Here is a 57,465-nt window from a genome sequence, read left to right on the forward strand (position 1 = left end):
CCTTGAACGGCCAACGCGGAGCCCTCCGCGCAGGGTGCCCGTCGCCACTTTCCTGCGACGCGCCAAACAGCAAGACCCGACCGTGAACTTGAAGGACCAAAGCAGCGTCTCCGCACGCATCGCCCGTGGCCGCATTCCGGCGACGCGAGGTCTAGTGGCGAGTCAGTGGCCTCTTTGGAAGGCCCAAGCCGGGCCCGGCGCACCTCGCCGTTTCCGACGATGCGGCCCCAACCGCGAGACCTAGCCGTCCCTCGCCACTTTCCGGCAATGAGACTCAGAACGGCGGCGGTTCGTCGGCGAGCGGTGTCCTTGGGCGCGGCAGGTGAAGCGGCGGGGGTGAGCTGTCGTAGCTCTGCCCGGTGGGGGTGGTGATGGTGAGGGTGCCGTCGGCGGCGAGGTGGTAAGTCCAGCCGGGTTCGTCTTTGAGGCGGTGGTCTCGCCGGCAGAGGTCGATCAGTTCGTCGACGTTGGTATGGCCGCCGTGCTGCCAAGGCACTGAATGATCGATGTCGCAGGCCTGGGCGGGACGGTGGCAGCCGGGTCTTCGGCATTCCCGGTCCCGGACCCGGACAAACTCACCGAGGCCCGCGCTGGGTCGGTACCGGTCCCGGCCGAGATCGAGGACCTGCCCAGACAGCGGGTCAGTGATGATGCGACGCAGCACGGTGTTCGGGCCGGTGGCGATGTGCCGGGCCAGCGCCGCGGGGACAGTGCCGTGTCCAGCGAGCTCCGCGGGATCGTCGTTGAGGCCAAGATAAGTGAACAGGTCCATATACAGGAACACTTCGGTGCGTTCACTGGTGCCGCCTTGGCCGCCGAGCAGGAGATCGAGCGCGACGTCGGCGCGTAGCTGCTCCAGGGTGCGAGTCTCCTCCCCGGTCTTGAGCGCCCGCGCTTCCCGATCGATGCGCCGATAGGCGGCGGCGACTTTCTCGACTGGCCCGTCTTCGACCTCGATCGACGCCACTCCCGTTTCGCCTTGCCGCAAGGTCAGGCGACGGCCTTCGCGATGCCGTTCGGCCCGTGCTTCGGCGCCCTCACGGTCGACGGTGGTCGCGGCGTGGTTCGCCGCTTTCCGGATCTGATCAGAATTCCTGCCTGGCAGCCGATCCTCCAGGAGCACATCGACGGTGCGGGCGTCCTCGTCCGACAGCCACGCGGTGGCCGCGGCGACCTTCATCGCGCCGAAGCCGCTCACTTCTCCTTGGTCCATCAGGGACAGAGTGCGAGGCAGGCGAGTGGTCAACCCGTCGGCCGCGGCGACCATGGCACCGGCATGATTGTCCACAAGAGACAGAGCGAAAGCGACTTCCTGCGTGACGCTCGGCGCGCCGTCGCGATGTCGTTTCAGTTGCGCAAGCGCCCGGAACCGGACCGCTTCCAGCCGTGCGATCCCGGCCGACGCCGCTTGCGCGACAGCGACGGAATCCTTGTCGTCCAACGAAATGACGGAAGCGTTCACCGCTTCCAGCACCTCGGGGTCGGTGAGTCTTTCCAGTAGCGCCACAGGCGCGGGATGTGTGTCCACCCCACGACCATACGACCGGCCACCGACAGTTTTCGGCCTCGCGCGTGGGGCAGGCAGTTGCCGATTTTCGGCAACTAGGACACGAAGCGGACTGCCTGTGCGGCATCGCCGATTCTCGGCACCAAGATCCCAGCAGAGACATGCCGTTGCCGATTCCCGCCACCCGACCACAACCCCTACATCACATCCCGCACGACCATCCGCTCCGAAGCCCGTTCGATCGCGGCCTCCACCGCCCCGACCCGATCCGCCAGCAAGCCCATAGCGCCGACCGCGCGGCTCATCGGGTCCTCGTCGTCCCCGCCCAGCGCTTGCGCGCGCAGGTAGGCCGCCTTCACGTCGGCCCAGCGTTGCGCCTCCGCGGGGCTCAGCCGTCCGCGTAGTTCGGCCAGTTTCAGCAGGTTCGCTTCGGCGCCCGAGGTGAGTGTCTGCGCTTCGCCGGCGTAGTGGTCGTCGATCAGCGCTTCCAGCTCCGCGTCGTTCATCGCGGGCACGATCCGGCCGGCGAGTTTGTTCATGTTGCGGTACGAGCCTTGCAGCTGGAACGGCGGTTCGACCCGCGACGAGTCCGCTTGCGCGGCCGAGGCGATGTACGCCTGGTTGTTCGCCAGGACGATCCGCTGCACCTTGATCAGTTTCCTCAGGACGGCGAGGATCTGCTCCAGTTCGGTCGCCGAGTAGGCGTGCTTCAGCTGGTCCGCCCGCACCGAACCGTCGCCGCGGGCCAGCCGCACGAGAACGTCCACATCGGACCGTTCGCGCGAGACCAGCGGGGCCAGCACGGTGTTCGCGGTGAGCGAGTTCTCGATGTAGCTCAGCGCGAACAACTCTTCCTTGCCCGACAGCACATCACCGAGGTTCCACACGTCCGCACGGTTGGCGAGCATGTCCGGAATGCGGAACCGCTTGCCCTGCTCGGTGTACGGGTTGCCTGCCATGCAGACCGCGAACCGCTTGCCCCGCAGGTCATACGTCCGCGTTCGGCCCTCCCACACGCCTTCCATCCGCCGTTGCGCGTCACACAGCGAGATGAACTTCTGCAGCAGTTCCGGCGACGTGTGCTGGATGTCGTCCAGATACAACAGCACGTTGTTGCCCTGCTCCAGCGCGAACGAGATCTTTTCGACCTCTTGCCGCGCCGTCGCGTTGGGCGCGTCCGCCGGATCCACCGACGTGACGTCGTGCCCGAGGGCGGGCCCGTTCACCTTGACGAACACCAGCCCGAGGCGGCTCGCGACGTACTCCATCAGCGTCGTCTTGCCATAGCCGGGCGGCGAGATGAGCAGCAGTAGACCGGACTGGTCGGTCCGCCGCGCGTCGCCGGTCGCGCCGAGCTGCTTGGCGAGGTTGTCGCCGATCAACGGCAGGTAGACCTCGTCGAGCAATCTGTTGCGCACGAAGGCGCTCATCACCTTCGGCTTGTATTCGGTCAGCCGCAGCCTGTCCCGTTCGGCCGCCACCAGGTCGTTGCGCAGCCGTTGGTACGCCCGGAAACCCGGCACCCGGTCACGCCGGAACCGCAACGTCCTGGCCAGCGTCTCGTCCAGTCGCAGCGTCAGGGATCGGTTCACGATCCGCGGATGCGAGCCGAGCAGACCGTCCACAGTGGCCGAAAGTTCCGCCGAGGAGTCGTAGCGCGGCAGGTCGGCCAGTTCGATCGCGACGGCCTCCGCCAGCTCGTCGCTGGGCAGACCAGCTGAGTCCACAAAGGACCGGAGCCACGCTTCGGCAAGCTGATGCCGATCCGCGAGGTCTTCGAGGGCGCGCAGGTCTTCGGCGAAGCTCCGGCGGTCGAGCCGGAACTTGTCGAGCAGTGTCCGCGCGCCGCCGCTGGTGACGAAACCCGGCGACGCGTCGGCCAGTTCCTCGAACAGGTACTCGCCGGCGAGTTCGAGCTCCAGCGTCAGCCCCGAGGACGCGGCGAACGCGGTCATCGCCTCGGTGAGTTCCCGTGCCAGCGCGTCGATCGCCGTCGTATGCCCGAACGCCTCCCGGACCCGGGCGAGCGATGCGGCACGCGTCGTCCAGGCGGACTTCGCCGCTTCTTCGGCACCGAAAGCCCAGAACAGCTGAGCGGCGGCACGAGCGGCGGGCGGATACCGCAGCAGCCCCGCGGCGGACCGCAGGCGCAGCAACACCGCCAGGATCGCGGCGGCGTCGTGGTCGTGCACGCCGCGCGCGTAGCCCTCGTCGTAACGATCGCCCGCGGCGCGCCGGACGACCTCCAGGAGATCGGCCTCGGCCAACTCCGGCTGTTCGGCCAGGATCGACGTCGCCAGATACTCGGCGCGATAGACCTCGGGCGATTCCGAGACCAGCAACTGATCCCAGTACGGCCGCGTCTCCTCGAAGGCGGAATCCCGCACGGGCGAGCGGTAGTCGGTCCCGGTGATCGCGAACTTCATCCCGCCGTCGTGCGGCACCAGGGTGAGGTCGATGTCCTGCGTGTTGACCGCGAAGGTGTTGCGGCCCAGGCGGATCGTCTCGCCGCCGTCGCCGTAGAGGTCCTGCCTGTCGCGTAGTGCGCGCCCGGCTTCCTGGCGCGCGGCCTTGACCCGGCCTTCCAGCTCTTCGGCGCGCACCTGGTCGCCTAGGTCGCGCAGTTCGGCGACGACGCTGCGCAGCTTCGCGACCATCGGATCGGAGGCGAAGTAGGTGTTGATCTCGTCGACCGAGCCGAGCGTGCCGACCCTGCGCGTCACACTGGCGAGGATCCGCTCGGCCGAATCGACGAGCCGGTCCGCGCGACGCGCCCGCTCGTCGAGCAGCGCCTGCTTGCGCGAGGAGAACGCCTCGTAGACGTCGGTGCGCTTCTCCCCGAGCGACACCAGGAAGTCGTCGAACTCGCCGAACCGCGATTCGAGGTTTTCCAGTTGCAGCAGCAATCTGCCGAGCTGCTCGTCGCAACGGTCGGGAGTGTCCGCGACCGCGAGCCCACCGGTGATCGCCTGCGCGAGCAGCGCGAACTCGGCGGCGAACTCCGCCCGGCCTTCGGTCTCCAGCAGCTCCTTGCGCCGCGCTTCGAGGGTGGCGCGTGCCCGGTTGACCGCGCCGATGACCTCGCCGACGCGTTCGAGGATCTTCGTCCGCACCACGGCGTCCGCGATGTCCAGCCCGCCGACGACGTCGGTGAGGACTTCGAGCCCGCCGGACTGCTCGTCCAGCCGCTCGGCGACCGGGACGGCTTCGGCGACGGTGGAGATCGCGCCCGCGGCTTCGATCAGCCCGTCGACCTCGGCGTGATAGCTCGTGAACGCGTCTTCGCCCTGCAGGAACCGGACGGCCCGTTGAGCCGCTTCCCCGAATTCCGTGTCGAGATCGGCGATCAGCTTGTCGACCCGGCCGGTGTCGGCATACCGCAGCTCCCGCACAGTGACGAGATGCCCTCGCGCGCGGTGCATTTCGGCGAGCCTGCGCACCCACGCGTCGGCCGCGTTCAGGGCCTCACCGCGGACCCTCCGCACGAGCGACGCGGTCTCCGCGGCCGCCTCTTCGACGGCTTCGGCCGCCTGCGCGGTGAGCGAGGTGACGGTCTCGAACTCGTCGAGCACCTGCTCCGCGGTGACCCGGACGTCCGACAGCGGCGACCGCAGATCACCGAGTTCGGCCTCGCCGAGCCAGTGGTAGTGGTCGAAGACCCGCGCGCACGCGGCGATCAGGGCCTCGAACACCGCCGCCGACGGCGCCATCTCGTCGACCATCCGGCCGATCGAGAGACAGTCGGAGATCCCGCGGACCAGATCGGCGTTGCCGACCCGCTCCAGCGGTCCGGTGCCCGCCGGCTGCGACGCGGCGAAGGTGTCCGATTGGAACGGCGTCCGCCACACCTGCATCGGATGCACGCGGCTCGGCTCGTCGGACACCGCGCGGAACAGCACCATCGTGCCGTCGTCGAACAGCGAGTACCCGTGGCACGGGATCGGGTTCGACACCTCCTTGCGGATCACGTTGTACGGCAGGAGCAGCGAACGTCCCTCCGCCCGCGCGTGGAAGACGTAGAGCACGTCCTCCCCGTTGGGCGAGCGGATCACGCGCTCGAATTCGAGCTCGTCCACGGTGGTGTCGAACGTCTTGCTGACACCCGTGTCGAGGTAGTACCCGCCGGGGAAGATGATCCCGTGGTCCTCGGGCAGCCGCTGGCACGCCTGCCCGATCCCGTCGAGGCGCACCACGTCCCGCGTCCGGGTGTTGAACACCAGGTACCGGTACGCGGTCTCCTTGTAGGGCAGGATCCTCAGCAGGATCAACGGGCCGATCCTGGCGTAGGACACCTCGGCGTCGGCGAGGCTCTGCAGCGGCTCGTCGACCGGTTCGGCGTAGACGCCCTCACCGGTTTCGGTGTTGTTCTCGACCTTGATCGTCAGGTTGCCGCCGACGGTCTCGACGAACACGTCGTCCTCGATCGAGATGTGCGGATGCCGCCCGAGGACGTGCTGCTCGCGGCTGGTCTCGGTCCATTCGAAGTCGTGCGACGGCGGGAAGACGTGGTCGCGTTCGCCCCGGCTGTCCACATAGGACACCTTGCCGTCCGCGGCGATCCCCCAACGCAGCACGCGGATGTCCTCGGTGCGCGGGCCGATCTGGAACACCGCGAGCAGTTTGCCCTCGACCCGTCGCAGCTGCAGCAGCTTCGCCTGCCGGTAGTACCGGTACAGCTCAGCGAAGTCGCGGACGAACTGCTCGTCGCGCAACAGTTCCGGCAGCTCTTCGGCGGGCACGTCGTCGAAACGGAAGGCTTCTTCGTCATGGCTGAAGCCGTGTAGCGAGAAGACGTCGTCGACCGTCGTCTCCGGTTTGAGGCCGATGAAGACGTTGTAGCCGAACAACATCCGCCCGCCGACCGACACGACGTCCCGCGGCACGCAGTTGTTCGCGGTGCGGATCCGCTCCGTGCCGATCAGCGCGAGCTGCGCGCTGCCGAAGACGCCGAGCCGTGCCGTGTTGAGCTCGTCCGCGCGTTTCGCCAGTTCGGCGGCCTGTGCGGCGAGCCGGGCGCGGAGCACCTCGTAGGTGCCCGCGTCCAGCTGCTCCGTTCCCGCCGCCGGTTCGGTCGTCGTCACTGCTTCGCGGGGGTGAGGGCGGCGACGGACTTGTCAGCGAGGCCGAGCCGCTGCGCCATGGCCAGCAGCTCCTGCACCTTGCCGCTGTCCGGGCCGCCCGCCTGCAGCTGCTTGGCCAGGAAGGCCGACAGCGTCAGGTTCTTCACGTCCTCCGTGCTCACCGAACCGACCAGTTTCGTCAGGTCGTCGGTGAAGCTGCCCGAGCCGTCGAGCCACGCCTTCCCGAGGGTCTGGACGACGTCCGAGTGCTCGACGAAGCCGTCCACGCTCTTGCCCGCCCCGATCGAGCCGATGACCTTTTCGAAGAACATCGTCTCGCCGCCGACGATGTCGATGTCGGCCTTCTCCAGCCCGATCCCCAGCACCGTGGCCTGCGCCTCGGCGACCTCGCGCTGCACGTTGAGCGCGGCGAGCCGGATCTCCTTCTCGGCCTCCAGGCGCAAGCGGTACTCCTCGTGCTGGCGGCTGGCGGTGTCGAGGGCGGCCATCGCGGCGGCCTTCTCGGTGAGACCTTCGGCCTCGCCCTTGAGCTTGTCGCGCATCGCGTCGGCGAGCACGATCGCCTTCTCGCGTTCGACGATGGCCTCGGCGCGGCCGACCTTCTCCAGCGCGTCGGCGTCGCGTTCCTTGACCTGCGCGGCGGCGAGCCCGGCGGCGGCCTCCTCGGCCTGAATGCCTTCGGCCAGACGGATCTTCGCCCTGGTCTCCAGCTCGGCGGCCTGCTGGCGAGCCTCGGCCAGCGTCAGTTCCTCGCGGGCCTTGTGCTTCGACGCGGCCTCGGCGGCTTCCGCGGCCTTGATGTCCTTGACGAGGTTTTCCTGCGCCTCGGCCTCGGCGCGGATGATGATCGCCGAGCGCTGCCGCTCCGCCTCTTCGACGACGCGGAGCTTCTTGATGTTCTCTTCCTGCTCCGCCACGGTCTTCTCGACCGCGATCCGCTCGCGGATCACCTCGGCGATGGACCGCTTCTCGGTCTCGACCTCCTTGTCCTTGGCGATGCGGGACAGCTCGGTCTCGCGTTCGCGGCCGATGACCTCGAGCAGCCGGTCCTTCTCGATGCGCTCGGTCTCGATGGCGATCACGCGTTCGCGGTTCTTGCCCGCGACCTCGATCTCACGCTGCTGGTTCTGGTGCTGGATGCCGAGCTGCTCGTCCGTGCGCAGGCCGGCGGCCTGCGACTTAAGCCGCTCCTCCGCCTGCACCTTGGCGATCTCGGCCTCTTCGCGCGCCCGCATGGTCTCGACCTCGCGGCGCTGCTTGATCTCGGCGTCGGCCTGCCGCCGCTCCAGTTCGAGGATCGCCTCCTTGGCGTCCACGTTCTGGCGGGTGATCTCTTTTTCCTCGCTGCGGCGGAACTCGTTGGTGCGCACGTGCTCGATCGCGGTCAGCTCGGTGATCTTGCGGATACCCTGCGCGTCGAGGATGTTCGCGGAGTCGAGCTGCGCCATCGGCGTCTGCTCGAGGTAGTCGATGGCCGCGTCCTCCAGGCTGTACCCGTTGAGGTCGGTGCCGATGACGCGGATGATCTGGTCGCGGAATTCGTGGCGTTTGGTGTAGAGATCCACGAAGTCCAGCTGCTTGCCGACGGTTTTCAACGCCTCGGAGAACTTGGCGTTGAACAGCTCCTGCAGGGTCGCCTCGTCGCTGGCGCGTTCGGTGCCGATGGCCTGCGCGACCTTGATCACGTCCTCGACGGTCTTGTTGACCCGCACGAAGAACGAGATCCGGATGTCGGCGCGGATGTTGTCCCGGCAGATCAGGCCCTCACGGCCGGTCCGGGTGATCTCCATGGCCTTGACCGAGGTGTCCATGATCTCGGCCTTGTGCAGCACCGGCAGGACGATCGCGCCGGTGAACGTCACGTCGACGCGGCGGACCTTCGAGATGATCAGTGCCTTACCCTGCGGCACCTTCTTGAACAACCTGGTGATGGTGAAGAGCAAGACCAGGAGGATGACAACTATCACGGCGATCAGTACGCCGGCCCCCACGCTGATGGCACCCATAGTGTTCCTTTTCTGCTTCAGATGTCCAAGGACTCGACCCAGAAGAACTCGCGTTCGGAGTCGTAGTCGTAGAGAACTACGCGGCTGCCCGCCGTCAGGTTGCCTTCGCCGGCCTGACGAACGTCCACAATGGCCGTGGACCCGTCGGCGGCGGCGACTTCGGCCTGCCCGAAGTCATGCGTGACCGACGAGGTGCGGATGACCGCGGCCCTGCCGACGAAGTCCCTCCTGCTCGGTTCCCTCGCGGGACCGAAGACGCGACGTAGCGGCACCACGATCACCCTCGTCCCGAGTGTGCCGAGCACGAGCGCGACGGCGAGCACGCCGGCCCCGAGCCCGATCCTCGATGGTGTCGAAAGCTCCAGGTCATCGAGAAGAACCGTCCCTGCCAGGCTGGCGAACCAGGTGAATGCGATCAGCAAAGAGAGCGAAATGGACAGTGGGACGCCGCCGAAGCCCGCCAGGAGCCCGTCGCCGCCGTCGAAGTCGTCGACCTCGAATGCACCGAGCAGTGCCAGCAGCCAGTAGCCGATCACGACGATCAGCAGGAAGCTGAAGAGCACGGCCGGAAACCCCAGAGCCGCGGTGACGAACCCGCCCATCCCGTCGTTCCCTCCCCCGTTACCCCGGGTCAGGACTATAACCAGCGCGTGACGCCGGGCGGGCCGTTTTCGGCTACGAGTGGGTCACGGTGTGCGGAAGCGTGCGGGGCCACTGACGCATTTAGTCCTCTGAATGCGGTCTGGCCGGGGCCGGGAGTCGCGTCGCGGGCGGGCCGAAGGCGTAACTCGCGTGATCGAAGGCGCAACTCGCGTGATTGAGCGCGTAACTCGCGTGATTGGGGGTGTAACTCGCGTGGCCGGGGGACCCAGGTCCGCATTTAGTCCTCTGGATGCGGGGAAGAGGCGGCCGGGTGCGGAGCGTTACGCCGACCGGCCGCCCGGAAGCCATCCGGTTGGACCTGTCGCGCCCCCGGAGCGGGCCCTACTCTCCAGTATTGAGAGTGACACAGGACACACCACGGTCTTGGGAGGCTCCATGGGGTGGCACGTTCGCGAAACGATCGACGAGGATCGGCGCGAACGGCGGATCCGCCATGTCACCCGATGTCTGAGCTGCACGCTCACTTGCGTCCATTGTGGACTTCCCGCCAGATTCTCCGTTCCCCCAGGGCATCCCGGCCTCGGCGTCGTCGAGCACCTGCCGGGCGTGACCACCCCCGGTCTCCCCGATCTCGCCCTGCTGCACCGATTCTGCCGGGACAATCTCGCCGCCGAGCCGGGGATCGCGCTCCGGCGCGCCTATCTCGGCTTGGCGACCGAACTCTTCGAGACGGGACAGCGGATCCGCCGTCACCGCAGGCTCGGCGTGCATCCGCCACGGCCGGGACATCTCGAGGCCTACCGAAAACGGTGGCGAGTGGCCAAAATGCGGTACGCCTGCAAGGCGTGCCGGTACTACACCGGCTCTCACTGAGCCGATTCTCCCCCGGAGGACTCGTGCTCGTTCGTCTCATCCTCGGTCTGCTCATCACCGTCGCCGGCCTCGCCTTCGCCGCCCGCCGCGCCGTCTGGCTCTCCAAACTGATCCGCTCCGGCCAGCCGGACGAAAAACGCTCCGACGTCATGGCCGTCCGCGCGAAAACGCATCTGGCCGAGGTCTTCGGGCAGCGCAAACTGCTCAAGTGGTCCGTCCCCGGGCTCGCGCATCTGTTCACGTTCTGGGGTTTCGTGATCCTCGGGTCCGTCTACGTCGAGGCGTACGGCGCCCTCTTCGACCACGACTTCCACATCCCGCTCATCGGGCACTGGGCGGTACTGGGATTCCTCCAGGACTTCATCGCGGTCGCGGTGCTCGTGTCGCTCGCGGTCTTCGCGGTGATCCGGATCCGCCAAGCGCCCGAACGGAAAGACCGCGCGTCGCGGTTCTTCGGCTCGCACACCGGCGGCGCCTGGCTGATCCTGTTCATGATCTTCAACGTGATCTGGACGATGTTCCTCTTCCGGGGCGCGTCGGCGGCGGTCGGCGTCTTCCCCTACGAGTCGGGCGCGTGGGTCTCCCTCGGCGTGGGCGAACTCCTGGAGCCGCTGGGGCCGTCGGTCACCGAACCGCTGGAGACCGTCGGGCTGCTGCTGCACATCGGCGTGATGCTCGCGTTCCTGTCGATCGTGCTCTACTCCAAGCACCTCCACATCTTCCTGGCGCCGGTCAACGTCACCGCGAAGCGGCTCCCGGACGCGCTCGGCCCGCTGCTGCCGATGGAGTCGGCCGGCAAGCCGATCGATTTCGAGGATCCGGGCGAGGACGACACGTTCGGCCGCGGCAAGATCGAGGACTTCACCTGGAAGGGCATGCTCGACTTCGCCACCTGCACCGAATGCGGGCGCTGCCAGTCGCAGTGCCCGGCGTGGAACACCGGAAAACCCTTGTCCCCCAAGCTGTTGATCATGGACCTGCGGGACCATCTCTTCGAGAAGGCGCCGTACATCCTGGACGGAAAGGAGGCGCCTGAAGGGCGCCCCCTCGTCGGTCCCCAGGACGACGGAGGCGTGATCGATCCGGACGTCCTCTGGTCCTGCACTACGTGCGGCGCGTGCGTCGAGCAGTGCCCGGTCGACATCGAGCACGTCGACCACGTCGTCGACATGCGCCGCTACCAGGTGATGATCGAGTCGGCCTTCCCGAGCGAACTCGGCGTGCTGTTCAAGAACCTCGAAACCAAGGGAAACCCCTGGGGCCAGAACAACTCCGACCGGCTCGCGTGGACGAAGGACCTCGGCTTCGAGGTGCCGGTCTTCGACGGCGAACTCGCCGACGACGTCGAGTACGTCTACTGGGTCGGCTGCGCGGGCGCTTTCGACGACAACGCCCGCAGGACCGTCCGCGCCACCGCGGAACTCCTGCATCTCGCCGGGGTGAAGTACACGATCCTCGGCACCGACGAGTCGTGCACCGGCGACCCGGCGCGCCGCTCCGGCAACGAGTTCCTCTTCCAGATGCTCGCGCAGCAGACCGTCGAGACGCTGAACGCGGTGTTCGAGGGCCGCGAGCCGGGAACGCGCAAGATTGTCACCACCTGCCCGCACTGCCTCAACACGCTCGGCCGCGAGTATCCACAGCTGGACGGGCACTACGAGGTCCTGCACCACACGCAACTGCTGAACCGGCTCGTCCGCGCGGGCAAGCTGACCCCGGTCAAACCGGTGGACGCGGGCCCGGTGACCTACCACGACCCGTGCTACCTCGGCCGCCACAACAAGATCTACGAGCCGCCGCGCGAACTCGTCGGCGCGACCGGCGCCACGCTCAGCGAGATGCCCCGGCACGCGGACCGATCGCTCTGCTGCGGCGCCGGCGGCGCGCGGATGTGGATGGAGGAGCAGATCGGCAAGCGCATCAACCTCGAACGCGTCGACGAAGCGCTCGGCACGGACGCCGAAACCATCGTCACCGGTTGCCCGTTCTGCCGCGTGATGCTGAACGACGGTCTCGTGCAGCGGCAGAGCGAACAGCGTGGCGAGAACGTCACCGTGCGCGACGTCTCGCAGCTCCTGCTGGAAACGGTGAAGGAGCGCGACCGGACGACCACGGAGATTTGAGGCACACGGGAGTTGGAAGTTCGGCGCGCCGAACTCTAAACTCGCGGTATGGCGAATCTGCGCAAGACCGTGTGCGCGCTGGCGGCGTCCGCACTCGTCCTGTCCGCTTGCGGCGGTCCCGCTGGAGGCGACGACGACAAGCGGCCGGTCGTGCTGACCACGTTCACGGTCCTGGCGGACATCGCCTCGAACGTCGCGGGCGACAAGCTCCGGGTCGAGTCGATCACCAAACCCGGCGCCGAAATCCACGGTTACGAGCCCACCCCGGACGACATCAAGAAGGCCGCGAAAGCCGACTTGATCCTCGACAACGGGCTGAACCTGGAGGCGTGGTTCGCCCGGTTCGTGAAGGAGAGCGACGCGCCGCACAAGGTGGTCAGCGAGGGCGTCCAGCCCATCGCCATCGGCGAGGACGCCTATCAGGGAAAGCCGAACCCGCACGCGTGGATGTCTCCGACGAATGTGGGTATCTACGTGGACAACATGGTGAAGGCGTTCAGCGAGCTCTCCTCCGGTGACGCCGCCGTGTTCAAGGCCAACGGAGACGCCTACAAGGCGAAACTGAAGGAGGTGCGGGACGAGATGACAGGTGCGCTGAGCGGCCTGCCGCAGAACGAGCGGGCGCTGGTCACCTGCGAAGGAGCCTTCTCCTATCTCGCGCGCGACACCGGCCTCACCGAGCGGTACATCTGGGCGGTCAACGCCGAACAGCAGGCCACCCCGCAGCAGATCACCCGCGCCATCGAATTCGTCAAGCAGAACAAGGTCCCCGCGGTGTTCTGCGAGTCGACCGTCTCCGACGCCCCGATGCAGCAGGTCGTCTCCGCGACCGGTGCCGCGTTCGGCGGCGTCCTCTACGTGGACTCCCTCTCCGGTCCCGAAGGCCCGGTGCCGACCTACCTCGACCTCATCCGCCACGACTCGAAGACGATCGTCGCCGCGCTCACCGGAGCGAAGCCGTGACGGCCGCGATCCGCGTCGAAGGCGTCACGGTCCACTACGGCGACGTCCTCGCGCTCGACGGTGTCGACGTCACGCTCGACCACGGTCACGTCTGCGGGCTGGTCGGGATGAACGGCTCCGGCAAGTCGACACTGTTCAAGACGATCATGGGCATGGTCCGGCCGGACACCGGCACGGTGTCGATCGACGGCGGCACCCCCGCCCGCGCCCGCAAGACCGGCGTGATCGGGTACGTGCCGCAGAGCGAGGACGTCGACTGGTCGTTCCCGCTGTCGGTGCGGGACGTCGTGATGACCGGCCGCTACGGGCGGCTCGGCTTCACCCGGCGGCCGCGCCGCGCCGACCACGAAGCGGTCGACCACGCGCTGGAGCGGGTCGAACTCACCGAACTCGCCGGACGGCAGATCGGCCAGTTGTCCGGTGGGCAGCGCAAACGCGCGTTCGTCGCGCGCGGCATCGCGCAAGGCGCCCGTGTCCTGCTGCTGGACGAGCCGTTCGCCGGCGTGGACAAGCGATCCGAAGCCACGATCACCCGGCTGCTCAAGGAACTCGCGGCCGACGGCGCCGCGGTCCTGATCTCGACGCACGATCTGCACGCGCTGCCCGGCCTGGCCGACGAGGCGATCCTGCTGATGCGCAAGGTGCTCGCGCACGGCTCCCCCGGCGAGGTGCTCCGGCCCGAAAACCTCGCGCTGGCTTTCGGACTCGATGTCCTGCAACGGGAAGAAGAACCCGCGTGAGTCTCTACGACCTGTTCCTCGAACCGCTGAGCTACGACTTCATGGTGCGGGCGCTGGCGTCCACGGTCATCGCGTCGGCCGTCTGTGCGGTGCTCTCGTGCTGGCTGGTGCTGATCGGCTGGTCGCTGATGGGCGACGCGGTCTCGCACGCCGTGCTGCCGGGCGTCGTGCTCGCGTACGTCCTCGGCGCGCCCTTCGCGCTGGGCGCAGTCGTCTTCGGTTTCCTCGCCGTGGCGCTGATCGGCGTCGTCCGCGACACCAGCCGGGTCAAGGAGGACGCCGCGATCGGCATCGTGTTCACCACGTTGTTCGCGCTCGGGCTCGTGCTGATCTCGGTGACCCCGAGCCAGACCGACCTGAACCACATCATCTTCGGCAACCTGCTGGGCGTCGACACGTCGGACCTGATCCAGATCGGCGTCCTCGGCGCGATCACGCTCACCCTGCTGGTGCTCAAACGCCGCGATTTCACCTTGTACGCCTTCGATCCCACGCACGCGCACGCCATCGGGCTGAACCCGCGGGTGCTCGGCGCCGCGCTGCTCGGGCTGCTCGCGCTGACCGCGGTCGTGGCGCTGCAGGTGGTCGGCGTGATCCTCGTGGTGGCGATGCTGATCATCCCCGGCGCGACGGCGTACCTGCTGACCGACCGGTTCGGCCGGATGCTGGTGATCGCGCCGTCGTTCTCGGTGCTCGCGGCGGTGACCGGGCTGTACCTGAGCTACCACCTCGACACCGCGTCCGGCGGGATGATCGTGCTGGTGCAGGGCGCCGGGTTCACGCTGGTGTACCTGTTCGGGCCGCGGCACGGGATCGTCGGGAAGCGGCTGGCCAGGCGCAGGCGGGAGCTTGCCCGAGCCGCGTAACCGGACAATCACCCCGCGCGCTGTGTCTCTCGTGACATGGGTCGGAGTCGACTCTTAGGTTAGGCTCCCCTCATGTCTACGGAAGACGCGCTGCTCACCGGCCATGACCTGGTGCTCGCGCACCATGAGCGGGCCGTGGTGGACGGGGTGTCCCTGTCGCTGCGCGCCGGCCTGGTGACCGCACTCGTCGGGCCGAACGGGTCCGGCAAGTCGACGCTCCTGCGTTCGCTGGCGCGGCTGCACAAACCCCGCGAGGGCGGCGTCCGACTGGGGGAACGCGCCGTCTGGGGCGGCAACGCGTTGTCCGGCAAGGAGTTCGCCCGGCGGGTCACGTTGCTGACCCAGCACCGTCCCACCCCGAGCGGGGTCTCCGTACGTGACGTCGTCTCCTACGGCCGGTACCCGTACCGCTCGGGCTGGCGCGGGGTCGACGTCGACGGCGCCGCCGCGATCCGCCGCGCGATGGAGCTGACGGGCGTGACGTCGATGGCCGAACGCGGCGTCGACGAGCTCTCCGGCGGCGAACTCCAGCGGGTCTGGCTCGCGTCCTGTCTCGCCCAGCAGACCTCCGTGCTGCTCCTGGACGAGCCCACCAACCATCTCGACCTGCGCTATCAGGTCGAGATCCTCGACGTCGTCCGCGATCTGGCCAACGAAGGCGTCGCGGTCGGCGTGGTGCTGCACGACCTCGACCACGCGGCGATCATCGCCGACGAGGTCGTGCTGCTGAGCGAGGGAACCATCGTGGCCACGGGTGACATCGGGCAGGTGCTCACCACCGAGCACCTCTCCCAGGCCTACGGCGTCACCGTCCACGTCGCGAACGACCCGGTGACGGGCGCGATCCACTGCAGGCCACTCGGGCGGCATTCGCCCAGGCCCGCCTGAGAAATCCAGGAAGAACCATGCGTTTGCTGACCCCTGCCGCCCTCGTCGCGGCGGCGGCCCTGCTGTTGTCCGCCTGCGGTACCACCGAGAACACCGCTGCCGCGCCGAGCGACACCGCCGCGAGCGGACCGGTCACGGTGACCGACGCGCGCGGAAAGGCCGTCAATCTCAAGGCCCCCGCCAAGCGCGTCGTCGCGCTCGAGTGGGGCGAGGCCGAGATGGTCGCGTCGCTCGGTGTCATGCCGGTCGGTGCCGCGGACGTCGCGGGCTACAACGTCTGGGACAAGGCCGCCCCGCTGAGCGCCGAGGTCAAGGACGTCGGCAAGCGCAACGAGCCCAGCGTGGACGCGATCGTCGGGCTGAACCCCGACGTCGTCATCATGGCCGAGGAACGCGACTCGACGCTGGTGCCGCAGATCGAGAAGTACGTGCCGGTCGTGGTCACCAAGTCCAGCGACGCGAGCCGTAACTTCGACCGTCTGCGCGAGGACTTCAAGCTGATCGCGAAGACGGTCGGCAAGGAGTCCGAAGCGGACAAGGTGCTGTCCGAAATGGACGCCAAACTCGCCGAGGGCAAGAAGGCCGTCGAGGCCAAGGGCGCCGCGGGCACGCCGTTCCTGATGGCCGACGGCTACCTCGAAGGCAGCACCGTCAGCATCCGCCCGTTCGGCAAGGGCTCGCTGGTCTCCGACACCGCCGAGGCCGTCGGCCTGAAGAACGCCTGGACCGGCAAGGTCGACCCGCAGTGGGGCCTCGGCCAGACCGACGTCGAAGGCCTGACCGCGCTCACCGACCCGAAGACCGTGCTGTTCTACAGCGCGGCCGAAGAGGACGTCTTCACCACCGGTCTCGCGCAGAACGCCGTCTACCAGCGCCTGCCGTTCGTGGTCTCGAAGAAGATCCACAAGCTCCAGGCCGGGACGTGGACCTTCGGCGGACCGAAGTCGATCATCATGACCGCCGACCAGATCGTGAAGGCAGTCACGACCTGATGCGTGCCCGCACCATCGCGGTGTCGGCGGGACTGGTACTGCTCATCGCCGTCCTCGCCGGCATCCATCTGACCCAGGGCACCTCGACGTCGGGTCCGCTGGACGTGGTGAAGGCGATCTTCGGCCAGGGCGACGCGCAGACCCTCGCGGTACTGGAGGGTTCGCGCGTCCCCCGGCTGCTCGCCGCGTTGCTGCTCGGGGTCGCGCTCGGCGTCGCGGGCGCGGGAATGCAGTCCGTGGCACGGAATCCGCTCGCCTCGCCCGACACGCTCGCGGTCAACGCGGGCGCGCATTTCGCCGTGGTTGCCATCTCCGCGTTCGGGCTTTCGCTGCCGCTCGTGCCGGTGGGCGGGGCGGCGTTCGTGGGCGGGCTGGCCGCGGCCGTCGTCGTGCTGGGACTGGCGGGCGGCGGTTCGGCGAGCCCGCGGCTGGTGCTCGTGGGCTCGGCGGTCCTGCTGGCGCTCAACTCGGTGACCATCCTGCTGCTGCTCCTGTTCGAGCAGGAGACGAACGGGTTGTTCGCCTGGGGCAGCGGTTCGCTCACCGTCTCCGATCTGCGGGCGACCGCCCAGATGACGCCGATCGTGGTGATCGCCGTCGTGGCGCTCATCGCGATGGGCCGCAAACTCGACGTCCTCGCCCTCGGCGATGACAACGCGACCTTGCTCGGCCTGCGGGTCCGCCGGACCAGGGTCGGCGCGGTCGTGCTGACCGTCGCGCTGACCGCGGCGGCGGTGACCGTCGCCGGACCGGTCGGATTCGTCGGGCTGAGCGCGCCGGTGATCACGCGGCTGCTGCTGCCGATCGCCAAACACCGCGCGCTGCTGCCGGTTTCGGGGCTGGTCGGCGTGGTGACGGTGCTCGGCGCCGACGTCGTCCTGCGGGCGATCATGGGTTCGGCCGAGGCCGTGCGGGTGCCGACCGGGGTGGTGACCACGATCGTCGGCGCCGTCGTGATGGTGTGGCTGGCGCGGCGCGGCCGGGGAAGCGGCTCGCGCCGTCCGGCCCCGGCCGGACGTGTCGGGGTCGCCGGATCGACCCGGCGGCTCGTGGCCATTTCCGCCGTCCTGGTGGCGCTGCTCGCCGTCGTCCCGCTCGTGGGACTGATGCTGGGCGACCGCATGGTGCTGCTCGGGGACCTCGCGAACTGGGTCACCGGCAACACCGGGACGGCGCTGACCTTCGTGCTGGACCAACGGCTTCCACGGGTGCTGGCCGCGCTGCTCGCCGGTGCCGCGCTGGCGGTTTCGGGCTGCGGGATCCAGTCGGTCAGCCGCAACCCGCTCGCCGAACCCGGGCTGCTCGGTATCACCGCGGGCGCCGGGCTCGGCGCGATCACGCTGATCACCATCGTCCCCGCCGTCGGCGCCTGGTCGATCGCCGGTGCCGCCGGTCTCGGCGCGGCCGTGGTGTTCCTGCTGGTCTACGGGCTGGCCTGGCGTTCGGGGCTCGATTCGGACCGGCTGGTGATCATCGGCATCGCGGTCTGGTCGGCCGGCATGGCGCTGATCAACCTGCTGATCGTGGTCTCCGACCCGTGGAACTCGGCCAAGGCGCTGACCTGGCTTTCGGGGTCGACCTACGGCCGCACGCTGGAGCAGGTCGCGCCCGTGGCGCTGGCGCTCCTCGCGCTGCTGCCGTTGCTGTGGGCCAAGCATCGCGAGCTGGACCTGCACGCCCTCGACGAGGACACCCCGCGCGTGCTGGGGATGCGGATCGAACGGTCCCGGCTGCTCGTGCTGGGCGCTTCCGGGATCCTGGCGGCCACCGCGGTGTCCGCGATCGGCGTGGTCGTGTTCGTCGGGCTGGTCGCGCCGCATCTGGCGCGTTCGCTGGTCGGCGGGCGGCACGGCCGGGTGCTTCCGGTGGCCGCGGCGCTCGGGGCGCTGCTGGTGAGCGTCGCGGACACCCTGGGGCGGACGGTCATCGCGCCCGCCCAGATCCCGGCGGGCCTGGTCATCGCGATGGTCGGGACGCCGTACTTCGTGCTGGTGCTCTGGAAGACCCGGCCGTGATAGCGCGTGAAGGCCCCCTTCCCTCGGCTGAGCCGAGGGAAGGGGGCCTTCACGCGCTTCGGGCTACAGGGTCTTCTGGAGGTGCGTGGCCAGCAGCTTGGTGAAGCGGGCGGGGTCGCCCAGTTCGCCGCCTTCGGCTAGCAAAGCCATGCCGTACAGCAGTTCCGCGGTCTCCGCGAGACCTTCGGACTCGCCCTTCTCGGCGAACGAGGACCGCAGCCCGGACACCAGCGGGTGGCCCGGGTTGAGTTCCAGGATCCGCTTGATCTGCGGCAGTTCCTGACCCATCGCGCGATACATCTTCTCCAGCGTCGGGGTGACGTCGTTCGTGTCGCCGACGATGCAGGCGGGCGACGTCGTCAGCCGCGACGAGAGCCGGACCTCCTTGACCTGGTCTTCGAGCGTCTTCGTCAGCCAGGTCAGCAGCCCGGAGAACTCTTCCTTCTGCTCGTCGGTGGTGTCGGAGTCGAGTTCGACCTCGCCCTTCGCGACCGACTGGAACTGCTTCTCCTCGTAGCCGGAGACGGCGTCGACCCACATCTCGTCGATCGGGTCGGTGAGCACGAGCACCTCGTACCCCTTGGCCCGGAAGGCTTCCAGATGCGGGGAGTTCTCGATGCTCTGCCGCGATTCGCCGGTCAGGTAGTAGATGTGCTCCTGGCCGTCCTTCATCCGCTCGACGTACTCACGCAGCGACGTGAGCTTCTCCGGATCGTTCGTCGAGGCGAACGAACAGATGTCGAGGATGGCGGTGCGGTTCTCGTGGTCGTCCAGCAGGCCTTCCTTGACGGCGCGGCCGAACTCCTTCCAGAACGTCTCGTACTTGTAGGGGTTCTCGTCGGCCATCATGGTCTTGACCGTCGAGAGGACCTTCTTCACCAGGCGACGGCGGATCAGCTGGATCTGCCGGTCCTGCTGGAGGATCTCGCGCGAGACGTTGAGCGACAGGTCCTGCGCGTCGACGACGCCCTTCACGAAGCGCAGGTACTCCGGCATCAGCGCTTCGCAGTCGTCCATGATGAAGACGCGCTTCACGTACAGCTGGACGCCGCGTTTGCGCTCCCGCATGAACAGGTCGAGCGGCGCGTGGCCGGGCAGGAACAGCAGCGCCTGGTACTCGAAGGTGCCCTCGGCCTGGAGCCGGATGGTCTCCAGCGGGTCGTTCCAGTCGTGCGCGACGTGCTTGTAGAACTCGTTGTACTCGTCTTCGGTGACGTCGCTGGACGGGCGGGCCCACAGCGCCTTCATCGAGTTGACCGTGACGACCTCGTCGCCTTCGGTCATCCGGATCGGCCAGGTGATGAAGTCCGAGTACTTCTTGACGATCTGCTTGATCTTCGTGGCCGAGGTGTAGTCGAAGAGCTGGTCTTCGGCGTCCTCGGGCTTGAGGTGCAGGACGACCGACGTGCCCTGCGGCAGGTCCGGGACCGTCTCGATGGTGTACGTGCCCTCGCCCTCGGACTCCCAGCGGACGCCCTCGTCGGATCCGGCGCGGCGGGTCAGCAGCGTGACCTTGTCGGCCACCATGAAGCTGGCGTAGAAGCCGATGCCGAATTGACCGATGAGATCCTGCGAAGCCGCGGAATCCTTGGTCTCCTTCAGTTTCTTCAGGAATTCGGCGGTACCGGATTTCGCGATCGTGCCGATCAGCGCCACGACGTCGTCCCGGCTCATCCCGATTCCGTTGTCGCGCACGGTGAGCGTGCGGTTTTCGGGGTCGGTCGCGATCTCGATGTGGAGATCGTCGGTGTCCGCCTGGAGGTCCTTGTCACGGAACGCTTCGAGGCGGAGTTTGTCCAGTGCGTCGGAGGCGTTGGACACCAGTTCCCGCAGGAAGGTGTCCTTGTTCGAGTAGATCGAGTGGATCATCAGCTGCAGCAGCTGACGTGCCTCCGACTGGAACTCGAGTGTTTCGGCAGAGGTTGTCACGCGCCGATATTACCCAGCGTGGAACGGGCTCAGGCCAGCCTCTGCCTGGCCACCTCGGCCAGCCCCTCACCGGTGGCCTGTTCGATCGTCGTGACGGCCGATCGGCCGTCGGTCTCGACGGTCGCGATGACATTGCCGAAATGCGGTCCCGACGTCTTCCGCCATTCGAGCGGAAGGGGTTCGACACCGCCGCGTTCGGCCCAGCGGCGCGCCAGCGACGCCAGCCGGGCCGACCAGGTGGCGCCGAAGGCAAGCCGGAGCGGCCGCGGCATCGCGTTGTGCACCGGCGAGCAGGTGAGCTGGTACACCGCCGAGGTCACCGGCTCCGGGTACCGCGCCTCGGCGATGTAGGCGTGGTGGACGTCGCCGGAGAGCACCGCGATGGTGGCGGGCGGATCGGCCCGGCGTCCCTCGCGCGCGATCATCGCCGCGAGCCGGTCGAACGACGCGCGGAACGAGGCCCAGTGTTCGAGGTCGCCCGCCTGCCGGATCTTCTCCGCGAGCCTGCCCCGCCAGCCTGGGCGCGCGCAGGCCCGTTCGTTGAGCGACTGGAGATGGGACACGACCGGCGGCAGCAGCCACGGCAGCGACGAGCCGATCAGCAGGTGATCACAGGGCGACGCGGCGTTGTCCTCGATCCAATCGAATTCGTCGTCGTCCACCATGCACCGGGCGCCGCCCACCAGGATCCGCCCGGCACGGCTGTCGATGACCAGCAGCCGCACCGAGCCGAAGTCGCGGCGGTAACTCCATCGCGCGCCCTTGGTGCCGTCGCGGTCGTCGTCGGCTTCGTCGGCGAACTCGGCGAGCAGGCCGGCGTTGTCCCCGCCGGAGACGATGGCCTTCTGGAAGGTCGGGTCCTCGGCGAGTTCGGCGGGGCCGAGGTTCCCAAGGTGCTGGTAGACCCAATACGACATGATCGCCCCGCGCAGGCGCTCCCGCCACCACGGCTGCGCGCGCATCTGCTGCCGCCAGATGTGGGAGGTGTTCCAGTCGTCGCGGACGTCGTGGTCGTCGAAGATCATCGACGTCGGCACGGTGGACAGCAGCCAGCGGATCGACGGCTCACCCCAGGCTTCGAGGTAGAGGCGGGTGTACTCCTCGAAATCCGTCACCTCCGTGCCCGGCGGTTTCGACGTGTCACGGCGCTGCTTCAGCCATTCCTGCGTCTCGTCGGTGGTCTCGTCGGCGTAGACCTGGTCGCCCAGCATCAGCAACGCCTGCGGCCACTCGGTTTCCTCGCCCTCGGCCATCCGGCGGGCGTACGCGGCCAGCGCGTCCGGGCCGAAGGCGTCGTCTTCGTGCGGTTTGCGGCAGGAACCGAACACGAGCCGGACCCGGGACTCGTCCGGGGGCAGCGTCCGGATCCGGCTGGGCGGGAACCCGGAATCCTCCGGGGGCCAGACCTTTTCGCCGTCCACGCGCACGTCGTACTCGTGGGAGGAGCCGGGTTCGAGGCCCGTCAGCACGAGCAGGGCGTAGTGGTGACCGCGGATCTCGAACGTCCTCGCGGTGGTGCCGAGGACTTCGACCTCACTCGCGGTGGCGGTCTCGACCCACACCGTCGCCGACACGTCGTCGACGTGCCGCAGCAACGGGCCCAGGAGCAGACTCATTCCTGAAACGGTGCCACAGCGACGCCAAGATCGTGCGCTGAGCGGACTCCTCAGCCGAGCCGCGCGAAGATCTCGCGGATCTCGGCCAGCGCCTTCTCCCGGTCGGCGTCGTCCTCGTACCAGCCGTCGGCGGCCCGGTCCTCGACGATCAGCTCGGGGGTGAACTCGTCGCCGAACCGGTAGTCACCGAGGCAGTAGGTGAACCCCGACTCGCCCAGCGGATCCAGGCCTTCCCGGCGGCAGTGCTCCAGGAAGCCGTCGGCCTGTGCCCACTTCGTGCCGTCGAACCAGAACACGCCGCCGGCGTACAGGATCGTCTGCCCGGTGCCCGCGTCGACGATGTTCAGGGACTCGTAGTTCTCCGGCCGGTTCCGCACCAGCGCGACGAGGTCTTCGGGGACGCCGCCGTAGAGCGCCTCCTGCTCCTCGTAGGTGCCTTCGGCGTACAGGTTCAACGCCGATTCGTGGTCGAAGGTCAGCAGCAGCGCGCGCCCGTCCGGGGTGAAGTACCAGACCGCCGACTGGCCGCCGCCGTCGTTCCAGGCGTACCGCACCGCGCCGTCCACCTCGACCGGCTCGATCTCGGTGACCGCGTCGATCACCGCGGCGCGGCGCCGCACCTCGTCGAGGGTCGTCGCACCGAGGGCCGCCCAGATCTCTTCGCTCACCCGCGCAGAGTACCGGTGCGCACGTGGCCGATCCGGATGCGCTGCGGGTGGTCGCCGACCGGGACGGACTTCACCTTCGCGCCGGTCGCGAAGTCGATCGCGGTCACCTGGTCCGAGGCGCTTTCCGAGATGACGCAATGCTTTCCGTCGCCGCTCACGGTCGCCCAGTACGGCTTCGCGGCGGTCACGAGCGGGCCTTCCCGGAGGCTCGCCCGGTCCACAATGGTCGCGTAGTCGTCCATCGTCCCGGCGACGCAGAGCTTGTCGCCCGCCGGACTCATCGAGAGTCCGTGGTGGCGGGAGTCGTTGACCCAGGTCGTGCGGTCTTCACTGGTGTTCGGGTTCTTCGGCAGCGTCTTCGACCGCGTGATCCGGTCGCCGGCGACGTCGTATTCGAGGAGTCCGTTGAAGAAGGACACCTGGAAGTACAGCTTCGACTCGTCCGGGGTGAAGGCCACCGGCCGGACCGAGTCGGAGAGGTCCTTGCGGCCGAAGGCGTCCAGGCGCGGGCGCATGTCGATCACCTTGACCTGCTGGAAGGTGTTCGCGTCGACCACGGTGAGCTTCCGGTCGCCCTTGGTGAAGTCCTGCCACGGCGCGTCGAGCGCGGTGTTCACCTCGCCGATCGAGCTGTTCCAGAGGTAGCGGCCGCCGTCGGTGTAGGTGTTCTCGTGCGGTTTGTCGCCGGTCTTGAACGAGCCGAGCTGCCGTCCGGTCTCGATGTCGAGCACGTGGACGGTGTTGGACGTCGAAGCGGAGACCGCGATGCTGCGGCCGTCCGGCGAGACCGCCATGTGGTCGGAGCGGAAACCCGACACCGGGAACCGCCAGTTGACCCGGCCGGTGGCGAGGTCGATCGACACGACGTCGGCGAAGCTCGGGCGGGACGCGACGACCGCACGGCCGTCGGGGGTCGTGTAGAGGTCGTCGACGAGCTGGTCGTGGCCCTCGCCGACGCCGTTGCGGATGCCGAGGAAGAACGCGAGCTTGATCGGGTTCAGGTAGATCTCGGTGAGCCGTTCGTCCTTGTCCGGCACCATGTTCACGCGCGCGATCTTCGCGTAGTCGCCGGAGGGCGCGATGATGTCCGCGGTCCCCTCCCAGTTGTTGCCGACGAACAGGACCTGCCGCAGTTCGTCCGCCGCGGCGGCGGGCACCGAGCCCAGTGCCGCGGCCAGGCAGGTCACGAGGACGGTGTTCAGCAACCGGCGTTTCCGCATCGGGCGCACCTTTCGGCGAGGGCCTGTTACCTTTCGGTAGCTCACAGGAAACCAACCGGCCGGACACCCTCGGTAGGGGGCGGTCGCCAACGACCGACGGCTTCGTTGTGCACCGGGCACAATCCGCGCGGGAAGGCGGTGGCGATGGCGCACCGGTCGCTCCACGACCTGCTGGCCGAGATGGCGGCCGACGCCGAGGTCGTCGACGAAGTGGTCCGGGCCGCCCGCACTGAATCGCCCGAAGTGGCGCGGCTGCCGGTGGACGAGAACCGGCGGCATGTCGCGATCGTGCTCGCGGCCGGGCTCGCCTCGTTCGATCGGCCGGGTGGCGCCGGAGAGCAGGACTACGCGGCGGCCGCCGACCTGGGCGCGGACCGGGCCGCGCAGGGTGTGCCGCTCGCCGCGCTGCTGCGCGGGGTGCAGGCGGGCCGCAGCCGCGCGGTGGAGATCGCCGTCGGACGCGGCAAGGCGGCCGGGGTGCCGGACGGCGTCATGCTGGCGGCGCTGGTCGACTTCGACCGGAACACGCGCGCGCTCGAACGCCAGGTCATCGCCGGATATCACGAAGCCGAACTCGAACTCGCCCGCACGGCGCACGACAGCCGTGCCCGGGTGCTGCGGCGGTTGCTGGGCGGCGACACGACGGCGCCGTCTGCCGAGGAGGTCGCGAACGCCGGGCTGAACCCGGGCGGGCGCTACCACTGTCTGCTCACCGACGTCGGCGATCCGTACCAGGCCCGGGTCGTCGAGCGGCGGCTCGGCGCGACAGGTGGCGTCTTCGGCCTGGTCGAAGGCCGGCTGGCCGGGCTGGCGCCGCGGCTGCCCACCGCGTCCGCGCTCGGGGACGACGTGCTCATGGTGGCCTCCCCCGCCGTCCCGCTCGCCGAGGTCCGCGGCACACACGCGCTGTGCGTGATGGCCCTGCCTGCCGCCGCCGGATCACGCGGCCTGCACGCGGTGGCGGATCTGGCCGTGGAGACCGCGCTCGCCGCCCAGCCGGGGCTCGCCGCGCTGCTCGAAGGCACCCTGCTGAACGCGCTGACGCCAGGCGATCCCTTCCACGAACAACTCGTCTCGACCGCGCTCGCCTACCTCGACCACGGGCGGCGGCTCGACCAGACGGCCGCCGCGCTGCACGTCCACGCGAACACCGTCCGGTACCGGCTTTCCCGGCTCGGCGAGATCACCGGGACGTCGCTCGACCCGCCGGATGTGCGGCACACCGTCAACTGGTGGTGGGCGCTGCGCACGTGGCGCTCGGGCTGAACCGCCGGGGCTCCTCGTCCGTGTAACCCGATGAAGGCAGTCCATCCCGGAAGGAACCCGCCTTGTCGGTTTTCCCGCGTCCCGCCCTGGTCGGCCTGCCCGGCGACCGGACGACAGCCCGCGAAATCGCGTCCAGCGCGGCCACGACCGCGTCGGCGGTACTCGTGCTGTTCGCCCTGCTCGCGCCGGCCGACCTCGAAGGGCTGACGCCGGAAGCGTTCGTGCGGCTGCCGGTGGAGGCGCTGCTCGGAGTCGCGGTCGTGCTCATGCTGCGCGACGGCGCGCGGCGCGTCGTCGCGGTGTCGGCCGGCGCGTTCCTCGGGCTCCTGACCGTGCTCAAGGCCATCGACATCGGTTTCGGGCTCGCGCTGAACCGGCGGTTCAACCCGGTGTTCGACTGGGGTGTGCTCGGCAACGGGGTCGACCTGCTCGGCACGTCGATCGGCCGGGCGGGCGCGCTCGCGTCGTTCGCCGGGCTGACGCTGCTGGCCGTGGTCGTGATCGTGCTGATGGCGCTGGCCGTCCTGCGGCTGAGCCGGGTGGTGGCCGGACGGCGCACCGCGTCGACCCGGGTGACGGCCGTGCTCAGCGTGCTCTGGATGGCGTGCGCGGTCTCGGGCGCGCAACTCGCTCCGGGACAGCCGTTCGCTTCGCGCAGCGCGGTCGCCTTCGCCTACGAAGACCTCCGTGAGGTGCGAGCCGGCATCCGGGACAGGGAGGCCTTCGCCGAGGAGATCGCCGTCGACGCCTTCCGTGACACTCCGGCCTCCGGGCTGCTGAACGCGTTGCGCGGCAAGGACGTGCTGTTCACCTTCGTCGAGAGCTACGGGCGGGTGGCCGTCCAGGACTCGGACATCGCGCCGAAGATCGACGCGGTGCTCGACGCCGGGACGGCGCGGCTGAAGAACGCCGGATACGACTCGCGCAGCGCTTTTCTGACGTCGCCGACGACGAGCGCGGGCAGCTGGCTGGCGCACTCGACGTTCCAATCCGGGGTCTGGGTCGACAGCCAGCACCGGTACGACGACTTCGTGAAGACCGACCGGTTCACCCTCGGGGGTGCGTTCAAGCGCGCGGGCTGGGAGACGGTCGGTGTCGTCCCGGCGCATACCGAGGACTGGCCGGAGGGCAAGGTCTACGGCTACGACCGCTACTACGACTCACGCACCATCGGGTATCGCGGCCCGCCGTTCTCCTACGCCACGATGCCGGACCAGTTCACCCTTTCGGCTTTCCAGCGCGCCGAACGCGCGCAACGGGACCGGCCGCCGCTCATGGCGGAGATCGACCTCGTCACCAGTCACTGGCCGTGGACGCCGCTGCCCCGCCTGGTCGACTGGAAGGACGTCGGTGACGGGTCGATCTACGATCCCATGCCTTCACAAGGGAAAACGCCCGAAGAGGTGTTCACCGACCCGGCCAAGGTGCGCGGCGCGTACGGAGACTCGATCGCTTATTCGCTGAACTCGCTGATCTCGTACGTGGAGACGTACGGCGACGACGATCTCGTGCTCGTGTTCCTCGGCGACCACCAGCCGAACCCGATCGTCGCCGGCGCGGGCGCGGATCACGACGTCCCGATCACGGTGGTCACGCGGGACCCGGCGGTGCTCGACAAGATCGCGGGCTGGAACTGGCAGGACGGCCTGAACCCGGACCGGAACGCGCCGGTGTGGCGAATGGACGCGTTCCGGGACCGCTTCCTGACCACCTTCGCCCGCTAACCCCCGCACTTAGCCGACTAACTGCGGGTCGCGCCGAGGGCCCGGCCCGGTCGCGCCTCCCTCCCCTGCCCGGACGGCGTGTCGCGAAAGCCACTTTCGCGACCCTGGACGTCCCGAAAGTGGCTTTCGCGACACCTCGCCCTCCCCCTCCCCCGCGGTTAGTCGGCTAAGGGCGGGTCGCGTCGCGATACCGGTCGGCCAACTCGCGCAAGTAGTCGACCAACTGCAGGGGTTCGGTGACGCGGAAAGGGAGGTTGAGGAGTCCTAAGTGGACGGCCATCGTCTCGATGCTGTCCGCGCCGGTGTGCAGGACGCAGGTGTTCGCGTCGACGGCCTCCACCGTCCCGACGGCCGGGTTGATCCGCGCGGTCACCTCTTCGGCGGACGCGTGCACGGTGACGTCGGCCCGGTAGCGCCAAGCGGCGGACGACACCCCGCGCCGCACGCGGTCGGTGACGTCCTCGGGCAGTTCACGCGCGGTGAACCGCGGACCGGTGGGAACTCGCGGCGTCAGCCTGTCGACGCGGAAGGTGCGCCAGTCGCCGCGGTCTAGGTCCCACGCGACGAGGTACCAGCGGCGTCCCCAGTTCACCAGGCGGTACGGCTCGACCTTGCGGACGCTTTCCGAACCGTCGTGGGTCAGGTAGCCGAACCGCAGTACCTCACGGTCCCGGCAGCACGCCGTCAGCACGGTGAGCGTCTCGGCGGCGACACGCGGCCCGGGTTCGTCCCTGGGCACCGGGACCGTGTACGCCTGCAGGGCGTTCACTCGGCGGCGCAACCGGGACGGGAGCACCCGCTCCAGCTTGGCGAGCGCGCGCAACGACGTCTCCTCCACGCCCGCGATGGTGCCGCCCGCCGCGGTGCGCAGGCCGATCGCGACGGCGACCGCCTCCTCGTCGTCCAGCAGCAGCGGCGGCAGATCGGCGCCCGCGCCGAGGCGGTAACCGCCGACCGAACCACGGGTGGCGTTCACCGGATAGCCGAGCGCGCGCAGCCGTTCGACGTCGTTGCGGATCGTGCGGGCGCTGACCTCCAGACGTTCCGCCAGCTCGGTGCCGGTCCAGTCGCGGGGAGTCTGCAGGAGGGAGAGCAAACGGAGTAATCGTGCCGAAGTTTCCAACATTTCTTCAGGCTGCTCCTCCATTAGGAACGGTCTGTTCCTAATGCCACTCTACCTTGGTCCTATGAGCGAAAACACCGAGATCAAGCCCTTCCGCGTCGAGGTCCCGCAGGCCGAGCTGGACGACCTCGCCGACCGCCTGGCCCGCGTCCGCTGGGCGAACGAACTGCCCGCCGACCAGGTGACCGACGGGGTGCAGCGCGGGCCGGTCACGCCGGGCTGGGAGTACGGCGTGCCGCTGGAGTACGTGAGGCGCCTGGTCTCGTACTGGCGCGAGGGCTACGACTGGCGCAAGTGGGAGGCGAAGCTCAACGAGTACCCGCAGTTCACCACGGAGATCGACGGGCAGAACATCCACTTCCTGCACGTCCGTTCGCCGGAGCCGGACGCGACGCCGCTGATCCTCACCCACGGCTGGCCGAACTCGGTCTTCGAATACCTCGACCTGATCGACCAGCTGACGGACCCGCGTTCCCACGGAGGCGACCCGGCCGACGCGTTCCACGTGGTCATCCCGTCGCTGCCCGGGTTCGGCTTCTCCGGCCCGACGCGGGAAAAGGGCTGGAACCGGTACCGCACGGCGCAGGCCTGGGCCGAGCTGATGCGCCGCCTGGGCTACGAGCGCTACGGCACGCACGGGAACGACGCGGGATCGTTCGTCGCCCCCGAGGTCGGCCGCGTCGACGCGGAGCACGTGATCGGCGTGCACGTCACGCAGCTGTTCTCGTTCCCCAGCGGCGACCCGGCGGAGTTCGAAGGCATGACCGAGAAGGAACTGGAGTACATGCAGTTCCTCCAGACCTTCAACGACGACATGTCCGGCTACGCGAAACTTCAGGAAAGCGCGCCGCAGAACCTCGCGCACGCGCTGGCCGACTCGCCGACCGGGCAGCTGGCCTGGAGCGCGCAACTGCTCGCGGCGACGAGCGACGACCACGTGCTCACCAACGCCACGCTGTACTGGCTCACCAACACCGCGGCTTCGGCGGCGCGGTTCTACTACGAGGACAAGCACACGGAGCACCCCGCCGAGCCGACGACCGCGCCGACCGGTCTGGCGAGTTTCGCCTACGACTTCCGTCCGCTGCGGCGCTTCGCCGAACGGGACCACGCGAACATCGTGTCGTGGCAGGAGTTCGACCGCGGCAGCCACTGGGCGACACAGGACGCGCCGGATCTGCTGCTGGGCGACATCCGGGCTTTCTTCCGCGAACTGACCTGAGACTCACTCGGCCATGCGGTGCAACAGGAAGATCCCGTTCAGCAGCGGCTTGTCGAGCCGCTGCTGATCGGTCGCCACGTACTCGTCGAGAATGTCGAGGATGCGGTTGTCGAGTTCGGTGGCCTCTTCCGGCGAGAGGTGCAGCGCGAACCGCTCGACCACCCGCACCGAACCCGGCCCGGCCTCGCGGAGTTCGTCCTGGAAGGCCTCGATCGGCCCGAATCGGGTGTCTTCGTCCTCGCCGTTCAGCGGCCCGTCCAGCCACCAGGACTTGCCGGCGCTGCGATAGGGCTTCTCCAGCGCACCGCTCGCGCCGGTGCGCACCGGGGCCTGTTCCAGCAGACCGGCCTCGGCGAGCTGCCGCACGTGGTAGAGCACGGTGCCGGGGTCCTTGTCCAGCCGGACGGCGAGTTCCTTGTTGGTCAGTTCCCGCTCGCCGCAGAGCCGGAGAATACGCAGCCGCAAGGGATGCCCGAGCGCCTTGGCCTCACGCGCCGTCGCCTCCCGCCGCCGGTCCGCGACCCTCGCGGCGACCTGATCGTCCATGACCGCAGCGTAGCCGACCGATGGAGAAGAGAAACATCGATGGAGTTTTCTCAATCGATGTGCGATCCTCGATCGGTGACCGCACTGGGGACCGCCTACTGGCGGCTGTGGAGTTCGTCGGGGCTGTCGAACCTGGCCGACGGGATCGTCAAGATCGCGCTCGGCCTGGTGGCCGTCCAGTTCACCCGGTCACCGGCGCTCATCGCGGGACTGGCGGTCGTGTCGTCCTTGCCATGGCTGCTGTTCGCCCTGCACGCGGGGGTACTCGCCGACCGCGTCGACCGGCGCCGCGCGATGCTCACCGCCAACGTGGTCCGCGCGAGCCTGCTCGCCGCACTCGCGGCGGTGATCACGCTGGGATTCGGCTCGATCTGGCTGCTCTACGTGGTCGCGCTGGGGATCGGGGTCGCCGAAACGGTTCACGACACGGCCGCCCAGGCGATCCTCCCCCAGATCGCCGGTCGTGACCGGCTGACGCGGGCCAACAGCCGTCTCTACGCCGCCGAACTCACCGCCAACGAGTTCGCCGGCCCACCACTGGGCGGCTTCCTTGTCGCAGTAGGCGCTTCCGTCGCGTTCGCGGCGCCATCGGTGCTCTGGATCGTCGCGGTGGCCGCGCTCTTCTTCGTCCCCGGTTCGTTCCGCGCCGGACGGACGCGGGACGCGAGCGTGCGCGAAGATCTGGTCGAGGGCCTGCGTTTCCTTTGGGAGAACCGGCTTCTCCGGATCCTGGCGATCATGGTCGGCGGGTTCAACCTCGCCACGAGCGCCGTGATCACGCTCTTCGTGCTCTACGCGGTCGGCCCGTCGTCGGCGATAGGACTGTCCGAGCAGGCCTACGGATTCCTGCTCGCCACCATCGCCCTCGGCGGTTTCGCGGGGTCTTTCGCGGCCGAGCGCGTGGAACTCGCGCTCGGCCGCTCCCGCACGCTGGCGCTCACCCTGTTCACCGGCGCCGCGTTCGCGGGAATCCCGGCGGTGACCACGAATCCGTATGTCATCGGCGCGGTCTTCTTCCTCGGCGGGGCCGGGGTCATGGTGTGGAACGTCGTCGTCGTTTCACTGCGGCAGCGGATCATCCCGGATCACCTGCTGGGGCGGGCCACCAGCGGCCACCGGCTCGTCGCGTGGGGCACCAAACCGCTGGGGGCCGCGGCGGCCGGGCTGCTCGCGGAGGTCTTCGGGCTACGACCGGTGTTCGCGGGCGCGGCCGCCGTGATCCTGGCGCTGCTGCCGCTCACCCCTCGGGCAGCACCGACCGCACGGCCTCCGGGGTCCGCGCGACCACGGTGGTGCCGTCGTCGGCGGTGATGATCGGCCGCTGGATCAGCTTCGGATGGGTGACCAGCGCCTCGACCCACCGATCGCGGTCGGCGGGCGTGCGCCCCCACGTCTTCAGCTCGAGTTCCTTCGCGATCGGCTCGGCGGTGCGGGTGATGTCCCACGGTTCGAGCCCGAGCCGCTTGAGAACGGTCTTCAGTTCCTTCGCCGTCGGCGGCTCTTCGAGGTACTTCCGCACGGTGTACTCGGCTCCCGCCTCGTCCAGCATCGACACCGCGGACCGGCATTTGGAGCACGCCGGGTTCACCCAGATCTCCATCCGGGCCACCTCCTTTCGAAAAGCGCTCACTCGGTGAGCACTTTGGTTCCGATGATGGTCACAGACTCCTACGACGAAAGGAACCCGGCCATGGACGAGATCACCTTCAGCGCCGCCTCCCCCGCCGAGTGGCGCGCTTGGCTCGCCGAGCACGCCGGGACCGCGAAGGAGGTCTGGCTGGTCATCCGGCACAAGGGCAGCGGCGTCCCGAGCATCCGGATCGAAGAGGCGATGGAGCAGGCCCTGTGCTTCGGCTGGATCGACGGGCTGCACCGCAAGCACGACGCCACGAGTTCCCGGCTGCGGTTCACACCGCGCGGCCCACGGAGTTCGTGGAGCCGCGTCAACCGCGAGCGGGCCGCGCGCCTGATCGCCGAGGGGCAGATGACCGGACGCGGGCAGGCGATGATCGACCTCGCCAAGGAGAAGGGCCGCTGGCAGGTCGTGCCGGACGGCGAGGGCGTCCCCGAGGACCTGCGCGCCCGGCTCGACGCCGACGAGGCCGCCCGCACCCATTTCGAGAAGTTCCCGCCGTCGTCGAAAAGGCTGATCCTGGAATGGATCCTGACGGCGAAGAAGCCGGAAACCCGGGAGCGGCGGATCGCCAGGACCGTCGAGCTCGCGGCCGTGAACCGCCGCGCCAATCACCCGGCCCGGTGACTCAGTTCGGTTCGCATCGGGCCACGAGGAGGGCGATGTCGTCCTGCGCCGGCGTGCTGCCGACGAGCGTGGCCATCACCCGGGCGCAGACCATCGAAGGCGGGTCGGCGGTGACCACGTCGGCGAGCCGTTGCAGGCCGATGTCGATCAGCTGATCCCGGCGCTCCACGAGACCGTCGGTGTAGAAGGCGAGCGCGGCGCCGGGCGGCAGGTCGAGCTCGACTCTTCGGCGCCCTGGCCCGGAGACGCCGATGGGCGGGTCGACCGGGGCCTTGACGAACACCGAGGGCTCGCCGGGCGCCGCGAGTATCGGCGGCAGGTGCCCGGCCAGCGAGATCGCGATGCTGTCCCGCGAAGCCGACACCGACCCGTACACGACAGTGGCCAGCGCTCCCGGCTCGAAATGCTGGACCTTCCGGTCCAGTTTGGACAGCACTTCCGCCGGGTCGACCGATTCGAGCGCGTAGGCGCGCAGGGCGCTGCGCAGGCGGCCCATGATCACCGCGGCGTTGAGGCCGTGCCCGGCGACGTCGCCCATCACGATGCCGAGACGGCCGTCCGGCAACGGGAACAGGTCGTACCAGTCACCGCCGACGCCGGGCTCGGTCCCCGGCACGTACCGGGCGGCGAACCTCATCCCGGAGACGGCGGGCAGCCGGGCGGGCACCAGGCTCCGCTGCAGCGCCGCGGCGGCCGCGCGATCGCTGGCGGCGATGTCTATCTTCACCTCCAGCGCGAGCCGCGCGGCCACCAGCCGCAGCAGTTCGACGTCGGCCTCGGAGAACTCCCGCGGCGTCAAGGACCCGACGTGGAGCACACCGACCAGTTCGTCCTCGGCCACCATCGGCACGCCGAGCAGCGTGCGCAGCCCCCGCTCCCACAGGAGCGCGTTCACCACCGTGGTCTCGTCGACGTGGTCGATGATCACCGGTCGCAGCTGCTCGGCGACCCGCCCCGCGAAACCGGCTCCGACGGGGATCCGGACGTCCTGGTAGACCTCCTCCTCGATCCCGGAGGCGGCGATGGCATACAGTTGCTGCGCGGTCGGGTCGAGCCGGAGCACCGTGGCCGTGTCGACCCCGAGGACCTCGCGGACACGCGCGAGGAGCGTGGCCATCACCTTGTCCTGACCGAGTTTCCCCAAGGACGTGTCGGTGATGGCCTCGAGCACCTGGAGCCGATCGGCGGCGGTCGGGGTCTCGGACATGCGCAGAGCCTATCCAGTCCGCCCCGCCGACACCGCCCAGCCCGCCGCCAGCCCGTCGAGGTCTTCCGCCAATACGGCACTCGGCGGAATGGCGTCCCGGGGCACGCGGGAGGCGAGCGCCGTGCCGAGACCGGCCATCCGGATGACGGTGTCGATCAGCGCTTCCGGTTCCTCCGGCCAGCCGAAACCCGGCTGGGCGATCAGAAGGCTCACGCAGCCGTGCATCGCCGACCAGAGCCCCATCGCGAGGACTTCCGGCTCACCGTGCAGGATCCCGGCCCGCACGCAGGTGGCCGTCGCGTCGGCGAGATACCGGAAACAGGCGACCGCGCCGGGCGACGAACCGCCGGAGGGACGCATCAGGAGTACCCGGTACTGGACCGGATGGTCGAGCGCGAACCGCGCGTACACCCGCGCGCACCGGCTGAGCGCGCGCATCGGATCGGCGACCTCGACGGCGTGTTCCCGCATCCGGCGCGCGAGTTCGTCCCACACCCGCAGGCAGACCGCCTCCAGAAGTGCGTCACGGCTCGGGAAATGGGCGTAGACCGACGGCGTGGAGACGCCGGTCCGGCGTGCGACGGCACGCAGCGTCAGCGCCTCGTCGGTCCCCGCCTCGCCGAGCAGGGCATCGGCGGCGGACAGGATCTCGCCCCGCAGCTTCTCCCCTTCACCCGGCCGCGCCTTCGTCCGCTTCGCGCCCATGCGGTGATCCTGCCAGCATTGACTTGACACCGTCAACTTGACGGTGTCAGCTTTGCTCATGGCGCCTTTTGAGACCGCGACCGCCCTCGTCCGCCGCGGCGACGGCCCGGTGTTCGACACCACACTCGATCCACAGTGGACGATCGGGACGAAGCTGCACGGCGGCTATCTGCTCGCCGTGCTCGCCAGGGCGGCCGCCGAGGTCTCCTCGCATCCGCATCTGACCGCGATCAGCGGCTCGTTCTCCGTGGCCCCCGAGCCCGGCCCGGCGGTCGTCGAGGTCGAGGTGCTGCGCGAAGGCCGCGGCCTCACCCAGTTGCGCGCGCGGCTGAGCCAGCACGGCAAGCCCTGCACCGAAGCCCTGATCACGCAGGGCGTCCTGGCCGACGGCGACGCGTGGTGGTCCGGAGTGGATCCGGTCGAAATCCCGCCGGAGCAGGACTGCCTGCCCGTACCGGCCGACGGCGGGGGCGGCTTCCGGATCGGCCTGATGGACGTCGTCGAGCAGCGGATCGACCCGGCCTCGGCGGGGTTCGCGGTGGGACAGCCGTCCCGGAAAGGCGTCATCTCGTCCTGGCTGCGGCTCGCCGACGGCACCGACTGGGATCCGGTGAGCCTGCTCGTGGCGCTCGACCCGGTGCCGCCGATCTCCTACGACCTCGGCATCGCGGGCTGGGCGCCGACCGTCCAGTTCACCGCGTACCTGCGCGGCATCCCGGCGCCGGGCCCGGTCCGGGTGCGGATGCGCGCGGGCGAGATCGGCGGCGACCGGATGGACGAGGTCGCCGAACTCTGGGACGAGAAGAACCGGTTGATCGGGCAAGCGACGCAAATCGCCGCCGTACGCGTCCCCTGAACCACCCGAAAGCAGGGTCATGACGCGGCGCCGGGAGTTAAGATCCGGCGTCGACGTCATTGTTCTGGGGGCAGGACCATGGAAGTGGAACCGCGCCGCGCGGACGGCTCCGGCGGGGCCGAGATCACCCGGCTCTGCCGGACGCTGGTGCCGCTGGCGGCCGCCGGCAAATACGCCGAGGCCGCGTCGACCTACCGATGGGTGAGCAGGGCGTCGGCCGGGGATCCGCTCCGCTACGGCGATCACGCGCTGCGCCTGGAGTTCTGCGCCCTCACCGGCAACGAGCACACCGGTGTCGAACTTCTGTCGCTTTTGGACGGTGTGGGCGACCATGGGGACGCCGTGGACAGGCTGGAGTTCTTCGCCTCGGCCGCGCTGCTCACCCGCCGGTTGACGGAAACCGGATACGGCGCGATCCCGTTCATTCTCGACGGTCCGTACGACGGTGTCCCCCTGAGCAGGCTCCACCGGCGGATGCGGGCGGCGGCGCTCGTCGAAGCCGAAGAACTCGACGAACACGAGGACACCGGCTACTTCACCGCGTACGCCGAACGGAAAATGGCCGAGCACCCGGTCGCGGAATTCGTGCCGCTCCTGCCTTCCGCGCTCCCCCGGGCTCCGATCGCGCCACCGCCGGGGTTGTCCGCCGAGGAACTGGTCATCCGCGCGGAGATCCACAATCACCGGTGCGAGCCGGAGGAGGCGCGAGCCTGTCTCGCGGCGATCGGAACCGTCCCGGACGAAATCGCCCCGCGACTGACCGAACTTCGCGCGATCTTCTTCCAGGGCGATGACACCGAAGAACGGCTGCGCCGAGCCGCCGCCGGATTCCGGCGCCAGAACGACGAAACCCGGTTCCTGCTCAACCAATGCTGGCTCGGGCTCTGGCTCGTTTTCGACGATCAGGCCGAGACCGGGGTCGCGCTGACCACGGTGGCCGCGGCGCGGTTGCGTGCCGGGACGGACGATCGCGCCGCCTGCTGGGGCGAATACTGGCTGGCGCACGTGCTTTCGGGGCAGGGCCGTAATCCCGAGGCGTACGAGGCCTTGCGGCGGGGTGCCGGGCGGGCGCGCGAAGCCGGCGATCCCTTGCTCCACGGCACACTTCTCTGCCTGGAAGCGTCACTGCGGAACGGCGACGGCGAGGATCCGGTGACCGCGCTGGAACTCGCGCGGGCGGCGACGGACGCCTTCATCGTCGGGAACGTCGGCGAGAAGGCCGTCGAGGCCGTCGAACAGGTCCGGATCGCCTACGAGCGCACGGGATCGCTCGACGAACTGGACCTCTTCGTCGAGCACCTGCTGTCGACGCTGCCCGTTGGCGGCCCGGAACGGTTGCGCGGACATCTGCGTCATCTCCGTGCGTTGTCGCTGATCGGCACCGGCCGGTTCGCCGAAGCCGTCGACGACGCCTACGCGGCGCTCGGTGTCGCCGCGTCGAAAGGCAAGGACACCGCGGAACATTGGTACGTCCTCGTCACCGCGCTGCACGGCGCCGGCCGGTACGACGACGTGCTCGACGTCGCACCCCGCACCATCGCCTTGCTCACCGCGTCACCGGACTGGGCGCACCGCTGCCGATGGATGTACGCCGACAGCTACCGCGCGCTCGGCGAATCCTCACGCGCCTTCGACGAATACGCCGTCCTCGCCGAAATACTCCAGGATTCGGGCGACACCGGGCATTCCTTCATCTCGGTGAGCATGGCCGCCGCCGAGCAACTCGACCTGCTGGGCTACGGCGCGAACGCCGCCGACTTCTACGCGCGGGCCGCCGACGCGGCCTCGGCGATCGGCGGCGGCTACGTGGCCGCCACCTGCCGCAACGCCGCGACGCTGTCCCGGCTGCGGTCCGGCGACCTCGACGCGGCGCTGACCGCGCTCGACGCCGCGGAAACCGCCGTGCACGCCGTGGAAACCGAAACCGCGCCCGTCCGGGAACATCTCGTCGCCCAGCTCGACCACGTCGCCGCCCACGTGCTCAGCGCCGCGGGCCGGGTGCGTGAAGCCGCCCGGCGCGCGCTCCGCGCCGCCGAAACGTTCCACCGGATAGGCGAAGCCGAGTCCGCCAGGGACGTGGACCTGTTGCTCGAACAGATACTCCTCGGTGAGCAGAAGTGACGTGTGTCCTGTTCTGTCAGTGACATGCCCACCTTCCGCCGCTTATGATTCCAGCCGGTCTAGACCTCTTTGACGCATCCGGATGCCTCATCCCTGCGATGAAAAGGCGGTTCGGCATGACCGGAAGATTCCTCAGACTCGTGGCGGGCGCCGCGTTGGCGCTCGGCCTCCTTTCCGTGCCCGCTCCCGTGGCCGTCGCGGCCGAAGCCCCGGCGGTCTGCGACGGTGACGGGGTCAGCGGAAAACGCGTTCAAGCGCTTTATGTCCGCGGGAACACGCAAGCGGACCGATACGGCCAGTTCGCCGGTCAGTTCCAGACCTTCACGAGCCAGATCGACGATCTCTTCGTCGAAGCCGCGGCCCGGCTCGGCGGCGGCGTCCGGCACGTCCGGTACGTGCACGACGCGAGCTGCCGGGCCACGATCGCGAACGTCGTCATCACCCAGTCCGCGATGGCGAACGTGGACACGATCACCAACGCCATCAAGGCACAGGGCTACAACCGCGCCGACCGCAAGTACATCGTCTGGTTCGACGCCGGCGGCTGCGGGCTCGCTTTCGGCAACGGCGGCAACGACAGTCCCGGCGCGAGCAACCCGTACAACGGCGGCCCGCACTACGCCACCGTCGGCACGGGCTGCTGGAGCTGGCAGGCCACCGGGCACGAACTCCTGCACAACCTGGGCGCCGTCCAGAGCAGCGCGCCGAACGCGACACCGTACGGCCATTGCTGGGACGACGAAGACATCATGTGTTACGACCACGGCGGCCTCCCGCCGGGCGGGCTGAAGAAGGTGTGCCCCGGCGCGCCGGAGAACCAGATCGACTGCCTCGGCGACGACTACTTCCACACCAACCCCGCGCCCGGCAGCTATCTCGCGACGCATTGGAACGTGGCCGACAGCGAGTACCTGATCCGCGGCGGCAGCCCGTATCCGGCCGGGCGGATCACCGGGGTGACCGGGAAATGCGTCGACGTCGACCATTCGCAGACCGTGAACGGCACGGCGGTCCGGCTGTGGAACTGCAACGGCACCCCCGCGCAGACGTGGGCCGTGCAGAACGGCACTCTGCGCTCGCTCGGGAAATGCCTGGACGTCGCCGGCAGCGGGACGGCGGACGGGACGCGCGTGCAGCTGTGGGACTGCAACACGACCGGGGCGCAGACCTGGCGGCGGCAGGGTTCGACGCTGGTCAACCCGCAGTCCGGCAAATGTCTCGACGTCGAGGGCGGCGGCACCGGTGAGGGCACGCGGCTGGTGATCCGGACCTGCGACGGCGCGGCAGGCCAGTCCTGGCAGATCCCTGCTTGACCCGCGTTTAGTCCTCTGAATGCGGCTCGCGATGCCGGCGGCCGTGTCGCGAAAGCCACTTTCGGGACATCAGACGTCCTGAAAGTGGCTTTCGCGACGCGTCCCGGCTCCTCGGCAGCGCCTTGCCAGCCTCGCCCACCAGGAGAAAGATGCCCGGCATGCCCGAAGGAACCAGCGGTACCCGCGGCAGGCTCATCGGCTCGATCGTGCTGTGGATCGTGCGCGTCGCGCTCGCGGCCGAGTTCCTTTACAGCGGTTATCTGCTGTTCGCGGGCGGCCACACCGAACAGACCTTCGCCGAGATCGGGCTCGGGCAATGGCTCCGGTACGTCACCGGCGTGCTCGAGGTCGGCGGCGCGATCGGGCTGCTCGTCCCCCGCCTCGGCGGGCCGTCGGCGCTTCTCCTGGCCGGGGTCATGGTCGGCGCGAGCGTCACGGAGCTGTTCATCCTCCCCAACGGCGGCCCGGTCCTGCCGCTCGTCCTGCTGATCGTCTGCGCGACGCTGGCGTGGTTCCTCCAGGACCAGACGCGCGCGCTGCTCGGCATCAAGCCGCCGGCCGAAGACGACGAGGGCCTGCGCTAGCCCGCGAGCGGCCCCGGCATCCACCGTGATCATCATGCCGCGGCCCCGTTCGGCGAACGCGAGCCCTGCCTTCCTCCGAACGGCGCAACAGCCTCCCGCCGAATGCCCCGATCACCGGTACAGCCAAAGAAAAACCGCATGTCAGCGCGCCTCGCGAGACTCTGACGAGGACGCCGAAATCCGATCATCAGCGTGATCATGCGCTCACTCAAGGTTAAAGATTGCGGCTCGTTTACAACGAACCGGCCACCTGCTTGACAGTCGGAGTGGTACGTACCACGCTGCCCGCATTGGTCTACACCATTTTGTGGGAGCCCGGCATGGTGGCCGGGCATCGAAAGGACGGCACGAGTGAAGCGCTGGCTCAAGATGGCTGCGGGCGCCGCCGCCATCACCCTCGCGACGGCGGGCTGCGCCGGTTCCGGCAGTGGCGACAGCACGAATTCGAGCGCTCCGGCCTCGAACGGCACGCTCACGGTCTGGCTCATGACGGGGACCGCCCCGGAAGCCCTGACGAACTCGCTCCACAAGGAATTCGAAGACGCGCACCCCGGCGTCAAGGTCAAGTACGAGATCCAGCAGTGGAACGGCATCCAGCAGAAGCTGACCACCGCGCTGGCCAGTGACAACCCGCCGGACGTGATCGAGCTGGGCAACACCCAGACCCCCGCGTTCGCGAACCAGGGCGTGCTCTCCGACCTCACCGCGAGCGTGAAGGACTTCAACGGCGACCAGTGGCTCCAGGGCCTCAAGGCCTCCGGCGAATTCGACGGCAAGACCTACGGCGTCCCGTTCTACGCGGCCAACCGCGAGGTCATCTACCGCAAGGACATGTTCGAGCAGGCCGGTATCACCGCGACGCCGAAGTCGCGGACGGAATGGCTCGACGCGATCACCAAGCTCAAGGCCAAGTTCGGCAGCGACCCCGAGTTCCAGGCCCTCTACCACGCCGGCCAGAACTGGTACGAGCTGCTGTCCTACATCTGGGACGAGGGCGGCGACATCGCGCAGGCCAACGGGAAGTCCTTCAAGTCGACGCTGGACACCCCGCAGGCGAAGGCCGGGCTCGAGTTCTACAAGCAGCTCACCGAGGCTTCCGGCACCAAGGCGCCAAAGGACGCCGACGAAGCGACGCCGCAGCAGGAAGGTATCTACGGCGCGGGCAAGGTCGCGATGATGATCGCCGTGTCGGGTGGTATCGAGACCGCCGCCAAGACCGACCCGTCGATCAAGGGGAAGTCGGGCGCCTTCCCGATCCCCGGCAAGACCGCGGGCAAGCCTGCCCCGGTCTTCCTCGGTGGCTCCAACCTGGTCATCCCGGCCAACAGCAAGAACGCGGCCGCGGCCAAGGACTACGTCAAGCTGATCAGCACCCCGAAGTACCAGACCGAGTTCGCCAAGGCCGGCTACGTCCCCGGTACCTCGACCGACGTCTCCGCCCTCGCCGGCAGCGAGTTCGGCAAGGTCATGGCCGAGGCGGCCCAGAACGGCCGCGCCGTGCCGACCAGCCCCAAGTGGGGTGACGTCGAGTCCGGTCAGAACCCGATCAAGGACATGATGACCGCGTACCTGACCGGCGCGAAATCGCTCGACCAGGCGACCGCCGACGCCAACGCCGCGCTCGACAAGCTCATCGGCGGATGACCACGACAAAAGATGTGACGACGCCGGCGGGGTCTTCCCCGCCGGCTTCGCCGCGCATCAAGCCGCCGAAATCGAATCGGCGCCTCCGTCTCGGCGAACGGACGGCGCCGTATCTGCTGATCCTTCCCGCGCTGGTCGCGATCCTGGTCCTGCTCGGCTGGCCGACGTTGCAGCTGATCGGGATCAGTTTCCGCAAGCTCGACCTCCGTGAGCTGGTCTCCGGAGAAATGGTCTGGATCGGATTCGAGAACTTCTCCGAGATCCTGTCCGACCCCGAATTCTGGGAGATCACCGTCCGCACGCTGGTGTTCACCGCCGCGGTCGTGCTCACCACCCTGCTGCTCGCGCTGTTCATGGCGCTGCTGATGCGGCATCTCAATCCGGTCGTCCGGGTGATCCTGCAGGTCGCGCTGATCCTCGCGTGGGCGACCCCGGTGCTCGCGACGACCACGGTCTTCCAGTGGATCTTCGATCAGCAGTACGGGATCCTGAACAAGACGCTCGCGAAACTCGGCTTCGACGGGTTCATCGGGTATTCCTGGTTCTCCACCGGGCCGAGCACCCTGACCGTCATCGGCCTGCTGGTCGTCTGGCAGGCCGTGCCGTTCGTGGCGTTCACCCTGTACGCCGGACTTCTCGGCGTCCCGAAGGAGCAGTACGAGGCCGCGGGCATCGACGGCGCGAACGCCTGGCAGGCGTTCTGGGCGGTCAGCTGGCCCGCCATCCGGCCAATCCTCACCATGGTGACGTTCCTGTCGGTCCTGTGGGACTTCAAGCTGTTCGCCCAGGTGTGGGCGATCCGTCAGGGCGGGCCGGACGGCGCCAGCACGACACTGCCGGTCTACATGTACCTCAAGGGCCTCGCGGGCAACCACTTCGGCCTGGCGGCGACCGCCGCCCTGCTGATGATGCTCGTGCTGGTCCTGCTCACCGCCCGGTACGTCCAGCTGCTGGTGCGCACGAAGGAGGCCGATCTGTCATGAAGAAGTCCCTGATCCAGCGGATCGGCCTCGGCACGTTCGGGGTGATCGTGGCCCTCCTGTTCGTCTTCCCGACGTACTGGATGGTCACGTCCTCGCTGAAGACGCCGGGCCAGGTCCTGTCACCGGAGTACGACCTGGTCCCGCTCTCGGTGACGTTCGAAAACTTCGTCACGGCGCTGACGAAGCCCGGGTTCACCACCTATCTCACCAACAGCCTGATCGTCACGATCGGCGCCGTGCTGTGCTCGCTCGTCGCGGGCGTACTGGCGGCGGTCACCTTGTCCCGCATGCGATTCCGCGGGCGCAAGGGTTTCCTGATGCTGGTGCTGGTCGCCCAGCTGGCGCCGTTCGAGGCGCTGCTGATCCCGATGTACCTGCTGATGCGCGACGCCGGGCTGCTCAACCAGCTGCCTTCGCTGCTGCTGGTGTACTTCGCGGCGACGCTGCCCTTCACGTGCTGGATGCTCTACGGCTTCGTCAACGGCATCCCGTACGACCTCGAAGAGGCCGCGATGATCGACGGATGCAGCCGGGCGGGCGCGTTCCGCCGGGTGACGCTGCCGCTGCTCGCCCCGGGACTGGTGACCACGTCGGTGTTCAGCTTCATCACCGCGTGGAACGAGTTCTTGTTCGCGTTCGTGTTCATGCGCGACCAGAGCAAGCAGACGCTGCCGGTGTGGCTTTCGTCGTTCCGGACGGCGTTTTCCGTGGACTGGGGCGGCATCATGGCGGCGTCGGTGATCTACGCCGTGCCCGCGCTGGTGTTCTTCATCCTCGTCCAGCGCAAGCTCGTGTCCAACCTGACCGCAGGCGCAGTGAAGGGATAAGCGTTGTCCTCACCGGAAAAGTTGGCCAGCTCGGTTCTCGTGCCGGGCTTCGACGGCACGACGGCGCCGGACTGGCTGCGGCGCAAGGTGGCCGACGGTCTCGGCGGCGCGATCCTGTTCGGCCGCAACGTGGTCGACGACGAGCAGGTGGCCGCGCTGAGCGCGCAGCTGCGGGCGGAACGGCCCGACGTGCTCGTCGGCATCGACGAGGAGGGCGGTGACGTCACGCGGCTCGACGTCGCCACCGGCTCGTTCGTCCCCGGACCGCTCGCACTCGGCGCCGCGGACGACGTCGAGCTGACGACGTCGGTCGCGGCGGCACTCGGCGAGCGGCTGGCCGCGTGCGGGGTCACGATCAACTTCGCCCCGTGCGCGGATCTGACGCTGGCGGCCGAGGATCCCTCGATCGGGGTCCGGGCGTTCGGTTCGGATCCGGTGAAGGCGTCGCCGCATGTCGCGGCGTACATCACCGGCCTGCAGAAGTACGGCGTCGCCGCGTCGGCCAAGCATTTCCCCGGGCACGGGGCGGCCACCGACGATTCGCATCACGCGATGCCGGTGCTGCCCAGGACCGAGGCGGAACTGCACGAGATCGAACTCGTCCCGTTCAAGGCGGCGATCGCGGCGGGGGTGCGCGCGGTGATGACCGGGCATCTCGTCGTGCCCGCGTGGGGTGAGCTGCCGTCGACGCTCAACCCGAAGGCGCTCACCGACGTCCTGCGCGGCGAACTCGGTTTCACCGGCGCGATCGTCACCGACGCACTCGACATGGGTGCCGTGGCAGGCGAACTCGGCAAGACCGAAGGCGTCGGCCGGGCGTCGGTGCGGGCGCTGATCGCCGGCGCCGACGCGTTGTGCCTCGGCGGCGTGTCGTTCGAAGAGGACGAGCTGAACCGGATCGCGGCGGTCATCGCGGCCGCCGTCGAGTCCGGTGAACTGCCGCTGGAGCGGCTGGCCGAAGCGTCGGAGCGGGTGGCGGCGCTCGGTGCCCCGCCGGTGTCGACGCCGATCGTCCCGGTCGATCACCAGCTCGGGCTGGAGGCGGCGCGCAAGGCGCTGCGGATCCAGGGTTCGCCCAAGCTGGCCGGGCCACCGCTGGTCATCGACATCGAAACCAAGCCGATCGTCGCGGCCGGTCCGATGCCGTGGGGGCTCGGCTCGCATCTGACCGGACTCGTCCCCGGCACGCGGACGCTCAAGGTCACCGGGAACGAGATCGCGACCGCGATCGACGCCGTCCAGGGCGCCCGCGACCTCGTGGTCGTGACGCGCGAGGCGCACCGGCACCCCGAGGTCCGCGAATTCCTCGGCTGGCTGCGCGAGTCTTCTGTGGAGTACATCCGGGTCGAGACCGGCGTGCCGGGACCGGACTCGGACGACGGCCCGCGGATCGACACGTTCAGCGGGTCCTACGTCAGCCTTCGCGCCGCTGCTGAATACCTGGCCTGACCCCTTCTCGCATTTCGTCCTCTGGATGCGGTACTTGCGTGTGCATGTACCGCATCCAGAGGACGAATCGCGTTCGGGGTAATTCGGTTGCGGCGCCGGAGCGGGGGTGCTGTAGTCGGGAAGATCGGTTCCCGGCAGAGGAGATGATCGTCTTGCGCATGTCCACGTCCTTCCACCAGGCAACTTCCGCCTACCTCGAGGACAAGACATCTCGTGAAGACCCTCAACCTGGGAATTCTGGCGCATGTCGACGCCGGGAAGACGAGCCTGACCGAGCGGCTGCTGCACACCGCCGGCATCATCGGTGAACTGGGCAGCGTCGATGACGGCAGCACGCAGACCGACACGCTGGCACTGGAACGCGCCCGCGGCATCACCATCAAGGCGGCCGTGGTGTCGTTCGCCATCGGCGACGTCACCGTCAACCTGATCGACACCCCCGGCCACCCCGACTTCATCGCCGAGGTCGAACGCGCGCTCGGTGTGCTCGACGGGGCCGTCCTGGTGCTGTCGGCGGTCGAAGGGGTGCAGGCGCAGACCCGCGTCCTGATGCGGACGCTGCGGCGGCTGGGCATCCCGGCACTGCTGTTCGTGAACAAACTGGATCGCCGCGGCGCCGATCCGGACCGGGTGTTCCGGGAGATAACCGGGAAACTCACGCCTTCGGCCATCGCGCTGGATCCCCTGGAACCCGATCGGGTGATCGACCTGCTGGCGACGCTCGACGAGAACTTCTTGGCCGGCTATCTCACCGCTCCGGACGAATTCACGCCGCCACGGCTTCGCACCGAGCTCGCCGCGAAAGTCGCCGAAGGGCTCGCGTATCCGGTCTACTTCGGCTCGGCGATCACCGGCGCGGGTATCGGCGCGCTCCGGGACGGTATCGAGAATCTGTTGCCCGCCAAGGAAGGCGACGCCGACGCGCCGCTGTCCGGCACGGTGTTCAAGGTCGAACGCGAGCCGGGCGGCGAGAAGATCGCCTACGTGCGGTTGTTCTCCGGCAGTGTCGCCGTGCGCGACAAGGTCCCGCTCGGCGACGGCGAAGGCAAGGTCACCGCGATCAGCGTCTTCGACAACGGCTCGGCCGTATCCTCGGGATCGGCCGGACCCGGGCGGATCGCGAAGCTGTCGGGGCTCGACGTCCGGATCGGGGACGTGCTCGGGACCAGGCCGGAGCATGTGCGGGAGGCCCTGTTCTCACCGCCGACGCTGGAGACCGTCGTCTCCCCGGTGCGCCCGGCCGACCGCGGGCCGCTGCACCAGGCGCTCACCTGGCTGACCGAACAGGATCCGCTGATCGGCCTCCGGCACGACGAGGTCCGTCAGGAGACTTCTCTTTCGCTGTACGGGGAAGTGCAGAAAGAGGTCATACAGGCGACGCTCGCGGACGAGTACGGCATCGACGTCACGTTCAGCGGGACGACCACGATCTGCGTCGAACGCGTCTCCGGCACCGGGTCGGCCGCCGAACTCATCGGCAAGGCGCCCAACCCCTTCCTCGCGACCGTCGGGTTGCGCGTCGAGGCGGGGGCGCCCGGGAGCGGGATCTCGTTCCGGCTGGAGGTCGAACTCGGCTCGATGCCGTACTCCTTCGTCAAAGCCGTGGAGGACACGGTGAAGGAGACCTTGCGCGAAGGCCTCCACGGCTGGGAGGTGCTCGACTGCGTGGTGACGATGACACATTCCGGCTATTACGCCAGGCAAAGCCACGCACACGGCACCTTCGACAAGAGTATGTCCAGCACCGCGGGCGACTTCCGCGATCTGACGCCGTTGGTGCTGATGGCGGCCCTGCGCGAAGCCGGGACGACCGTGCACGAACCGATGCACCGGTTCACCCTCCAGGCCCCGGCCGACACGCTCGGCCCGGTCACCGCGCTGCTGGCGCGGGCTCGCGCCATCCCGCGTACGACCCTCACCAAAGGCGGGACCGCGGAGCTCGACGGCGAGATCCCGGCGGCGAAAACCCATGAGGTACACCAGCTCCTGCCCTCGGCGACCCGAGGGGAAGGGGCGATGGAGACCGTCTTCCACGGCTACCGGCCCGTCCGGACAGCGGCGCCGTCACGGTCGAGAACAGATCACAACCCGTTGGACCGCAAGGAATATCTGCTACACGTGCTGCGGCGCGTCTGAGGGAACGGAGAACGTCATGGTCGCTCGGCTCGGGGTCAGGATCCCGCGCGAACTGCCCGCCGCCCGGCTCACCGGCCTCGCCCGGCGCGCGGAACAGGAAGGCCTGGACGAGGTCTGGATCGTCGAAGACTGCTTCTACGCCGGCGGGATCGCGACGGCGTCGGCGGTGCTGGCGGCCACCGAGAAGATCACCCTCGGCATCGGCATCATGCCCGCCGTGGCCAGGAACCCGGCCATCGCGGCGATGGAGATCGCGGCGCTGGCGGAGCTGCACCCGGGGCGGTTGATCGTCGGCTTCGGGCACGGGGTGCCGAGCTGGATGCGGCAGATCGACGCGTGGCCGAAGTCGGCGCTGGCCGCTTTCGAGGAGACGCTGACGGTCGTCCGGCGGCTGCTGGCGGGTGAGCGGGTTTCCTTCGAGGGCAAGCATGTCCGGCTGGACGGGGTCGAACTGGAGTTCCCGCCCGCGTTGCCACCGAAACTCGTCGCCGGTGTCCGCGGCCCGAAGTCGCTCGCGGCGGCGGGCCGGGTGGCCGACGGGACGCTACTGGCGGAACCGGCGACCCCGGAGTACGTCCGCGCGACGCGGGACCTCATCGGCGTCGAGGAGCATTCGATCGCCGTCTACAACTGGCTGGCCCTCGACGCCGATCCCGAACGGGCCCGCGAGCGTGCGCGCGCCGACGTGGCTTCCGCGATCGGGCCGAACTCGGGTCCGGCGCTGGAACCGCTGGACTTCGGCGCCGAACTGCTGGCCGAGGTCAAGGCCGCTACCGACCGCGAAGACCTGGCCCGGCGGTTGCGGCCCGAGTGGATCGACAGGCTGAGCATCAGCGGGTCGCTCGACCGCTGTGTCGAGCAGATCCGCGCGCTGTACGCGGCGGGGACCGAATCCGTCATCCTGCTCCCCTTGCTCGGCGAGCCGGAGGAGGAGTCCTTCGCCGCGGCGGGCCGGATCGCGGCGGCCCTGCGCGGCTGACCTCTGGCCGCATTTCGTCCTCTGAATGCGGCCGGGCGTCGAGCGCCCTGATCACGGCGACCATGTCCTCCGCGCCGAAACCGAGCCGCGCGGTTTCGGCGTAGAGGGCGCGGGACGCCTCGATCAGCGGCAAGTCGAGTCCCGCTTGCCTCGCCGCGGCCGCGATCAGCTCGACATTGGCCAGGACGTTCGCGATCGAGGCCTGCGGCGCGAACTCCTCCTCGACGAGTTTGGGGGCCTTGACCCGCAGGATCGGGCTTGCCAGCTGTCCCGCGCCGAGGACGCCGGCGAGCAGGCCGAGATCGAGCCCGTGCGCACGGGCGAAGTGCACCGTCTCGGCCAGGCTCGTCACGACCCCGGTCAGGTGCACGTTGACCGCCAGCTTCATCAGAAGCCCGTTGGGCACCGGCCCGCAGTACACGGTTTCCCGGCACATCGGCGCGAACAGCTCCCGGACCTCGTCGATCGTGCGGGGATCCCCCGCGAGCATCGCGACCAGTTCGCCCGCCTCCGCCGGGATTCGTGAGCCGGAGACCGGCGCCTCCACGTACTTCGCCCCGGCCGCGAGGAGGTCGGCCTCCAGTTCCCGGGAATGCTCCGGCGCCGTCGTTCCCATGTGGACGATCGTGCGGCCGGCCACCCGGCCACCGAACGCGGGCCCGCCGCGATCGAGCACGGCGTCAACGGCCTCCTCGTCCTTGAGCATCAGGATCACGACGTCGCACCGCGCGAAGAGCTCGGCCACGTCGGCGACCTGGTCCGCCTTACCCGGGGTGCGGTTCCACCGGAGCAACGGGATTCCGGCCCGCGCCAGGTTCAGTGCCATCGGCGCGCCCATACTGCCCAGCCCGGCGAAACCGACTCGCGAGATACCCATGGCCTTACTGTGCGGCACGGCCGGGGCCGGGTGCGGCCGATGCGACGATCGCGGCGGAAATCGCGAGGAACGGACTAGGCGCGGGTGTCGCGGCGCCCGCGGCCGGAGCGCGTGTCGCGAAAGCCACTTTCGCGACGCCTGATGTCCCGAAAGTGGCTTTCGCGACATCCTCGCGGCACGCCCGGGTCGTGAACGAGCGCTTACCGCGACCCGGCACCGCACCAGGCCGCAGCACCCGGCTGCCCCTGCGACTCCACCCTCACCGCCCACCACCCGGCACCACCGCTCAGAACGGGTGCTCCATCCACACGTTCGCCTCCACGTAGACCCCGAGGTCCCGCTCGACGTTCGCGTGCACCGGCGCGATCCCGCCGGGGATCACGTTGTCGCCGTCGGCGAGTTTGACGCCGGTCCACTCGTGCCAGTCCGCGATCGAGCCCGAGATCGTCACCGCGAACGGGCACACCTTGATCATCCGCGCGCCGAGCCGTTCGTGGGTGCGCAGCCAGCGGTCGGCGAACAGCCCGTCCTCGCGCCGCCGGACGGCGTAGGACTCCATGGGCGTGTCCGGTTCGTCCTCCTTGCCGATCGGGCGCACGGAGACGATCAGCCGCTTCAGCCCCGTCTCGGCCGCCCGCGCCTTCAGCGCCTTCAGCATCGGCGTGGACAGGCCCGTCCCGCGCATCTGCGGCGCCACAACGACTTCGAGAGCGCACAGGGTGTCCGGCGCCCGGCCGTCCATGAGATCCTGCGCGGCCCACTGGATCGCCTCGTCCCAGCCGTGCGCCGGCAGTTCGCGGCGGTCCTCGGCCGGATAGGTCAGCGGGACCGACAGCGCCCGCGCGATCGGTTCGCCGTCGTCGTCCAGCGCGATCAGGAAATACCGCGACCAATGGCGCAAAAACCGTTCCGGCGTGATCATCTTGCCGCTGAACCCGGCGTAGATGAACTCACCGCCGACATCGCCGAGGTTCAGCGCGGCATCGAGGAGATCGGGACGGGACGCAAGATCGACGATTCGCATGCCGCCAAGTCAAGCGAGCCCGTGACCCGCCCGATAGCTGCTTCCGGGCGATGATCAAGCGGGCTGACGCGGCGCCGCCTGCAGCCGGGAAAGGACGTCGGTGAGCCTGCCCGCGGCGACGTCCCATTCCTCCAGGACACTGCTGCGCGCGAGCGCCGACGTCCGCAGGGAATGGCGGAGTTCGGCGTCGAGCGACCAGCGCAGCAACGCCGCCGCGAGCGCCGAGGGATTGTTCGGCGGCACCAGCATCCCGGGGACGCCGCCGCCGGGCGCGGTGCCGAGCGCGTCGTGCGCGCCGGCGGTTTCCGTGGTCACCACGGGGATCCCGCGCGCGAGCGCCTCCGCGACGACCAGACCGGACGTGCCGCCGCGTGCGGGCAGCACGAGCAGATCCGCGCCGTCGTAGACCAGATCGAGGTCTTCCGGCGGCTGGATGAGGCTGATCCGGGAACCGAGCCCGAGCCGTTCGACAGTCCAGCGCAGTTCGTCGACATACGCGGGATCGTGCTGTGTCGCGCCGGCGAACACGCATTTGAACGCCAGTTCGTCGACCATCGAAAGCGCGCGGATGAGCACGTCCTGGCCGTGGCGCGCGGTCATCGGCGCGAGGCACAGCAGCCGGGAGACGCCGTCGGCCCCGGCGGCGAGCGGGGCCGCGTCCGTGCCGGGTGTCGCGACGTAGACCCGCGCCGGGTCGAGGTCGTGCCGGTCGATCAGCTGCCGCGCGAGCCACGGTCCGGTGGCGACGATCATCCCCGTCAGCCGCAGGGTCTCCCGTTCGCACGCGTCGAGTTCGGCGGCCTGCGCCGGATCGAGCGCGGGGTCGTCGGCGAGCGGCCGGTGGACCAGGACGGCCAGCCGCAGCCGCCGCGCGTGCGGGACCACGATCTCCGGGACCCCGCAGGCGACCGTGCCGTCGATCAGGACGACGGTGTCGTCGGGCAGCGCGGCGAGCGAACGGGCCAGTCTCGACCGGGATAGCGGGCCCGGCATCGGCCATTCGCCCGCGATCGGCAGTTCCAGCAGCGGGAGGCCGGTGGCCGGGAGGTTCTGGCACATCCGGCGGTCGTATTCACCGCTGACGTCCTCAGTGTCCCCTGGCAGGACGAAGACGACCGGTTCGGTCACGGTTACCTCCAGATGCGGGCGCCTTACCGGTAGACACGGATGCGGCGCCCGTCCGGTTCAATTCCCGCGTGACGAAGTTCAGCCCGCCGCCCGCGCCATCGCGGCGACGATCTCGTCACGCAAGCCGGCACCGACCGCGATGGTGGCCGCCGAACGCACCGTGTGGTCGCCGCCGTCGGTGTCGACGACCAGTCCCCCGGCCTCCCGGACCAGCAGGACACCCGCCATCGTGTCCCACGGCTGGTTGGAGAGGATGACGCTCGCGTCGAGTTTGCCGTCCGCGACCCAGGCCAGGTCGATCGCCGCGGAGCCGAGGAAGCGGATCCGCTGCACGCGGCCGCCGAGTTCGCCCAGCAGCGCCATCCGGACGCGGTTCTTGGCCTCCGCGTCCTCGCCGACCGCGAAGTCGCCGACACTCACGATCGCGTCGGACAGCTCCGTCGCTTTCGACGCCTCAAGACGCTCTTCGCCCGCGTACGCGCCTTGCCCCTCGACAGCGGTGTAGGTGACGTCGAGGAACGGCAACGAGATCGCCGCGACCGTGCTCTTGAGACCGTCCACGAGGCCGAGCGAAACGCCGCACAGCGGGATGCCGCGCGCGAAGTTCGCCGTGCCGTCGACCGGGTCGAGCGCCCACCAGAGATCCTTGTCGCCCTCGTGCCCGCGTTCCTCGCCGAGGATGCCGATCCCCGGCGTCTCGCGGGCCAGGAACTCGCGGACGGCGTCCTCGACGGCGAGGTCGACGTCGGTCACCATATCGCGATCACCTTTGGCGGCAACGGAAAACGAGGTCATCGAGCGGATGATCCCGGTCGCCTTCGCGACGGCCTCGCGGGCCACGGACAACAATGCGGCGTGGTCGGTCATATGGGTACCGTAGCCGGAATGGACCTGTTCCCGACGGCCACGACGGCCGACGAAAGCGCCCGCGGCGCCGAGGTCGCGGTGCTGCCCGTCGGCAGTTTCGAACAGCACGGAGCGCATCTCCCGCTCGCCACCGACGCCCTGATCGCGACGACGATCGCCGGCGCCCTCGCCGCGGCGTACCCGGTGCTCCGGCTCCCGCCGATCACCATCGGCTGCTCGCACGAACACGCGGACTGGGCGGGCACGGTCAGCGTTTCGGCCGCGACCCTGTACGCCGTGGTGAACGACGTCGCGGCCTCGCTGCGCCGGTCCGGCGTGCCGAAACTGGTGCTGGTGAACGCGCACGGCGGCAACTACGTGCTGTCCAACGTCGTCCAGGAGTCGACGTCGCCGATGGCGCTCTTCCCCGGCGTCGAAGGCTGGCAGGCGGCGCACGACGCGGCCGGGCTGGAGACGTCGCTGGACAGCGACATGCACGCCGGCGAGCTGGAGACCTCCCTCCTGCTGCACGCGCATCCCTCGCTGGTCCGGCCCGGTTTCGCCGAGACGGATCACCTCGCCGACGACAGGCGGCACCTGCTCACGGTGGGCCTGCGCCCGTATTCGGAATCCGGGGTCGTCGGGCGGCCTTCGCTCGCGACGGCGGAGAAGGGGCGGCTGGTGCTGGAGTCACTGGTGGAGAGCTTCAGCGACACCCTGGCCGCTCTCGGCTGACTCGATCAGGTCCAGATGCGGCAGGAAGTGGTGCATCCGCTCCTGTTTCGTCCGCAGGTACCGCAGGTTCTCGTCGTTCGGCGTGACCAGCAGCGGCACCCGTTCGCTGATCCGCACCCCGTGCCGTTTCAGCTGGTCGACCTTCGCCGGGTTGTTGGACAGCAACCGCACCGACCGCACCCCGAGGTCGTTCAGGATCTCCGCCGCGGCACGGTAGTCGCGCGCGTCCACCGGCAGGCCCAGTGCGATGTTCGCTTCGACGGTGTCGAGCCCCTCTTCCTGTAGCCGCATCGCCTTCAGCTTCGCGAGCAGACCGATCCCGCGTCCTTCATGCCCTTGGGCGTACACGAGGACTCCGGCCCCCTCGTCGACGATCGCCTGCAGCGCGGCGGCCAGCTGGTCGCCGCATTCGCAGTGCATCGAGCTGAAGACGTCACCGGTGAGGCACTCCGAATGGACCCGCGCCAGCGTGCCGGAGGTCGCGACGTCGCCGTGCACCAGCGCCATCTGTTCGGTGCCGTCGGCGTCCAGATACCCATACGCGCGGAAGACGCCGTATCGGGTGGGCAGCCTGGTCTCCACGACCCTCTCGACGGTCATCGGGTTCCTCCTCTGTTCGGTGACTCCTGACGGAACGCGCGAGCAGGACGCCCGCACCGGGAAGGCTGGAGAAGAGCGCGAGCACGCCGTAGACGACGGCCACGGTGACGCCCTGCGCCGAACCGAGTCCCGCCGCGCCGAACAACAGCGCGCAAACCCCTTCGCGCGGGCCCCAGCCGCCGATGTTCAGCGGCAGGCCCATCGCGAGCAGGGCGAGGATCATCAACGGCAACAGCTCGCCGGCCGGCGCGGTGACCCCGGCCGCGCGCGCGGCGACGACGAACAGCGCGAGATGCCCGGCCAGGGTGGCGGCCGAAAGCAGGCTCACGCCGGGCCAGGTCTCCTTGGTCAGCAGACCGAGCCGGACGTCGGCGAGGGTGACGGCGAAGCCGCGGCGCCACTTCGATCCACTGTGGATCCACCGCTTCCCGGCCGTCAGCCCGGTGACGATCAGGGTGAGCGCGAGGGCGACCACCACGATCCCGGCGCCCGTGACGATTCCGCCGATCGGCGGAGGCACCACGGAAGGCACGCTGAGCACGACGGCGACCGAAGCGCCGATGACCGCGATCTGCCCGGCCGTGCGCTCCAGCACCACCGCGCGGACACCGCGCGGGACGTCACCGGTTTCGCGGCCGTGCTGCACGGCCCGGTTGACGTCGCCGAGGACGCCCGCCGGCAGGACACCGTTGAGGAACAACGCGCGGTAGTACTCGCCGACGGCGCTCGGCAGCGACAACCGCAGGCTGAGCCGCCGTGCGACCAGGCACCAGCGCCAGGCGCTGAAAACCGTGGTGGCGAAACCGATCCCGAGCGCGGCGGCGATCCCGCCCGCGTCGACCTCGCGCAGCCCGGCCAGGAACGCGCCGGTGCCCAGTTGCCAGACGAGCACCCCGAGGATGCCGAGCGCGCCGAGGATCCGAAGCCACGGCCAGAACCGTTTCACACGGGCACCACCAGCAGATCTTCGTGCTGGATCACCGCGTCCAGCTCGCCCGCCGCGCACTGCGCGAGCCGCCACCGCAGATAGGCGTCCCCGTCCGCCGCCAGCTCCGGCCGCTGTTCGCAGGCGGCGCCGACCCAGCCGGTGAGCCATTCCGCGGTCAGCGCGGCCTGGTCGGCCCCGAGCCGCCACGGGCTGGGAGCGCGCCGCACGGTGGCGCCGAGCCGTTCGAAGACGCCGAAAGCGACGTCCACCGCGTCCGGACCGAGCAGCCACCGCCCGTCGGTCACCCGGCGCTGATGCGCGTTGAAGGCGTCGGAGATCTCGATGTCGAACTTGTCCTTGGGAGACAGCACCACCCGGCCCGAAACGCTCAGCGTGAACAGGACCGCGCAGCCCGCTTCGACGCAAGCCTCCGCCAGCCGGGACATCTCCTCGGCGGTGAGCAGGTCGAGCAGCGCCGACGCCGCCACGAGCGAGGTCCCGGCGAGATCCTCCGCGCGCAACCCGGTGATGTCACGCTGTTCGGTGACGACCGTGACCTCGCTGCCGTCCAAAGCGTGGTCCGGACGGCTGGTGCGCGCCTGCGCGTGGGCGAGCAGATCGGCGTCGCGGTCGTGCAGGATCCAGCGCTGGCGGCCGGGCAGCCGCCTGGCCAGCCAGCGGCCGAGCGAGCCGGTGCCGCAACCCAGATCCCGGATAACGACCTCGTCCTGCCCGCACAGGAACGCACGCACCGGCTCGATCAGCTCGGTCGCGCGGGCGGCGGCGTCGGCGTCCTCACGCAACTGGAGCCAGCTGGGGGCGTACTTGGTCATGCCGCCGTCCTTTCGCTCAGCAGTACGGCGGCGACCCCGCGGGCCGTCTCGTCCCAGCCGGTCAGCGTCTCGCGACGAAGACGGGCGGAGGCACGAAGGCGGTCACGCAGTTCAGGTTCGGTGAGCCAGCGGCGGAGGGCGGCGGCCAGCGCTTCGACGTCCTCGCCGGGGACGAGCATCCCGGGCACACTGCCGTCGGACGCCTGGCCGAGGGTGTCCGGCAGCGCGTCGACGGCGGTCGCCAGCACGGGAACGCCGTGGGCGAGCGCTTCGGTGACGACCATGCCGTAGGTCTCCGCGCGCGACGGCAGCACAAGAAGGTCTGCGGCCGCGTACGTCGCTTCGAGCGCTTCGCCGGATCGCGGGCCGGTGAGAGTGAACCGGTCGCCGAGCGTGTGTCGCCGCAGGCGCTCGACGTAGCGGGTCTCGCGGGGAATGGCGCCGACGCACTCACAGGTCCAGGGCAGGTCCTTGAGCGACTTCAACGCGTCCGCGAGCAGGCCCTGTCCCTTGCGCGGCGTCACGTTGGCGACGCAGACCAGCCGAGTCCCGTCCAGGCTCCCGGAGGCGACTTCGGCCCGGTCGACCCCGGGCGGCACCACGTGCACGCGGTGCGGGGCGAGGTCGTGGTGCTCGATCAGCCGTCGCGCCGCCCAGGCGCTGGTCACGACCACGGCCTCGACCGCGGCGAGCGTCTCGCGTTCCAACCGGTCCAGCTCGGCGGCGAGTGACGGCGACAGCCCTGTTTCGTCGGCCAGCGGCAGATGCACCAGCACCGCGATCGACAGCCGCCGCGCGGCGGGCGCGATCACCTCGGGCACCCCGCAGGCGACCAGCCCGTCGAGCAGGACGGCCGATCCGTCGGGCAGTCCGGCGAGTTTCCGCGCCAGCACGGTGCGTGCCTCGGTGTCGGGCCGCGGCCAGTTCCCGCGCACGGCGATCTCGTGGACCTCCGTCCCCGCCGCGACGAGACCGTCGCACAGCCGCCGGTCGTAGACGTTGCCGCCGCTGGGCGCGCTCACGTCGTCGATGTCGTTGGGCAGGACGACGTGGAGGCCGCTCACAGCGCGCGCTCGTAACTCGCCCACGCGATGTGGGACTCGTGCAGCGAGACGGTGAGGCTTTCGAGCCCGCGCGCCCCCTCCCCGAGCGCTCCCGTGTGGACGCGGTCGGCGAGCCTGTCCGCGATGACCTTCGCGAGGAACTCGGTCGAGGTGTTGATCCCGGCGAACTCGGGCACGTCGTCGAGGTTGCGGTAGTTCAGGTCGGCGAGCACCGCTTTGAGCTCTTCGGTCGCCTTCCCGATGTCGACGACGATGTTGTCGGCGTCCAGTTCGGACCGGCGGAACGTCGCGTCCACCAGGAAGGTCGCGCCGTGCAGCCGCTGCGCGGGGCCGAAGACCTCGCCGCGGAAGCTGTGGGCGACCATGACGTGGTCGCGGACGGTGATACTGAACAACGGACCTCCTGCGGTCGTGCCCTTAGCGCGTGTCCTCCAACTGATAGGTCACACGGAGGCAGAGCGTTCCTGGTTCATTCGCGGCCAGACGCGGCAAGACGTCCGGTAGTTCGTCGAACCGGCATTCCTCGCTGACCAGCACCTTAAAGACGGGGTCCGACAAAATCCGCAAAGCGAGCGCCAAGCGGTCGGCGTAGCTCCGGTTCAGCCGCCGGGACGGCGAGACCATGCCGACCTGGCTGCTGCGGATCGTCAGCCGCCGCGAATGGAAGTTCTCGCCCAGCGGCACGCTGACGCGGCGGTCGCCGTACCAGCTCAGCTCGATGACCTCGCCCTCCGGCGCGAGCAGCTCCAGCGACCGCGCGAGCCCCGCCTCGCTCGCGCTCGCGTGCACGACGAGATCGCAGTCTCCCAGCGCGTCCTCCGGTGTCGAGAAGTCGACACCGAGCGCTTCGGCGATCTTCGCCCGCTCCGGATCGACGTCGATCAGCTGGACCCTGGTCGCCGGGAACCCGGCCAGCAGCTTCGCGACGCTGCTGCCGACCATGCCGGCACCGACCACGGCGATCCGGTCGCCGAGTTTCGGCGACGCGTCCCAGACGGCGTTGACCGCGGTCTCGATCGTCCCCGCGAGGATCGCGCGCTCCGGCGGGACCCCGGGCGGCACCGGCGTGACGGCCGACGCCGGGACGACGTACCGCGTCTGGTGCGGGTAGAGGCAGAAGACGACCTGCCCGACCAGGTCTTGTGGACCACGTTCGACCACGCCGACATTGAGGTATCCGTACTTCACGGGGCCCGGGAAGTCGCCCTCCTGGAACGGCGCGCGCATGGCCGCGCGTTGACTCGGCGGGACCTCGCCGCGGAAGACGAGCGTCTCGGTGCCCCGGCTCACGCCCGTGCACAGGGTGCGGACCAGCACCTCGCCGTCGCCGACCGGAGGGAGCGAGACCGGCCTGAGCTCACCGTCACCGGAACCACTGAACCAGAAGGCGCGTTCCATCGTGTCCTCTCATGTCGGACCCTGGAAGCGGGGTCACCGCCACCATAACGAGGAGGCCTCGTGATCAACCCCGGAGTTTTCCTGGGGGTCCTCGTCCAGCTGGCGCTGCTGGGGACGCTGGACGCCGTCGCCGGGCTGGGCCCGCTGGGCTGGCTCGCCGGAGCGGCCTACGGCCTCGCCGTGGGCGGATTCCTGACCTACGGCCTGAACCGGAGCACCGCGCGCTCCCTCGGCCCGGCCGACGCCGTCACGCTCGCCCGGTCGGGGCTGGTCGGCTGCGTGACCGCGCTCGTCGTCGACACCGCGGGCCGGGAGATCGTCGCGATGGTCGTCCTCGCGTCGGTCGCGCTCGCCCTGGACGCCGTCGACGGCCAGGTCGCCCGCCGCACCGGGACGGCGTCGCCGCTGGGCGCGCGGTTCGACATGGAGGTCGACGCGTATCTGATCCTGATCCTGAGCGTGGTCGTCGCGCAGGTGCTGGGCCCGTGGGTGCTCACGATCGGCGCGATGCGCTACGTCTTCGTCGTCGCGGGCAGGCTGTGGCCGTGGCTGAACACGCCGCTTCCGCCGAGCATGGCGCGCAAGACGGTCGCGGCGGTCCAGGGGATCGTGCTGGTCGTGGCCGCGTCGGCGATCCTGCCGCTCTGGGCCGGTTTCATGGTCACGCTGGGCGCGCTGGCGCTGCTGGCCTGGTCGTTCGGGCGCGACACGTGGTGGCTGCTGGAGCAGCACGCCTTCACCGCCGCGCCGGCCTGATCACGCGTACTGCGCTTCGCCGTTCCCGATCGACCAGTCGACCGGATTGTTCTCGGTGATCGTGACGAGCACGTTCCGCGGCTCGGTCCCCGCGTACTCCTCGGCGAGCTCCGCGATCCGCCGGTAGAGGGCCTTCTTCTGCTCGTCGGTGCGCCCCTGCCGCATGGTGATCGCGACGAAGACGACCCCTTCGTCGCGGTGGATCCCCAGGTAGTCGTCGTATTTCAGGGTGTTCTGGCCG

Annotated in this window: 48 protein-coding genes and 1 pseudogene (1 of these 49 cut by a window edge); 25 read left to right on the top strand and 24 right to left on the bottom strand. The window is 69.3% G+C overall.

Translation table 11 applies throughout. The features are described from left to right. Nucleotides 1-274: 274 nt before the first annotated feature. The 4 genes from H4W30_RS34215 to H4W30_RS34230 all read right to left on the bottom strand — a co-directional run bounded on the left by H4W30_RS34215 (nucleotide 275) and on the right by H4W30_RS34230 (nucleotide 9,196). The gene (locus H4W30_RS34215; RefSeq protein ID WP_225950616.1) at nucleotides 275-1,471 is read right to left on the bottom strand and encodes an HNH endonuclease signature motif containing protein; all 1,197 of its coding nucleotides are present in this window, start codon (nucleotides 1,469-1,471) and stop codon (nucleotides 275-277) included. 233 nt (nucleotides 1,472-1,704) lie between these two features. Continuing rightward, nucleotides 1,705-6,588, bottom strand: a complete 4,884-nt coding sequence (locus H4W30_RS34220; protein ID WP_192746346.1) for a DNA repair ATPase — start codon at nucleotides 6,586-6,588, stop codon at nucleotides 1,705-1,707. Then, on the bottom strand, nucleotides 6,585-8,594 hold the full coding sequence (locus tag H4W30_RS34225) for a flotillin family protein (protein ID WP_192746347.1): 2,010 nt from the start codon (nucleotides 8,592-8,594) through the stop codon (nucleotides 6,585-6,587). Before H4W30_RS34225 ends, H4W30_RS34220 begins: the two co-directional genes overlap by 4 nt. A gap of 17 nt (nucleotides 8,595-8,611) precedes the next feature. After that, the gene (locus H4W30_RS34230) at nucleotides 8,612-9,196 is read right to left on the bottom strand and encodes a hypothetical protein (RefSeq protein WP_192746348.1); all 585 of its coding nucleotides are present in this window, start codon (nucleotides 9,194-9,196) and stop codon (nucleotides 8,612-8,614) included. Nucleotides 9,197-9,632: 436 nt separating this feature from the next. Here H4W30_RS34230 and H4W30_RS34235 point away from each other — a divergent pair, with 436 nt between their 5' ends. From H4W30_RS34235 to H4W30_RS34270, 8 genes are all read left to right on the top strand, one after another. Then, nucleotides 9,633-10,070, top strand: coding sequence for a hypothetical protein (locus H4W30_RS34235; RefSeq protein WP_192746349.1), 438 nt, complete (start codon nucleotides 9,633-9,635; stop codon nucleotides 10,068-10,070). Nucleotides 10,071-10,093: 23 nt separating this feature from the next. Continuing rightward, nucleotides 10,094-12,193, top strand: coding sequence for a heterodisulfide reductase-related iron-sulfur binding cluster (locus H4W30_RS34240; protein ID WP_192746350.1), 2,100 nt, complete (start codon nucleotides 10,094-10,096; stop codon nucleotides 12,191-12,193). Nucleotides 12,194-12,241: 48 nt separating this feature from the next. After that, on the top strand, nucleotides 12,242-13,156 hold the full coding sequence (locus tag H4W30_RS34245; RefSeq protein ID WP_192746351.1) for a metal ABC transporter substrate-binding protein: 915 nt from the start codon (nucleotides 12,242-12,244) through the stop codon (nucleotides 13,154-13,156). Beyond that, nucleotides 13,153-13,896: a metal ABC transporter ATP-binding protein gene (locus H4W30_RS34250; RefSeq protein ID WP_192746352.1), complete on the top strand. Its 744-nt coding sequence runs from the start codon at nucleotides 13,153-13,155 to the stop codon at nucleotides 13,894-13,896. The genes H4W30_RS34245 and H4W30_RS34250 overlap by 4 nt, the downstream gene beginning before the upstream one ends. Continuing rightward, a complete protein-coding gene (locus H4W30_RS34255) occupies nucleotides 13,893-14,762 on the top strand; it encodes a metal ABC transporter permease (protein ID WP_192746353.1) in 870 nt (289 codons plus the stop codon). Before H4W30_RS34250 ends, H4W30_RS34255 begins: the two co-directional genes overlap by 4 nt. A gap of 72 nt (nucleotides 14,763-14,834) precedes the next feature. Then, complete coding sequence (locus H4W30_RS34260; protein ID WP_126733975.1) at nucleotides 14,835-15,650, top strand: ABC transporter ATP-binding protein; 816 nt, start codon at nucleotides 14,835-14,837, stop codon at nucleotides 15,648-15,650. Between the two features lie 17 nt (nucleotides 15,651-15,667). After that, the gene (locus H4W30_RS34265; RefSeq protein ID WP_192746354.1) at nucleotides 15,668-16,642 is read left to right on the top strand and encodes an ABC transporter substrate-binding protein; all 975 of its coding nucleotides are present in this window, start codon (nucleotides 15,668-15,670) and stop codon (nucleotides 16,640-16,642) included. Then, on the top strand, nucleotides 16,642-18,657 hold the full coding sequence (locus H4W30_RS34270) for an iron ABC transporter permease (protein ID WP_192746355.1): 2,016 nt from the start codon (nucleotides 16,642-16,644) through the stop codon (nucleotides 18,655-18,657). The genes H4W30_RS34265 and H4W30_RS34270 overlap by 1 nt, the downstream gene beginning before the upstream one ends. Before the next feature lie 63 nt (nucleotides 18,658-18,720). On the opposite strand, the gene htpG is transcribed toward H4W30_RS34270, so the two are convergent. From htpG to H4W30_RS34290, 4 genes are read right to left on the bottom strand one after another with little or no spacing between them, the layout of a single operon-like run. Continuing rightward, the gene (gene htpG / locus H4W30_RS34275; RefSeq protein ID WP_192746356.1) at nucleotides 18,721-20,586 is read right to left on the bottom strand and encodes a molecular chaperone HtpG; all 1,866 of its coding nucleotides are present in this window, start codon (nucleotides 20,584-20,586) and stop codon (nucleotides 18,721-18,723) included. A gap of 29 nt (nucleotides 20,587-20,615) precedes the next feature. Continuing rightward, the gene (locus tag H4W30_RS34280; RefSeq protein ID WP_192746357.1) at nucleotides 20,616-22,202 is read right to left on the bottom strand and encodes an alkaline phosphatase D family protein; all 1,587 of its coding nucleotides are present in this window, start codon (nucleotides 22,200-22,202) and stop codon (nucleotides 20,616-20,618) included. Between the two features lie 50 nt (nucleotides 22,203-22,252). Further along, nucleotides 22,253-22,870, bottom strand: a complete 618-nt coding sequence (locus H4W30_RS34285) for a hypothetical protein (RefSeq protein ID WP_192746358.1) — start codon at nucleotides 22,868-22,870, stop codon at nucleotides 22,253-22,255. Beyond that, nucleotides 22,867-24,090 carry a YncE family protein gene (locus H4W30_RS34290; protein ID WP_192746359.1) on the bottom strand — a complete coding sequence of 408 codons (1,224 nt, stop codon included), beginning with the start codon at nucleotides 24,088-24,090 and terminating at the stop codon, nucleotides 22,867-22,869. The genes H4W30_RS34285 and H4W30_RS34290 overlap by 4 nt, the downstream gene beginning before the upstream one ends. A gap of 144 nt (nucleotides 24,091-24,234) precedes the next feature. On the opposite strand from H4W30_RS34290, the gene H4W30_RS34295 reads away from it, so the two are divergent. Together H4W30_RS34295 and H4W30_RS34300 are read left to right on the top strand one after the other, a co-directional pair. Further along, entirely contained in the window at nucleotides 24,235-25,356 is a 1,122-nt protein-coding gene (locus H4W30_RS34295; protein WP_192746360.1) for a PucR family transcriptional regulator, read from the top strand. 62 nt (nucleotides 25,357-25,418) lie between these two features. Then, on the top strand, nucleotides 25,419-27,080 hold the full coding sequence (locus tag H4W30_RS34300; RefSeq protein ID WP_192746361.1) for a sulfatase-like hydrolase/transferase: 1,662 nt from the start codon (nucleotides 25,419-25,421) through the stop codon (nucleotides 27,078-27,080). A gap of 166 nt (nucleotides 27,081-27,246) precedes the next feature. Here H4W30_RS34300 and H4W30_RS34305 read toward each other — a convergent pair whose 3' ends face one another. Beyond that, complete coding sequence (locus H4W30_RS34305; protein WP_192746362.1) at nucleotides 27,247-28,206, bottom strand: helix-turn-helix transcriptional regulator; 960 nt, start codon at nucleotides 28,204-28,206, stop codon at nucleotides 27,247-27,249. Nucleotides 28,207-28,267: 61 nt separating this feature from the next. Between H4W30_RS34305 and H4W30_RS34310 the strand changes: the two genes are divergently transcribed. Further along, complete coding sequence (locus tag H4W30_RS34310; protein ID WP_192746363.1) at nucleotides 28,268-29,425, top strand: epoxide hydrolase family protein; 1,158 nt, start codon at nucleotides 28,268-28,270, stop codon at nucleotides 29,423-29,425. 3 nt (nucleotides 29,426-29,428) lie between these two features. Here H4W30_RS34310 and H4W30_RS34315 read toward each other — a convergent pair whose 3' ends face one another. Beyond that, the gene (locus H4W30_RS34315) at nucleotides 29,429-29,971 is read right to left on the bottom strand and encodes an ArsR/SmtB family transcription factor (protein WP_192746364.1); all 543 of its coding nucleotides are present in this window, start codon (nucleotides 29,969-29,971) and stop codon (nucleotides 29,429-29,431) included. Between the two features lie 75 nt (nucleotides 29,972-30,046). Here H4W30_RS34315 and H4W30_RS34320 point away from each other — a divergent pair, with 75 nt between their 5' ends. After that, a complete protein-coding gene (locus H4W30_RS34320; protein WP_318780715.1) occupies nucleotides 30,047-31,282 on the top strand; it encodes an MFS transporter in 1,236 nt (411 codons plus the stop codon). Here the strand turns inward: H4W30_RS34320 and H4W30_RS34325 are convergent. Further along, nucleotides 31,209-31,571 (bottom strand): arsenate reductase family protein, encoded by a 363-nt coding sequence (locus H4W30_RS34325; protein WP_192746366.1) that lies wholly within the window; start codon nucleotides 31,569-31,571, stop codon nucleotides 31,209-31,211. The genes H4W30_RS34320 and H4W30_RS34325 overlap by 74 nt on opposite strands. Before the next feature lie 51 nt (nucleotides 31,572-31,622). On the opposite strand from H4W30_RS34325, the gene H4W30_RS34330 reads away from it, so the two are divergent. After that, nucleotides 31,623-32,231: a YdeI/OmpD-associated family protein gene (locus H4W30_RS34330; protein ID WP_225949960.1), complete on the top strand. Its 609-nt coding sequence runs from the start codon at nucleotides 31,623-31,625 to the stop codon at nucleotides 32,229-32,231. A 1-nt stretch (nucleotide 32,232) separates the two neighbouring features. On the opposite strand, the gene H4W30_RS34335 is transcribed toward H4W30_RS34330, so the two are convergent. Beyond that, the gene (locus H4W30_RS34335) at nucleotides 32,233-33,438 is read right to left on the bottom strand and encodes a PP2C family protein-serine/threonine phosphatase (protein ID WP_192746367.1); all 1,206 of its coding nucleotides are present in this window, start codon (nucleotides 33,436-33,438) and stop codon (nucleotides 32,233-32,235) included. Between the two features lie 9 nt (nucleotides 33,439-33,447). Further along, nucleotides 33,448-34,143 carry a TetR/AcrR family transcriptional regulator gene (locus H4W30_RS34340; protein ID WP_192746368.1) on the bottom strand — a complete coding sequence of 232 codons (696 nt, stop codon included), beginning with the start codon at nucleotides 34,141-34,143 and terminating at the stop codon, nucleotides 33,448-33,450. A 58-nt stretch (nucleotides 34,144-34,201) separates the two neighbouring features. Between H4W30_RS34340 and H4W30_RS34345 the strand changes: the two genes are divergently transcribed. The 10 genes from H4W30_RS34345 (at nucleotide 34,202) to H4W30_RS34390 (ending at nucleotide 47,035) form a co-directional block, all read left to right on the top strand. Beyond that, a complete protein-coding gene (locus tag H4W30_RS34345) occupies nucleotides 34,202-34,999 on the top strand; it encodes a thioesterase family protein (protein WP_192746369.1) in 798 nt (265 codons plus the stop codon). Nucleotides 35,000-35,077: 78 nt separating this feature from the next. Beyond that, nucleotides 35,078-37,120, top strand: a complete 2,043-nt coding sequence (locus H4W30_RS34350) for a hypothetical protein (RefSeq protein ID WP_192746370.1) — start codon at nucleotides 35,078-35,080, stop codon at nucleotides 37,118-37,120. A gap of 116 nt (nucleotides 37,121-37,236) precedes the next feature. After that, on the top strand, nucleotides 37,237-38,433 hold the full coding sequence (locus H4W30_RS34355; RefSeq protein ID WP_192746371.1) for a ricin-type beta-trefoil lectin domain protein: 1,197 nt from the start codon (nucleotides 37,237-37,239) through the stop codon (nucleotides 38,431-38,433). A gap of 158 nt (nucleotides 38,434-38,591) precedes the next feature. Beyond that, complete coding sequence (locus H4W30_RS34360) at nucleotides 38,592-39,017, top strand: DoxX family protein (protein WP_192746372.1); 426 nt, start codon at nucleotides 38,592-38,594, stop codon at nucleotides 39,015-39,017. 351 nt (nucleotides 39,018-39,368) lie between these two features. Then, entirely contained in the window at nucleotides 39,369-40,661 is a 1,293-nt protein-coding gene (locus tag H4W30_RS34365) for an extracellular solute-binding protein (protein ID WP_192746373.1), read from the top strand. Next, on the top strand, nucleotides 40,658-41,644 hold the full coding sequence (locus H4W30_RS34370) for a carbohydrate ABC transporter permease (protein WP_192746374.1): 987 nt from the start codon (nucleotides 40,658-40,660) through the stop codon (nucleotides 41,642-41,644). Before H4W30_RS34365 ends, H4W30_RS34370 begins: the two co-directional genes overlap by 4 nt. Further along, nucleotides 41,641-42,471, top strand: a complete 831-nt coding sequence (locus tag H4W30_RS34375) for a carbohydrate ABC transporter permease (protein ID WP_126733996.1) — start codon at nucleotides 41,641-41,643, stop codon at nucleotides 42,469-42,471. Before H4W30_RS34370 ends, H4W30_RS34375 begins: the two co-directional genes overlap by 4 nt. Before the next feature lie 3 nt (nucleotides 42,472-42,474). Further along, nucleotides 42,475-43,920: a glycoside hydrolase family 3 protein gene (locus tag H4W30_RS34380; protein WP_192746375.1), complete on the top strand. Its 1,446-nt coding sequence runs from the start codon at nucleotides 42,475-42,477 to the stop codon at nucleotides 43,918-43,920. Nucleotides 43,921-44,133: 213 nt separating this feature from the next. Further along, entirely contained in the window at nucleotides 44,134-46,056 is a 1,923-nt protein-coding gene (locus H4W30_RS34385; protein WP_192746376.1) for a GTP-binding protein, read from the top strand. A gap of 16 nt (nucleotides 46,057-46,072) precedes the next feature. Then, entirely contained in the window at nucleotides 46,073-47,035 is a 963-nt protein-coding gene (locus H4W30_RS34390) for an LLM class flavin-dependent oxidoreductase (protein ID WP_192746377.1), read from the top strand. On the opposite strand, the gene H4W30_RS34395 is transcribed toward H4W30_RS34390, so the two are convergent. The 4 genes from H4W30_RS34395 to H4W30_RS34410 all read right to left on the bottom strand — a co-directional run bounded on the left by H4W30_RS34395 (nucleotide 46,953) and on the right by H4W30_RS34410 (nucleotide 50,931). Further along, nucleotides 46,953-47,912 carry an NAD(P)-dependent oxidoreductase gene (locus H4W30_RS34395; protein WP_192746378.1) on the bottom strand — a complete coding sequence of 320 codons (960 nt, stop codon included), beginning with the start codon at nucleotides 47,910-47,912 and terminating at the stop codon, nucleotides 46,953-46,955. The two genes, H4W30_RS34390 and H4W30_RS34395, sit on opposite strands and share 83 nt — an antisense overlap. Before the next feature lie 286 nt (nucleotides 47,913-48,198). Next, a complete protein-coding gene (locus H4W30_RS34400) occupies nucleotides 48,199-48,936 on the bottom strand; it encodes a GNAT family N-acetyltransferase (RefSeq protein ID WP_192746379.1) in 738 nt (245 codons plus the stop codon). Between the two features lie 54 nt (nucleotides 48,937-48,990). Continuing rightward, nucleotides 48,991-49,995, bottom strand: coding sequence for a glycosyltransferase family 4 protein (locus H4W30_RS34405; protein ID WP_225950623.1), 1,005 nt, complete (start codon nucleotides 49,993-49,995; stop codon nucleotides 48,991-48,993). 147 nt (nucleotides 49,996-50,142) lie between these two features. Continuing rightward, the gene (locus H4W30_RS34410; RefSeq protein ID WP_192746380.1) at nucleotides 50,143-50,931 is read right to left on the bottom strand and encodes an inositol monophosphatase family protein; all 789 of its coding nucleotides are present in this window, start codon (nucleotides 50,929-50,931) and stop codon (nucleotides 50,143-50,145) included. Nucleotides 50,932-50,949: 18 nt separating this feature from the next. On the opposite strand from H4W30_RS34410, the gene H4W30_RS34415 reads away from it, so the two are divergent. Continuing rightward, nucleotides 50,950-51,645: a creatininase family protein gene (locus H4W30_RS34415; RefSeq protein ID WP_192746381.1), complete on the top strand. Its 696-nt coding sequence runs from the start codon at nucleotides 50,950-50,952 to the stop codon at nucleotides 51,643-51,645. On the opposite strand, the pseudogene ribA reads toward H4W30_RS34415, so the two are convergent. The 6 genes and pseudogenes from ribA to H4W30_RS34445 all read right to left on the bottom strand — a co-directional run. After that, nucleotides 51,601-52,185 (bottom strand): annotated as a pseudogene (gene ribA, locus H4W30_RS34420) (GTP cyclohydrolase II); the annotation flags it as partial. The gene H4W30_RS34415 and the pseudogene ribA overlap by 45 nt on opposite strands. Further along, complete coding sequence (locus tag H4W30_RS34425) at nucleotides 52,079-53,191, bottom strand: lysylphosphatidylglycerol synthase transmembrane domain-containing protein (RefSeq protein WP_378234875.1); 1,113 nt, start codon at nucleotides 53,189-53,191, stop codon at nucleotides 52,079-52,081. The pseudogene ribA and the gene H4W30_RS34425, both read right to left, overlap by 107 nt. Beyond that, nucleotides 53,188-54,006, bottom strand: coding sequence for a methyltransferase domain-containing protein (locus H4W30_RS34430; protein WP_192746383.1), 819 nt, complete (start codon nucleotides 54,004-54,006; stop codon nucleotides 53,188-53,190). Before H4W30_RS34430 ends, H4W30_RS34425 begins: the two co-directional genes overlap by 4 nt. Further along, on the bottom strand, nucleotides 54,003-55,070 hold the full coding sequence (locus H4W30_RS34435) for a glycosyltransferase family 4 protein (protein ID WP_192746384.1): 1,068 nt from the start codon (nucleotides 55,068-55,070) through the stop codon (nucleotides 54,003-54,005). Before H4W30_RS34435 ends, H4W30_RS34430 begins: the two co-directional genes overlap by 4 nt. Further along, nucleotides 55,067-55,465: a 6-pyruvoyl trahydropterin synthase family protein gene (locus H4W30_RS34440; protein WP_034317770.1), complete on the bottom strand. Its 399-nt coding sequence runs from the start codon at nucleotides 55,463-55,465 to the stop codon at nucleotides 55,067-55,069. The genes H4W30_RS34435 and H4W30_RS34440 overlap by 4 nt, the downstream gene beginning before the upstream one ends. 22 nt (nucleotides 55,466-55,487) lie before the next feature. Continuing rightward, nucleotides 55,488-56,468: a zinc-dependent alcohol dehydrogenase gene (locus H4W30_RS34445; RefSeq protein ID WP_192746385.1), complete on the bottom strand. Its 981-nt coding sequence runs from the start codon at nucleotides 56,466-56,468 to the stop codon at nucleotides 55,488-55,490. A 60-nt stretch (nucleotides 56,469-56,528) separates the two neighbouring features. On the opposite strand from H4W30_RS34445, the gene H4W30_RS34450 reads away from it, so the two are divergent. Continuing rightward, nucleotides 56,529-57,224 (top strand): CDP-alcohol phosphatidyltransferase family protein, encoded by a 696-nt coding sequence (locus tag H4W30_RS34450; protein WP_192746386.1) that lies wholly within the window; start codon nucleotides 56,529-56,531, stop codon nucleotides 57,222-57,224. Here H4W30_RS34450 and H4W30_RS34455 read toward each other — a convergent pair whose 3' ends face one another. Next, a protein-coding gene (locus H4W30_RS34455) for a tautomerase family protein (RefSeq protein WP_192746387.1) crosses the window boundary here: on the bottom strand, nucleotides 57,225-57,465 show its 3' portion. Its footprint extends 122 nt past the window's final position; only the last 241 of its 363 coding nucleotides appear in the window; its start codon lies beyond the right edge, outside the window; it ends in the stop codon at nucleotides 57,225-57,227.

Origin of the sequence: Amycolatopsis roodepoortensis, from assembly GCF_014873915.1 — a bacterium.
Lineage (GTDB): Bacteria > Actinomycetota > Actinomycetes > Mycobacteriales > Pseudonocardiaceae > Amycolatopsis > Amycolatopsis roodepoortensis.

What these genes read in the sequence shown, in the direction of transcription:
- H4W30_RS34225 (WP_192746347.1), bottom strand. Translation starts at nt 8,594, where the DNA reads ATGGGTGCCATCAGCGTGGGGGCCGGCGTACTGATCGCCGTGATAGTT.
- H4W30_RS34230 (WP_192746348.1), bottom strand. Translation starts at nt 9,196, where the DNA reads ATGGGCGGGTTCGTCACCGCGGCTCTGGGGTTTCCGGCCGTGCTCTTC.
- H4W30_RS34235 (WP_192746349.1), top strand. Translation starts at nt 9,633, where the DNA reads ATGGGGTGGCACGTTCGCGAAACGATCGACGAGGATCGGCGCGAACGG.
- H4W30_RS34245 (WP_192746351.1), top strand. Translation starts at nt 12,242, where the DNA reads ATGGCGAATCTGCGCAAGACCGTGTGCGCGCTGGCGGCGTCCGCACTC.
- H4W30_RS34260 (WP_126733975.1), top strand. Translation starts at nt 14,835, where the DNA reads ATGTCTACGGAAGACGCGCTGCTCACCGGCCATGACCTGGTGCTCGCG.
- H4W30_RS34265 (WP_192746354.1), top strand. Translation starts at nt 15,668, where the DNA reads ATGCGTTTGCTGACCCCTGCCGCCCTCGTCGCGGCGGCGGCCCTGCTG.
- H4W30_RS34270 (WP_192746355.1), top strand. Translation starts at nt 16,642, where the DNA reads ATGCGTGCCCGCACCATCGCGGTGTCGGCGGGACTGGTACTGCTCATC.
- H4W30_RS34280 (WP_192746357.1), bottom strand. Translation starts at nt 22,202, where the DNA reads ATGAGTCTGCTCCTGGGCCCGTTGCTGCGGCACGTCGACGACGTGTCG.
- H4W30_RS34290 (WP_192746359.1), bottom strand. Translation starts at nt 24,090, where the DNA reads ATGCGGAAACGCCGGTTGCTGAACACCGTCCTCGTGACCTGCCTGGCC.
- H4W30_RS34295 (WP_192746360.1), top strand. Translation starts at nt 24,235, where the DNA reads ATGGCGCACCGGTCGCTCCACGACCTGCTGGCCGAGATGGCGGCCGAC.
- H4W30_RS34305 (WP_192746362.1), bottom strand. Translation starts at nt 28,206, where the DNA reads ATGTTGGAAACTTCGGCACGATTACTCCGTTTGCTCTCCCTCCTGCAG.
- H4W30_RS34310 (WP_192746363.1), top strand. Translation starts at nt 28,268, where the DNA reads ATGAGCGAAAACACCGAGATCAAGCCCTTCCGCGTCGAGGTCCCGCAG.
- H4W30_RS34315 (WP_192746364.1), bottom strand. Translation starts at nt 29,971, where the DNA reads ATGGACGATCAGGTCGCCGCGAGGGTCGCGGACCGGCGGCGGGAGGCG.
- H4W30_RS34325 (WP_192746366.1), bottom strand. Translation starts at nt 31,571, where the DNA reads ATGGAGATCTGGGTGAACCCGGCGTGCTCCAAATGCCGGTCCGCGGTG.
- H4W30_RS34330 (WP_225949960.1), top strand. Translation starts at nt 31,623, where the DNA reads ATGATGGTCACAGACTCCTACGACGAAAGGAACCCGGCCATGGACGAG.
- H4W30_RS34335 (WP_192746367.1), bottom strand. Translation starts at nt 33,438, where the DNA reads ATGTCCGAGACCCCGACCGCCGCCGATCGGCTCCAGGTGCTCGAGGCC.
- H4W30_RS34340 (WP_192746368.1), bottom strand. Translation starts at nt 34,143, where the DNA reads ATGGGCGCGAAGCGGACGAAGGCGCGGCCGGGTGAAGGGGAGAAGCTG.
- H4W30_RS34345 (WP_192746369.1), top strand. Translation starts at nt 34,202, where the DNA reads ATGGCGCCTTTTGAGACCGCGACCGCCCTCGTCCGCCGCGGCGACGGC.
- H4W30_RS34350 (WP_192746370.1), top strand. Translation starts at nt 35,078, where the DNA reads ATGGAAGTGGAACCGCGCCGCGCGGACGGCTCCGGCGGGGCCGAGATC.
- H4W30_RS34355 (WP_192746371.1), top strand. Translation starts at nt 37,237, where the DNA reads ATGACCGGAAGATTCCTCAGACTCGTGGCGGGCGCCGCGTTGGCGCTC.
- H4W30_RS34360 (WP_192746372.1), top strand. Translation starts at nt 38,592, where the DNA reads ATGCCCGAAGGAACCAGCGGTACCCGCGGCAGGCTCATCGGCTCGATC.
- H4W30_RS34370 (WP_192746374.1), top strand. Translation starts at nt 40,658, where the DNA reads ATGACCACGACAAAAGATGTGACGACGCCGGCGGGGTCTTCCCCGCCG.
- H4W30_RS34375 (WP_126733996.1), top strand. Translation starts at nt 41,641, where the DNA reads ATGAAGAAGTCCCTGATCCAGCGGATCGGCCTCGGCACGTTCGGGGTG.
- H4W30_RS34390 (WP_192746377.1), top strand. Translation starts at nt 46,073, where the DNA reads ATGGTCGCTCGGCTCGGGGTCAGGATCCCGCGCGAACTGCCCGCCGCC.
- H4W30_RS34395 (WP_192746378.1), bottom strand. Translation starts at nt 47,912, where the DNA reads ATGGGTATCTCGCGAGTCGGTTTCGCCGGGCTGGGCAGTATGGGCGCG.
- H4W30_RS34400 (WP_192746379.1), bottom strand. Translation starts at nt 48,936, where the DNA reads ATGCGAATCGTCGATCTTGCGTCCCGTCCCGATCTCCTCGATGCCGCG.
- H4W30_RS34405 (WP_225950623.1), bottom strand. Translation starts at nt 49,995, where the DNA reads ATGTGCCAGAACCTCCCGGCCACCGGCCTCCCGCTGCTGGAACTGCCG.
- H4W30_RS34410 (WP_192746380.1), bottom strand. Translation starts at nt 50,931, where the DNA reads ATGACCGACCACGCCGCATTGTTGTCCGTGGCCCGCGAGGCCGTCGCG.
- H4W30_RS34415 (WP_192746381.1), top strand. Translation starts at nt 50,950, where the DNA reads ATGGACCTGTTCCCGACGGCCACGACGGCCGACGAAAGCGCCCGCGGC.
- H4W30_RS34430 (WP_192746383.1), bottom strand. Translation starts at nt 54,006, where the DNA reads ATGACCAAGTACGCCCCCAGCTGGCTCCAGTTGCGTGAGGACGCCGAC.
- H4W30_RS34445 (WP_192746385.1), bottom strand. Translation starts at nt 56,468, where the DNA reads ATGGAACGCGCCTTCTGGTTCAGTGGTTCCGGTGACGGTGAGCTCAGG.